Origin of the sequence: Nitrobacter sp. 62-23 (assembly GCF_001897285.1) — a bacterium.
Lineage (GTDB): Bacteria > Pseudomonadota > Alphaproteobacteria > Rhizobiales > Xanthobacteraceae > Nitrobacter.
Window position 1 is genome coordinate 1 of the sequence record NZ_MKSM01000112.1, and the last position, 54819, is coordinate 54819.

A 54819-nucleotide genomic window follows, 5' to 3' on the forward strand; every position below is an offset into this window, starting at 1 on the left:
CCGTTTGATGAACCTACGTGAGAGATGATAAAGCCTTCTCGGCCTGGTGAAGCGGTCAGCGCGGCTACACCATAGGAGCCTGTGGCGTATGCAACAGGTTCACCCGAACTAAAGGCCATAGGGCCGTCTCGTACGGTTTCGAACTCCCCGATCACCAAGAGTCAGCGAGGGTTCGTTTGCGGGGGCGCACCGCAGACACTGCCCGCCGGGAGAGTTCGAGTGGTTAGGGAGCGACCTGAAACCTCGCTCGAGTCGCGGGCGGTCGCGGCCCACCGCGCCTATGTTGAGGCGCTGGCGGCATTGGAACGCGCGGTTCACATCGCGAATTGCCCGACCTGTCAGCCCGACGGCACCACAGACCGCGAGCACGCTCTTCGCTGCGCCTCCGCGGAGGCCGAGAAGGAGCGCCGGCGCGTTCTCTTTCGCGACCTGTGCGACAAGCTCGGCTACGTACCCGTCGGTCACGGGATCGCCCTGCCGTCCGCCCATTGCCCCTCGCGATCCCGCGCCGGCTAACGTGACACCCGGGTCGCCAGCTTGCGGCATCATCTCCCTGTCGCCGCCTGCGGCTGCAAGGACAAACCTAAAGGCTGGCACTCCGAGTCTTCTGCGCCGACACGAGCAACGCGCAACAGCAACTGACGTCGCAACTTCCGGCGGCAATGGTCTTTTCTGACCATACCGGCGCGCCGCCATACGTGGCCAACTCGGCTCATTCAACAAGCCGAGGAGACGCCCATGCTCATGGTCATTCCCGGCTCGGACATCAGCCGCCATGCCGCGCTGATGGATCGGGCCTTCCGCTTCCGCCACGCCGTGTTCGTCGACGAGAAGGGCTGGGAGGACTTGCGCCAGCCCGACGGTCTTGAGCGCGATCGGTTCGACGACGTACATGCAACTCACCATATCTGCCTGCGCGGCGACGAGATCGTAGGCTACCAGCGCCTGCTTCCGACGACGCGTCCGCACTTGCTCACCGATGTGCTGTCTGACCTGTGCCGTCAGCGCCCGCCGCGCGGACCGCGTGTATTCGAGTGGACACGCTTTTGCGTCGCGCACGGCCATCGCGAAATGCGTCCGCGCGGCGACAGCCCCTTTCTCGAGCTCGCGCAGGGCGTTGTCGAATGGGGCATGGCGAGCAAGGTCGACACCGTCACGGTCGCGATCGACTGGCGATTGATGGTAATCGCGATGCAGCTCCGTTTCTTTGTCCGTCCTCTCGGATTTCCGAAACGCATCGGCCGCGACGAGGTGGTCGCGCTTCGCATGTCTTTCAACCGCGAGACGCTCGCTGCGATCCGGCAGGCGCGCGGCTGCGAGGACCGCGTGCTTCCCGACGCCACGCTGCCTTCGGCTGCGTGAACGAGACATCAACAAGAGAGGAGGTCGCCTGGTGATCCGCACTGCAGACACGAAGATCGTCGCCCAGGAACTTCACATGCGCTACGACCACGTCCGCGCTGTAACCATCATTGGCCGCACGCTGCAGAAGGCGCTCTTCGCCGGGCGTTCCGACGAAGTCGTCTTCTGGGCCCTAGTGCACGCGCACTATCGCGGCGGCGATTTATGTTCCGTCGCCGAGGAGCAGTTGCACGCCTTCGCCGACTTCATCATCCGGGATCCGTCAGAGGTGAACTGAGGCAGTGATCGCTAGACGTCGGTCGGCGCCACGATAATCGAAGCACTCCCGGCGGTCGGCGGGTTTGCAGCGATGCCGGTCGAGGTCGGGAAGTCGCCTGGCCCTGACGGCCCGCACACGGCTTGGCCGTCTTTGCAGTTCGGGTCCGCGAGGGCGCCCGCATTGTTGGCCATCTTGCAGATGGTCGTCCCGTTGATGTCGGCGAAACCGGAGCATGTGCCTGAATTGAGCATCTTCTGGCAGTTGCCGGTGCCGAGCTGGATGCAGGCCGCGATAAGGCTGGCATCGACCTTCTGACCGTCGAACGTCGACATCGAGGCCAGTTGCCTGACTGCGGATGAATTATAGCCGTCGTTGGTCAGCTTGGCCCATGCGTCGACTTGGTCCTGCAGCGACATGCAGCCGTAGACCGAGCGGTCGGTCCCCGCGTATTTCTGGACGTTGGCGTTGTTGAGCTGGAAAATGCCGGTGCAGCAGCTGCCATTATAGTTGCCTTTGTTGCCGCCCGACTCGAAGCGTCCCAGGCCGCCGAGTGAGCAGGACGTTCCCTTGAGATCATCCCGCAGCGGAGAATTCCTCACCGCATCCGTTATCTGCTGAGCGGAGTAATTGGTGCGTTCGCAATATTGTCCCGCAACTGCCCGCCCGGCGCCGAACCACGAAATGCTCGCGCAAAGAACAACGACGAACATTAGACCGCTAAGTCGCGTGCACATGAAGTTCCCTCCGCATCCTAGAACGTCATTTGAGCGAATAGACACGTGCGCAGCTCGGCACGTCATGGCCACCGATCGTGGTGCGGAAGCTGATCGTGCCGGCGGCCGGATCGTAGCGCGTGTAGGAATTATCGTTGCGGTTCTTCGCCGGCAGGTCGGGATCGGCGTGATCCGTGTAGCAGCCGGTATCTGACTTGATGGATATCACTTTGCCGTTCTCGATCGTGACGATGCGCAGAGGGCAGACAGACGGCTCGATCTCGGCCCCTTTGTCGTTCGCCCCGCTATCACATGCGCGCGACAGCGCCGTGCTCACGATGATGGTGCGGCTGCCGTCGCGATAGGTCGAGGCGAGCGCGGTCACCAGCGCGTTTTTACCGCCGAGGCTCCGCTTGAGCTCGGTGGTCACGTAGGCATTGGCCTCCCGGATGACGTCGGGCCAAATCAGCGTCTGTAGCGGGTCGGTGGTCGACGGGATCTGGAAACTGTAATAGCTCATCGCCTGCCAGCGGCTGGCAGCTTGATCCTGCGCGGCTGCGAGGCAAGGAGTCGCGAGTAGCGCGACGATCGGAAGGATGAACCTAAATCGCATCGAAGCCTCCTGATGCTGAGATTGCCGACCAGCATGGCACGGCCGCGAGCGCGGTCCAGGCCGCGCGCCAGCGCGCCCCGCTGGGGTCGCCTTGACGGCGCCGTCAGCGGGCGTGGCACCATGATGGACCGGCGGGCGGCGTTTCATTGGGGGTGCAGCGCGATGTTTTGAGAGCAGCCATCCACGGCCTGGTGATCGATGATGACACCGGTCTTCACGGTCTTGGTGGCGACATCGTAGGAAGCGTAAGAAGCAGTCTGCGGGTCACCGCTGGTGCCGACGGCGGGCGAAGCGAGTTCGAGAAAGCAGGCGCGGCCGCCGTCGAGGGTCCGCACCTGAATCCCTTCGTAGATGGCTATCCGCAGCGGGCAGAGTTTTACCGTCGCGCCGGCGACCGCCCGCAGCTCCTTGAGCGTGCAGCCGGTGACCGTGTTGAGGATTGAGAGGACGACGGACTTCGTGGGACTCCAGATCACGAAATGCGCTTCCGTGGCGGGCGCGTTACCATCGGCAAATCTCTGGTCGCCACGCGCTTTGTAGGCGCGATTGTTGGCGTCGATGGCGTCCTTCCAGATATCGGCATAGGTCGCCGTTTCCGCCGAGCGCTGTTGCAGATTGGCATAGCTCATCGCACGCCATGCACCGGGGTCGGGTGTCAGCGGCCGCGCCGTGACGGCACTGGTGATTTCGGTCATCGCAATCAAGCTCGCGGCCAGGATGCGCGCCGAACGTCTGGCAATGCGTGCGGCCGGCACCGTCTCGGTATGACAATATCTAATATAATATCTTTGTGTTGTCGATGCTAGCACGCCCACGACCGGCTCTCCTATTCATAACGGGATCGGCCTGGCACCCACCACCAGAAATCCTTGGGCGAGTGCTCGCGATTGCGCCACGGGGCGGCCGTCACAGGCGGATGGATAGACTGCATATTCCAGACGGCGCCGTAGTAGTAGAAGTTCGCGGTCTCGCGCCGCAACCGCCTTCCGGAAGCATCAAGGAAATCCGTGGCGCAATGCACGACCGGACCGCGGTAACGGGTCACGCGCGCGGTCTGCTCATCAAGAGCACCGGGCTTGCATCCGAACAGCCAGATCGACGATGGGTAGAGGCGGTCCGCCGGCGCGGCCGCGATCAGGCGAAGATAGGCGGCGTTTGCCTCCGGCTGCGTGGGATAGGGGAAGCGCTCGGTGAGCAGCGGCGCGAAGGTCGAGCGATCCGGCGCGTATTCGAGTCGGCCCGGCCTGACCTGAGCAGGGCTGTAAAGCGGCTCCGGCGCAAACGGTCCGAGGTCGACCACCGGCGCGGCCGGTGTGGCGCAGCCGGCCAGGGTAATCAGCAGCGGCACCATCAGACCATGGGTTCGGTGGATCATGGTGTTGCCTCGCCGCTCGCCGTCGCCCGGCGTTTGCCGTCGGAACCAGCCCGCCAATCCCACGGCATCTGAAAGGTGCTGGACCATAGACCGCGGTAGGCCTTGCGGGCGTCCTGTTCAGCGAGCGCGTAGACGCGGATGCCGGGATCGTCCGGGGAGGGCGGCCGCGCGACAGCGATGCCCTCGCGCACCATGTCCGCGGCGATATCCGGATGACCCGCCGAAGCGCAACGCACGAGACGTTCACCGTCGTCATCGCGCAGCGTCCTGCAAGCGAGCCAGACGTTAAGCGTCGCAGTCACGAGCCAGGCGGTCGCCATTGTACCGCAAGGCCAAGGCTGGCGGCCGAGGTGCGCGGTTTGATCGGGCGCGCAGGTGTCGATTCCGTACAGCCGATAGACCGCGTGAGTCTCGATGTCGCGGAAGCGCGTGCCGTCAATCACCTCAACGCGCAATGGTGGCGACTGTACCGCGGCCTTCGGCGAATAGATTCCGGAAGCCGCATTAGGCGTCTGAGCAAAGCTCGCTCGACCGCTGAGAACAGCCAGCCCCGTCAGCGCGGCAACAACGAGTTTAGGCGGCGACATCATCGCGCGATCCGAGATCGAGCTTGTGAAAGACGTTGGCGATAATGTCGGTCGTGTAGACCGTCTCGCCATCTTTCTTGTAGGAGCCGTCCGCGATGCGACATTCGGCATAGACCGCATCGCCCTTCGCGATATTTGCGATCGCCCATTCGGCGGCCTTTTCATTGAGGATCGTGACCGTCACCCAATCGGTCTCTTCCCGGCGCTCGCCCTTGGCGTCGGTCCAGGCGCGATCAGTCGCCACGTTGATCTTGGCAGCCTTGTTGAAAGCCTTCGGCGTTTGGCCGACGCGTCCGCGCAAGATGAACAGATTTGTCGTTCTCATGGATCTTCCTCCTTGGGTTGCTGGATGGTTATCAGGGCGTTGGCGCCTGCGAGCGCAACGTTGCAGGCGCAGGCGAAGTGGCAGGCACACTCCGATGCAGCGCGCGCAGGATGATGGCGTTTGGATCGGGCAGGTCGGCAAAATCCCAAAGCCCCGCTTTAGCGCGCTGCGCCACGAGCTCCGCGATGAAATAAGGTGGATGTACCGGCTGGCCGTCAGGCTTCAGGGCCGCGAAGGCAAAGCCCGTCGCGATCAAAGCGGTGCCGAGGTCGATTCGCGACCCGGCGCCGGCACCACTGATGCGCGTTGCCACGCAGAACACGAAGACGGTGCGCGTCTCAGGTTGCTCGGCCGCATCATAGCATACAGGACGCAGATCGCGCGTCAGCGCCACCAGCATCGTGAGCGACGCCTCACCGCAGTCGCGCTTGAGACCATGGCCATTGGTGAAGCTCGTTCCGCGAAGGCAGGCCTGCACACCGTAAAGCCGGTAGGTGACGCCGGCGTCGGACCAACTGTCTCCGGTGAGGTAAAGGGCCGTGGTGGGAACTGCAAACCAGTGGGACTCAGCGGTCCACGTCGGTGCGGCGCCGAAGCCGATGAGCAGCGCAAAGAAGGCGACGACGGCGCGCGTACACCGCATGCTAGTAGCCCCGTAAAGAGAAGTAGAAGCGTTGGCTGCCGTTCGCCGTGCTGATATCAACGTAGTAGGGCTCGCTGCGTGGATCGCGCGGTGTCGTTGGATAACTCGTGGTACAGCCACCATCCCCGCCCGAGCAGATCTGCTGTGGCTTGGAGAGATCGGCGCAGAGACTGCCGTTCGGCGCAGGCATGAAGTCGGCCCCACCATCCGTCGGTGACTGCACTGACGTCAGGCCGGCAGGACAGGCCTGATAAGGCTCATAGCCGAGACCGCTGGCGTTGCCCTCCGGGCAGGATGGCCAGCCGCCGCCTTTCGCCAGGTGCCGAAACAGCGCCTGCATAACCGGTACGCAGTAAGGGATGCCCTGCCAGCTCGGGGCAGCCGCTGCGCATAACAGCACCTTGCACCCAAACGACGCGTCTTGGGCGCGGGCTCCGATCCCGACGCCGGGCGCGAATCCAAGTCCGAAAGCCACGAGCAAAGCTGCACTGCGCTTCATCTGGTACCCGGGGTTAGAGTTGCAGCAGGCGTGCTGCACGCTATTGCCAAGGTACCAACATCTAATATATTGTCTATCAGATAATGGGGTTGGGTGGTATGTCAGTCCGCTTCGCGGCAATCGGGTTTAGCGTCCTGGCGGGTATGGCAATGGCCAACGCGCAGGACACCAAGCCAGCGCGCGTGGCCGCCGTGGACGCTGACGGCCGTATCCTGCCGCTCGCGGACGCGCCAGTCGCGATTGAACGGATCGACGGCACATCGGTTGGCACATCGCCCTGCCCGAACGCCAGAGCGATGGCGGCGGATGAAGCCCGCGCGCTGGTCGTTCGCATCGCTACGGCGGAGAACTTCTATCCTGACTTCGTCCAATCGGTCGCCAAGATCGAAAGCCATTTCAATTCTACCGCACTGTCGGACAAGGGTGCGGTCGGCTTGATGCAGTTGGAGCCGGAAACGGCGCAACGCTTCAAGGTCGATCGATGCGATCCCGCCGACAATGTCCGTGGCGGCGTGCGCTTTCTCCGCGCCCTCCAAAACAAGTACCGGAATCCGCTTTTTATCCTCGCGGCCTACAACGCCGGCGAGGGCGCCGTGGACAGCAATCGCGGCGTGCCCCCGTTTCCCGAAACCGTCCGTTTCGTCGCGCGGGTGATCAACGACTTCTACACCTGGCCGGCGCCGGGCCACGCGGATTCCCGGCGCGCACTCCACCGCAAAGTCGCCGATCGGCCTGACCTGATCGAACCGGGGTCAACGCGCGCTCCGCCGCAGACCTCCGCGCCGACGCCGCCGGGCCAGGCACGCTGGGATGACGGCTTTGTCATGCATGTCGATTGAAAAGAGAGGACTGGATGAAGAGATTGCTTTCACGCGCGCCATTGGCCGGAGCGCTTCTGTTACAGACCATCACGAAGGCCGCGGCGCAGTCGAGTGGCGGGACGCTGCAACCCGTTCAATCGACGCTGACGCAATTGGTCTCAGCGCTCACGGGGCCCATTGCGACAGCATTGGCGACGCTCGCCGTGATCGCCTGCGGATTCTTCGCCTGGTCCGGCCGGCTGACCTGGGGCATCGCCGGCAGCGTCATTTTCGGAATCGTGCTGGTGTTCGGCTCGGCGCAGATCGTCCAGTTCTTCCAGTCAGCGGTCGGGCAATGACCGAAGACGAACTCGAGGATCCGCTGATCACACCGCTCGTCAAAGCGTTGACGCGCGCGCCCACGCTGATGGGGGTGCCATACATGTATTTCATGTTCAGCGGCGTGGTCTCCAGCGTCTGCTTCCTGGTCACGCATAACCTCTTCATGCTGCTGGTGGCCATCCCGCTGCACCTGTTCGGCTACGTGATGACGCTGCGCGACGACCGCATCTTCGAAATCCTGTTCGTCAAATCCACTAAATGCCCGCCCCGCTCGCGCGCCTTCTGGGCGGCCGACAGCTATTCGGCGTGAGGAGGAAGCGATGGTTGCGCGTGCCCTGCTTGACGAGTTGACCTTCGGCGCCGTTTCACGGCGCGAGCGTCCTGTCGCCTCCCATGTTCCCTATACGCGCCATGTCGACGACCACATCATCAAGACCCGCGATGGCCTTGTCATGACGGTCCTCAAGCTCGATGGTTATTCGTTCGAGACGTCCGACATGAGCGAAGTCAACTCGCGCCTGCTGGGACGCAACGACGTCATTCGGACTCTTGCCAATTCGAGATTCGCGCTCGTATCCCACATCATCCGACGGGAGGTCCAGCCAAGGATCGACTCGACCTTCGACAATCCGTTGTGCCGCGAGCTTGACGAGCGCTACGACGCAGCGCTGTCGCAGCGGCGCATGTTCGTCAACGATATCTACCTGACCATCGTGCGGCGGCCCTTGCAGGGTCAGGCCGGCACCTTCGATCTCATGCTGACGAAGTTGCTCGGCCGCAAGGACGAGGCCGGCGAGTCGGTCGCGATGCAGACCGCACTGACCGAGCTGCGTGATGCGGCGACCGCGGTGCGCGAAACTCTCGCCGGCTATGGCGCCCGCCAGCTCGGTGTGGTGCGGCGCGATGGCGTCTGGTTCTCCGAGCCGCTCGAGTTCCTGGTGCAGATTCTTGATGGCGGCATCCCGCGCCCGATGCATCTGCCACGCCTGGACATCGCCGATGCGCTGTCAATGAAACGCATCTTCTTCGGTCGTAACGCCATCGAAATTCGCGGCGCGGGCCCCGAGGATACCCGCTTCGGCGCCATGGTCTCGATCCGGGAATACCCGGCGCAGACCGGTCCCGGCTCGTTCGACAACCTGCTGCGCGTGCCGCACGAATTCATTGCCACACAGAGCTTCGCCATCGTCGACCGGCCCGAGGCTGCCAAGCAGATCGATCGGGTGTCGCGCCAAGTCGACATGTCGGATGAGGCCGGATCGATTGTCGCGGAGCATCTCGATGATGCCCGCGATGAACTGCTGGCCTCGGAAGCGATCTATGGCGAGCACCACATGACGGTGATGTGCCTCGGCCGCAACTTGTCGGAGGTCGGCGCCGCCGTCACGGTGGTCGGCGCAGCGCTCACGGACCGCTCGGTGATCTGGACGCGCGAGGACCTCAATTGCGAGCCGGCGTTCTGGGCGCAGCTTCCCGGCAATTTTGCCTATATCGCCCGCAAGGGCGTGATCTCATCGAAGAACTTTGCCGGCTTTGCCTCACTGCACAATTATCCGAGCGGTCGGCCGACCGGCAATCACTGGGGGCCGGCGATCTCCGTGTTCGAGACGACGTCGCAGACCGCCTATTATTACAACCATCATGTCCGCGACATCGGCAACTTCACCGTCGTCGGCCCGACCGGGTCGGGCAAGACGGTGTTTCTGTCCTTCATCGCGGCGCAGACGCAGCGCATCCAGCCACGGCCGAAGCTGCTGTTCGTCGACAAGGATCGCGGCGCCGAGATCTTCATCCGGGCGCTCGGCGGGCAATATGAGACGCTCGTCCCCGGCGAGCCGACCGGCTTCAATCCACTGTCGCTCCCGGACACGGCGCCCAACCGGGAATTTCTCTATCAGCTGTTCGCCTTCATGTTGCGGCCTGCGAATGGCGCGGATCTGACCGCGTCCGAAGAGCAGGTCATCCGCAACGCCATCGCGGCGGCGCTCACCGGCGGTCCAGCGGGTCGGACGCTGAAAGCCTTCTCCACCTTGCTGCGCGGCCGCATCCGGGCGGGGGAGGGGGACCTGCTGGCGCGACTCGAAAGCTGGATGCGGCCCGATCAGCGTGGCTGGCTGTTCAACAACGACGAGGATCAGTTCTCGTTGTCGAGCGTGTTCGGATTCGACATGACGCGTGTGCTCGACGATCCGGTGATCCGCACTGCGGCGCTGATGTACATTTTCCACAGGACAGAAGAGCTCCTGACCGGTGACCCGGTGATGATTTTCCTCGATGAAGGCTGGCGTCTGCTCGACGATGACGTATTCGCCTTCTTCATCCGCGACAAGCTCAAGACCATTCGCAAGCAGAACGGCATCGTCGGCTTCGGCACGCAATCGGCCGCCGACATCGTGCGCTCGAAAGCCTCGAACACGCTAATCGAACAGACCAGCACCAACATCTTCTTTCCGAATCCGAAAGCCGATGACGAAAGCTACAAGCAGGCTTTTCGTTTGTCGGGACGGGAAGTCGCCTGGATTCGCGGCACCGTGCCGGAGAGCCGTTCCTTCCTGATCAAGCATGGCCGAGACAGCGTGGTGGCGAAGCTCAATCTCGCCAGCATGCCGGACCTGATCAAGGTGCTGTCCGGGCGCACCGAGACGGTCGCCGAGCTCGATGCGCTGCGGGCGCGGGTCGGCAACGACCCCGCCGTGTGGTTGCCGCTCTTCATGGGCAGGAGCGAGGCATGAGATCTGCAATCATTGTTAGCGTTCTCGCGCTCGGCGCTACGCCGGCGCTGGCCGATATCCCGGTCAACGACGCCGCGCAACTGACGCTGCGTTCCCAGACGGCCAGCACGACGGTGAAGCTCTTACCGGTCACAACACGGCGACAGGATGCCAATAACGGCGTCAAATGCGCGGTGACCACGGGCAAGAAAGTCAGCGTCATCGACCCGACCGTGCAGCCGCAAAGCGGGGCCGGTAGCCAGGCGATCCGGTCCTACGCTCCTGATCTTCCGGTGACCTCCAATCCGAACGCGCAAGGCGCGACCCTCAACAGCCAGACGCTCTTCAAGTCGAGCGGCGATGTCGTCGCCGGCCTTGATGCCAGCCGCCAGACCATGAGTGCGGCGCAGTCGGCGTTCCAGGCTGCCGGGCAGCAGGTCGGGACCGCGCAGACGGTGATGGCGGCGATCGACATGAACAGCGCCGCGCGATTGCAAAACAATCTTGTCTGGAACGGCGCGATCGGCTCCGCCAACCTCTGGGTCACGGCGCTGAACGCGCTGAACTTGGCGGTCAACAGCGACATGAGCCGGGCCGCGACGGGGATGCGGGCGACCGTGACCAGCACCCAGCCGGGGCCGGCCTGTCCCGTCGGCATGGTCGGCGCGGGGACAGCCGCGCAACCTTGCCGGACGCCGACGGCCTGTTCGACCACGGCGCCCGGCGCGCGGGTCGATCCGTCCTGTGTCAGCGCCCGCACCGTCGATAGCGACGGCAACGTCATCTTCTACCTCGTTCAGGCGCAGAACACCGCGAACGCAGGACGTAATTCCATCGCCGCGCTCACTGCCGCCGACGTCACTGCGGCTCTTGCCGCGATTGCCGCCAACAGCCGCTAGGGAGGCTTCGATGCGCTTGATTGTCCTGCTCACGTTGTACGCGCTGGCCGTAGTGGGGGCCTCGCCTGTGATGGCGCAGGTTCCTGTGCTCGACAACGCCAACCTCGCCAAGGCGCAGCAGATCGCGACCAGCACGCAGCAGATTCTTGCCGCGGATCAGCAGATTTTGCAGTTTACGCAAAAGACCTTGCAGGCCGTTACCGGCGATCGGTCGTCGCAGGCCCAAGGCACGCTCGCCCAGATGGCGCTCGGCGGCGGCTTCTCGATGGCGCAGGCACCCTCCCTCGGCTCGGTGATTTCCGGGGGCGCCTTATCATTTGCCGGTATGGGCTCGGCGTCTCAGAATATTGTCTCGACGCTGATCAACGGCTTGCAGCTCGTCCAGACCATCACCGGCCTCGTCAATGGCCAGAGCCATCCTGCCGACACCGCATACAAGAATTCCGTCAACGTCGCCGCGACCCTGTCGGGCCTCATCAACTCGACGCAGGGCGCCGTGCAGCAAAGGTCCTCGGCGTTCACGCAGGGCGGCCAGCAGATCGGCAAGGCGCAAGACCTCAAGGGCAGCGTCGACCAGAACACGCAGGTGCAGATTCAGACGGGGCAGACGATCAACGAGCTCAACGGCGTCGTCAACAACGCGGCAGCCGCGGCCAACCAGGCCAACCTCGACCGGATCGCGGCAGAGTCGTCGGCGGCGCGCGCCATGAAATTCACACAGCAGTAAGCCGAGCGGGAGAGCGAAGCTTGTCCAAACGTATTGCCATCCTTGTCGCCATCGTCGCGATCGCTGCCGTCTTCATCAGTCGCTATGGCTTCAACCGCGCGCCGGCACCGGCAGTGGGCGTCAGCGCAACCAGCGCGCAGGGCGAGGCAGCAAAGGCCGCCTCACGCGCCATGACGTTCACGCAGCCGAAGGCGTCGGCGCAATGAAGCTGATCACTTCGTTTGCGTTCATGACGCTGATGGCGACGCTGCTCGCAGGCTGCGCCTACAAACCCCTCAAAGCGCCTTGCTCGCCGGATGAGGGCGGAGCGCCGCTCGCCTATTCAGACGCGACGCCGCCTACCGAGCCTGATGATCTGAAAAGGTTCGCCCGCTGCGGCCCGATGCGGCCGATCTGAGAGGGGCGATGGGAAACAGCTTCAGCATTACCTCGCTTCTGCAATCGGTCGACCAACTCGGTCAGAACTATGTATCGACCGCCTACCAGGCCTTGGCAAACGCGGCGACCTCGGGCGGCGCCACCAGCGTCGCCGGCTTGCTGCTCACGCTCTACGTGATCTTCTGGGGCGTCGGCATCTGGCAAGGCACCGCGACGGGCGGTCCCGCTGACCATGCGTTTCGCCTGTTCCGTGCCGTGCTGATTTACGCCATGGCCACGAAGTGGGGCGACTTCCAAACGCTGGCGTACAATTTCCTCAATGATGGCCCTTCAGCGATCGGCAACGCGTTGCTCAGCGCGGTGACGTCGGCGAACAACACCGGAATGTCCGTAAATCTGAACTCCGTGAACGGTGTCCAGTCGGCGTTGCAGAACATGTGGGACACAACCAACAGCGCGACCGAGGCGTTCCTGCAGAATGCCGGCATCACCAACTGGGGGCCCTACATCTTTGCCGCTGTCTTCTATGTGGTGATGGCCCTCCTGATCGGCTTCGCGATCTTTCTCATCGTGCTGTCGAAGATGTTCATGTGGTTGCTGCTGGCGTTGGCGCCGCTGTTTATCATTCTGCTGCTGTTTGGCGTCACGACACGGTTCTTCAGCGGCTGGATGAGCGCGCTGGTCCAGTATTTCCTGGTGCAGGTCCTCGTCTATGCGTTCCTCGCCTTCTATGTCTCGCTGATCCAGCAGACGATCGACACACTCAACGGCGTCGCCAACTCCAAATCCGCAACCTGGGCCACCATCGGCCCGGTCGTGCTGCTCGCGATCATCGGCATTTTGCTGCTCAGCCAGATCAACAACATGGCAGCGGCGATCGCCGGCGGCGTCCCAATATTTGCGCCGCGCATCGGTGCGGTGCTCGCGACCGCCACCGGCTATCGGCTCGGCGCCGCCGCCAACCGGGCGCGCCTTGCCTTCCGTAACCCGCTCAATCCTGTCTCGATGTCCCGGCGGGAGGAGCTGGCTTCCCGTCAGCGCGCGCGCGTCGGATTGCGCGCCGCGTCCTGGGCTCAGTCCGCGGAATTTCGTCGTCTGGCTGACCAGCTGCGCAATCCCGGCGTCCCGCCGGCGTCGAGTGGGGGAGGACGGCCATGACCGAGACGACAGCCCCGGAGCCGGCACAGGTCGATTCACGCTATTACACGGATGGCGTGACGTGGGAGCGGGATATCGCGCGCCGCAACCGCAACTCGCGGGCGCTCGCCTGGATCGTCGCCGCGGTGATGGCGGTCGTGGCCGTCGGCGCGCTCGGAACCCTAGCTTTGCTGGTCCCGCTCAAGACCTACGAGCCGTACATGGTCGTGGTCGACAAGACCACCGGCTTCGTCGAGGTAAAGCGGCCCATGGCCGAGGGTTCACTGAGCCAGGACGAAGCCATCACGACGTTTAACGTCGTGCGCTACATCAAGGCGCGCGAGACCTATGATCCCAAGGCCCTGAAGGATAATTTCGATCTGGCGCAGTTGCTCGCGACCGGCGACGCGGCGCGCGAGCTCACGGAAATCTACTCGCCCGCCAATCCTAACAATCCGGTGAAGGCCTTTGGCTCGAACACCGTGGTCGCCGTCAACATCAAGTCCGTGACCTTCCCGAACAACCGAACCGCACTCGCTCGATTTTCGACGGAGGAAAAGTCGTCGACCAACATCATCACCCGCAACTGGGTGTCGCTGGTGCGCTTCCGCTACACCTCCGCTCCGATGCGCAACGAATGGCGCTTCGACAACCCCCTCGGCTTCCAGGTCCTCGAGTATCGTCGCGATCAGGAGACCGCACCCTCGCCGGGAACGGTAGGTGTGCAGCAATGATCAAATGTTGCGTCGCCTCCATTCTCATTCTGTGCATCACGAGTGGCGCCGCCTTCGCCGAGGCTTTACCGCGGCCGGGCCACATCGACTCGCGGGTGCGCGACGTCGTCTACAACAAGGACAACGTCACCGCGATCGACGCCAGCTACGGCACCTCGACGATGATCGAGCTGCAGCCGGACGAGAAGATCGAAACGCTGGCGCTCGGTGATTCGATTGCCTGGAAGGTCGAGCCGAACCGCAAGGGCGACATCATCTTCGTCAAGCCGGTCGAAAAGAACGCCCAGTCCAATCTCAACGTCGTCACCGACAAGCGCATCTATTCGTTCCTGCTGCGGTCGAACACGCGGTCGCCAGGCGGGCAAATCTATGCGGTGCGGTTCCGGTTTCCGGATGATGAGGCGAGCGCCAAGCTGTTAGCCGAAGCCAAGCAGCGCGCCGCCAATCCGAATCTCAAAGACCTCAATATCGCCAACGCCAACAGCGATTATGGCTACAAGGGATCGTCGGTGAACAAGCCGGTTGCGGTGTTCGATGACGGCACCAAGACCTGGTTCCGCTTCGAGGGCGAGACGCCGACGATCTACATCGTCGATGGCGAACGCAACGAGAGCCTCGTCAATTTCCGGACCGAGGGACCCTACATCATCGTCGACAAGGTGTCGCCGCAGTGGACGTTGCGCAACGGCCAGGAATCGACCTGCATCTTCAACCGCCGTCTGACCAACGTGCATGAACCGAGCGGACTCGAACCCTATGCGCCGCAGCGTGTGGGCTCGGCCACAACTCTGGGAGGTTGACGCGCAATGCCGAGCGCCGACGACTATCGCTCATTCGAACTCGAAGCGGCGGCGACCTCCGTCGCGCGTGGCCGCACAGCGCTTGGCAGCTTTTTGAAATTAGGGGTCCCGATCGGCGTTCTCGTCGTGGCCGCCTGGATAATCTACGGCTCGGTGGTGCGGCGTTCGCCCACCCTGACGACGCCCGACAAGGAGGAATTCACCACCACGCAGTTTCCGCCGCCATCCCTGTCTGCGCCGCGGACGCGAACCAATCAGGGCACCATCGTCATCCCACAGGCGCCGGTCGAACCTGTACTACCGCCCCCTCCGGTGGCCCCTCCCTTGGCGCTTCCGGCACCACCGCCGCCTGAACCACCGCTGGCCGCAGCAGTACCGAACGACGACGAAGCGCGGCGTCTCGCGGAGCTTGAACGTCAACGCCAGGAGGAAGAGCGGCGAAAATGGGCGCGCCTGCGGGCGCCTCAGGTGATCGCCGACAACGCATCGGCGACGGCGAACGCTGCAAATCCGGACGGTGGAAGCAACGCCGCCGCAGGCCCAGAGGACGATCCCAATCGTCGCTTTTTGGCGTCGGTGTCGGCTGCCGGCGTCGAGGTCTCACGCGCCACCAAGAACAACCGGATCGACGCGCTGGTGGCGCAGGGTACCATGATTCGCGGCGTACTCGAGACGGCCGTTCAAAGCGACCTGCCGGGCATGGTGCGCGCGGTCGTGACCGAGAACGTCTGGTCGTTCGACGGGCGCCGCGTGCTGATCCCGGCGGGAAGCCGCCTTGTCGGGGAATACAAATCGGGCATCGCCCAAGGGCAGACGCGTGTGTTTGTGGTCTGGACGCGAATGCTGCGGTCGGACGGCGTCTCGGTCCAGATCGGATCGAACGGCACGGACGATTTAGGCCGCGCCGGCAATGCCGGCTTCGTCGACAACCACTACGTTGAGCGGTTCGGCTCCGCGATCATGCTCTCCATCGTGGGTGGCGCGGCGCAGTTCCTGAGCGCTTACGGACAGAACGCCAACAACACGGGCAACGGCACGATCATCACCACGACTGATCCGATGACGGGCGCGGTGACGCAGACGCAGACGGGCGTGAACCAGAACCAGCTGTCGCTGCAGGCGCGTCAGATCGCGGCGCAAAACGTGTCGCAAACGCTCACCAACATCGCCCAGCAGGCGCTGCGGAACTCGATCAACATTCCGCCGACGATCTATCTCGACCAAGGGACGCGGATCATCGTCTTCGTGCGGCGCGATCTCGACTTCTCGGCGCTCTATCCCGATCCGGTGAAAGAGGCCCTAAGGGAGCTCAAGCGTGAACGCGCTAGCACGAAGTCTGACAGTCTTCATTGATCGGGCGCTCGATCCCGTTCGGCCCTGGCTCGAGGACGACCGGGTCGTCGAGATCTGCGCCAACGGCCCCGGCGAAGTCTGGGTCGAGCGCTTCGGTCAGTCGGCGATGGAACGTCATGAAGTGCCAAGTCTGACCGAACATGCGATCCGCCATCTGGCGGAACGCGTCGCCGGTCATTCCGGCCAGAGCGTCAATGAGGAGCATCCGCTGCTTTCCGCCGCGCTGCCGACAGGGGAGCGGTTTCAGGGCGTGATGCCGCCCGCGACGACGGCCGGCGGCGCCTTCGCGATCCGCAAGCAGGTCATCAAGGAAATGCGGCTCGACGACTATCGCAAGCTCGGATCGTTCGACAAGGTGACGACAGCAAGCGAAGGAGCGCTGTCGGAAACCGACCGGCATCTGTGCGAACATCTCGACGCCGGCCGGATCGAGGAGTTCATCCGTCTCGCGGTCGTTAACCGCTATTCGATCCTGCTGTCGGGCGGCACAAGCTCGGGCAAGACCACTTTCCTGAACGCGATCCTCAAGGAAGTGCCGGTCGACGAGCGCATCATCACCATCGAGGATACGCGCGAAGTCAACCCGATCCAGAAAAACTACCTGCCGCTCGTTGCCTCCAAGGGCGACCAGGGAGAGGCCCGCGTGACCGTTGAAACGCTGCTGCAGGCCTCCATGCGTTTGCGACCGGACCGCATCTTTCTCGGCGAGATCCGCGGCGCCGAGGCCTATTCGTTCTTGCGCGCTATCAACACGGGCCATCCGGGCAGCATTACCACCGTACATGCCGACAGTCCGGCGGGCGCGTTCGAGCAGCTCGCGCTCATGGTGATGCAGGCGGGCCTCGGGCTGCGGCGCGACGAGATCGTCGGCTACATCAAATCGGTGCTGCCGATCGTCATCCAGCAGACCAAGGTTGGCGGCTGGCGCGGCACCTCGGCCATCTATTTTTCCCGCGTGGCGGAGTGGCGGCAGGAACGGGCAGGGGGGAAAGGCCGCCATGGCGCGCGTCGTCGCCTATAGGATCGGCATCGCGATCCTTCTTCTTCTCGGCTTCTGGCTATTGTGGAGCATGGCCTACGAGGTCGTCGTGGCGCTCCGCTGGGCGCCGACCCGATTTCCCAGCGAAGGTACCAGCCGCTGGGCTCTCTTCCGGATGCAGAACGCCGATCGCTCGGCGGACTTTTTCCTTGTCGCCTGGCGTCATTTCTATGACCGCCTCATCTTCACGCCAACCCGGGTTGAGGCGCTCATTCGCGCGGGCTACGCCGCGGCGGCTGTTGTCGCGCTCGGCCTGGGCGGCCTACTGTTCGCCTTCGTCAACCGGCGCCAGATGCCGTACGGTGCCGCGCGCTTCGGCACGGTGATGGAGGCGGCGAAGCAAGGCCTGACGGCCAGGCAGGGCATCGTGCTCGGAACGCTGGGCGGGGCGACGATCCGCTCCGATGAACCCGCGCATATTCTGGTCGTCGGGCCATCACGCTCCGGAAAAGGCACCGGCTTTGTCCTCCCGAACGGTTACTTCTGGCAGGGTTCGGCGGTGTTCTTCGATCCCAAGCGGGAGAACTTCGGCGCGTTAGCAAATCATCGGGCAACGATGGGCAACAAGGTCTTCATGTTTTCGCCGGGCTCGAATGACACCCATCGCTACAACCCGCTGGATTTCGTGCGACGTGACGAGCGCATGGCGACCGACTGCCTGGTCGTCGCTTCCTTCGTGATCCCTGAAAAGGCGGACGATACCTGGGCCGGGGCAGGGCGGCTCCTGCTGTCTGCCCTGATCGGCTACGTGCTGTCGTCGCCTCTGATTGCTGGTGCTCAGCACATGCGCAGCGTCGCGCGGATGACCACGACCGGCAAAGACATTTCATCGGTGCTGCGCGCCATCGTGAGGACCGAACGGCCGCATTTGCCGACATGGGTGGTCGACAGCTTTAACCAGTATATCGCCTTGGAACCTGAGACGCGCAACAGCGCCGTCTTCAATGTCAACATGGCGATGTCGCTGTGGAATAACGGGCTGATCTCCGCAGCGACCGAGACGTCCGACTTCGATATTCGCGAGTTACGCCGCCAGCCGATGACGATCTTCATCGGCTGCACCATCGCAGAACTCTCGATCTTCCGGCCGCTGATACGAATTCTGTTCCAGCAGATCCACGATCTTCTGATGGTGAAGATTCCTGGCGACGATGAGCCCCATCAGGTGCTGCTGATGCTCGACGAATTCTACCACGTCGGGCGGATGGACTCGTTGATCTCGAAGATCACGATCAGCGCCGGCTACGGCTTCCGCATGGCGATCGTCATGCAAGACATCGCGCAGCTCGACGAGCTCTACGGCCGCAACACGCGCATCACCACGGTGTCGGGCTCGCAGATCAAGTTGTTCATCCAGATCAACGATCTCGAAACGTCGGAGTTTGTCTCCGAGATGCTGGGCGAGACGACGCAGATTTACAAAACACCGATCAAGCGGCCGGGGCAGGGCATCTTCGCGCCGCGGGTCTGGGCGCCGCATTACACGCCGCGGCCGCTGCGCAACCCGCTTGAGCTTCGAGAAATGTCCGCGCGGCTGTCGATCCTGATGGTCAAGAACTCACGATCGTTCGAATTGACGAAGATTCGGCATTACGTCGACAAGCCGTATCGCCGGTATTATCAAGCAACGAAGGGGCACCCTCCACAGCTTCCCGCCTTGCGGGCGTGGCAGGACGAAGTGCTGGGCGGCGCCATCAATCCGGCGCCAGAGGCGGTCGAGGGCGCAGACACCAGTGTCGGGATCACCGCGGCCGCGCCGGCGAAAGTCCGGCAGCTGCGCCGGCCTTCGGCAAAACGCACGCCGAAGAAGTCACCCGATACCGCCAGGCCATCAGCTCCATTGAACCCCGGGCCGCTTACCATTACAGCGCGGCGCGGGACTCCAAAATCCGAACGCAAGCCGCTTTCGCTGGGCGAATCCCCGCCATCCACTCCGGGTGATAGCTGCGACGTCCGCGACATTCTTGCGTCCGCCAGCGGGCAACAGGATGAGAACTTCGGAGCTATGATGAAGACGTTGCATCTCGGGACCCGATCTGGGAGCAATCTGGTGCAAGAGGCCGCCAACACGCTGCTGTCCCTTCACCGGTCGTTTGGGGATGAGCCGGAGACGGAGGAAGAATGACGTTTCGATTGAGCGCTGATCCAGCAACTGCCGCAGTGACTCTGGAAAAGATGACCTCTGCCCTCAGCGTGAACCGACCGCTTTTCTTCAGATAAATCAGCTTTCCTCGATCAGTTTGAACCCGCCGTTGCAAAAGTCGTCGCTCGCCGCAAGGCCCCAATAGAGCGCCGCGCGCCACGCATTCAGATTTCCGCGCTGGCGGCTGCGAGCGGTGTGGTTGAGTTCCGACCGAAGGATGTCTGCACCGGCAGCAAAGTTGCGCCGAAAGGTGTCCTTGGATTCGACCAGCTCGACTGCGGCACTTCCCGCGTACAACGACCCGAGTTCGAGCAATTCAAAGTGTTGCTGAGCTCTGGCTATGCGTGCTGCCGGCACACCGGCGACCTGTTCGATGGAAAAGCTCACCTGCACCGTGTTGGTAATATCGATTGCTGCACGGAGAATGCGGTGCGAACTCCAATCGTCAAAATACGGATGAAATGTCTGCTCGGCGTGCGTGCGAGGCGCATGTGCTAGCTTGACCTTGTTACAATCCGAACAGCTCGGCACAAGATTGGCCGGAAACACGGCAAACTCGGGATACTCCGATTGCGACAGATAGTGATCGAGCGTTTTGACATCTCGCGCGCCACAGAGCGGGCAACGTCGATATTTCGCGCCTGCCCGCAGGCGGTCGTAGACCGGGCGGCCTTTGCCACGGACGAGAACGCGATCGTAGACGTTCGAAAGATCCTCTTTGCTGACGCCGTCCGGGTCCTCAGCCATCAGTCGGAATAGCTCTGCGCGGACCGCCAAGTCCAGATATTCGGTCGCACGCTCGCTGATCCGCTCGGACAGGGCGAGAAGAGCGCTTCGAAGCTCCGGGTTACGGGTGCGCGCCGCCGACTCGCGAAACACCGCCTCTGCATCATCAGTTGGACATGAAATCGCAATCACGGCTCAGCGCTCCTCCCAGAGCGCCCGCACTAGCGCGCGGCCCTCAGCACCCAAATGGCCCTCAAACGCCGCCAGTGCCTGGTCGAAAGTGTTTGATCTTGAAACGACATCCGAGATCAGCGCGTGATATCCGCTCTCAGTGAATTCGACCCGAAAAATTTCGCGTGTCAGCAACCCGACATTCTCAGCAAAGGTTTCGACCTCAGGGCGCTCGATCTCAACACTTGCTCCATCGCGGAAAAACAGCGACACGCAATTGCTGGGGACTTCCTGAACAATGACGGGTGAGTGAGTGGCCAGAATGGCAACGCCGTTGCGTTGCGCCAGCAAACCCGAGAGCGCGCGGACGAACGATGCGGCGAGAGGAGGATGAAGATGGGCTTCAGGCTCGTCGATCAGAACCAGCGTTCCCTCGCTGACCAGTTCGACCAACCGCGTCATCGTGAGCAAGACAATCTTGTGGCCGGAACTTGCCTCGTCAAACAATTGAACTGCAGTGTCCTCGAAGTCGTCTTGCGGCAAGTCGGCAAGTCGTTCCAATCGCAGCGCGGCAAAAAGCGGATCGCCTTCCAGGACGCGCATGGCAGAGCGCCATCGCGGCTTTCGCGAGCTGCGCAGGCATTTGAGAGTACTCGCGACAAAGTCGGCGCGCAGATCGGCTGTCGTCTTATTTCGCGCCTCGCGCCTGCCGCTCTTCAAACGCACGTTCTTCTTCAGGCCGATATAGGCGTATTGCAGACCTGTGGCCGTCCCGTCGTTCGGAATCGCGGGGTCAAATTCATCGAAAGCGCTGAAAGCAACGGTGACAAGATTTGCGAAGCCTTCCTCGCCGCTGAGCTCATCGTCATCAGTGATGAAGGTCAGGCGTCCGAGTGATCGCTTCCGGCCGACACGCAGCAGGGTACTGATCGAACGAAGGAGTGTCGTCTTTCCAACGCCGTTGCGGCCGATGATGGCATGAATATTTGTCGGCGGAACCGCGTTGGGGGTCACCTGAACCTCGATGACGGCATCATCCGATTCCGGGAACTTGTAGCGAAAATGGAACGGCGTCAGCATCGCTTGCTCGTGCGCAATGGTTCTGAGCTTGGTCAATTCTCGCGCAGAAACAGAGCGCAGAAGCGACGTCTCGAACGCGGCTTCGTTCTGGAAGGCGGCAAAAATGTCATCATTCCAGACCACGTCCTGCAGTGCTTCCAAGATCGCGATGCGATCCTCTTCATCGACCGCAATCAGATTTTCGTAATATTCTTGGCTTTGTCCAAGCGACGCATATTCCTGTCCGAGGGCGACGAAGCCGTCTTCGATCTGGGTGTACCCGTGGCTCATGCTACGCCGCATGATTTTGACGGCCCCGATGTCGTGACGGGTGCCGTCGCCGTCAAGGTAGACGAGCGAGAACGCCGTTTTATACGAATAGTCGTCCCAATTATCGGCGACGAGAAAGCATTGCCGACCGCCAGCAATGTCGCGCTCCGCGCGAGAACTGCGCGAATACGGTATGACCGTGAACTGCAAAGGGGATCTCCGAGGGGCGGTGCAGGTTGTCGAATAAAATTGATACGTGCTTTGTGGCGCTCACGCTAGCGTCAGACCTCTCGTGTGGCGGACAACCGCTCCCGGCCTTGCGGGATTTATGGGGAGGATGAGGACGGGATGATTCCAGAGAAATGGTGCGCCGCAAGGCAAGACCCAAGGAGCCATTTAACTGGACCTAACGTTCGACATTGCCAGCCATCTGGTTGCACGGCGGCTTGTGGCAACTCCGACATAGCGAATTAGAAAGAAAGGGTGACGCCCCCAATTAAGCGATGCAGGCATGGCGACCATGATATTCGTCGTGAAGCGCAGGATCGCTCTCGCGGCTTTTGGGAAAACATGGAAACCCATCATTATGGAAAATAGGTATGCCACATAGCTGAGATACATAATGAAAATGGATTCGCATAAGACATCTTATGGAACATTTGGCTCGTTCGGTAGTTCGAATTTTTTGTGCCGTTTGAGTGATTTTGAGGCCGGTCCCATCAATAATGAGTCCGGTGTTTTCGAAATTGAGTCTGCAGGGTCGTGAACGACGCCGGCAGCATTTCATCCTGGCTGAAAGCGACGACCTGCTTTGACGTGCGATGGTGCTGGCGTCCACGTACGGTGTTCGAGCCGATCGCATCGCGCAGTTTCGTTTCGAGTTCGACCAGCAGCACGAAGAAGCTCGATCCGACTCACGAAGCCTTCGCCCGTCGCGACGACGTCCTGCCCGCCCGAATGAGGATGTCCGATGATCGGCAATGGCAGTTGCCGCGATCCCTTCCCGATGGCCGCAACGAAACGATGTCCGTCCCATCGAAAGAAACGGTCCGACTTCCCTCCGGTCACCATCAGACCGACGGCCCCGCCGTCCTCGAACATCCTCAGATCGCGCGCGCGCACGCTGAAGACGAGCCGGTGTCGGCCACGTGATTCCAGGTACACTTCGTGCAGACACCCGCCGCCATTGCAAACGGCGGCGCGGTTCGCGCAGGCAAAGTCTTCAAAGTGCAGCGATACGAAGCGTAGGCCTCCCGCCTCGATCGAGACCGAGAAGTAATGCCCCGCAGCCGCCGCGCTGCCGCACGCGCTTTCGCGCGCGAAAATCCCCCGTCGTATATCGGCCGGAAGTCCCTCAATATGCTCGGATGCCCACGGGTTCTCAGTGGCGAAGCTGCCGCGAGCGGTCGACTGCCCGCATGTCAGCAGCGAGCCGAGCAGCAGCAGCGCACCCGCCAGCGAAATTCGTCGAGGCGCTTTCACGGAACGATCCTCCTTTTTTGCTTCGGTGCGCCGTCGTCGGTTCGATCGAAGCGGCCCCCGATGCGGCGTTCGGAGGCCCAGATGAGTCGACAGGATCGCGAGATATCTTCCGAAGGGATTACCAGGATGAAATGGTGCGGAATGCCGAGCGGACTCTCCACTTCGAGCAGTGCGCCGGAGGCCGTCAGGTTTCGGACGGTGCAATCGATGGCCGCGCCGCCGAACGAGATCATTCCGGCCTTCAAAACGCGCGTTCGCCGCAGTTTTCGCTTGTCTTCCATGAGGGCCTCCCACCGGGACATGCCTAATCGACTTTCTTTTCGGCCGCCTCTCCCTGTTTCACGATGTCCCCCGTCGTGAAGAGGATGCTCTGAAGTTCGGTCCGCCAGTCCTTGTTGCGGCGCAGGAGGAATTCGAGGTTCATCCCGAAGTGCTTGAATTCTTCCTTTTGTGCATTCGCCATGATGGCTTTCGCCTCCTTGTCCTTTTCGAGCGACATCCGCTGTTCGTACCAGCCAATAGCTTCGGCCTCCTCTATGAGCGACGTGATCATCCGAGCGAATGTGCGCATTTCCTGCGAAAGTTCTTCCGGCGGTTCGTGATATTGATCGAACCCCATTTTGATCTCCTTTTTTTGATCGAGTGAAGAGATTGATGTCCGTGAAACCCAGTTGTCGCGCAGCGCCGACTCCAGACTATCTGCACCGAAGCTAGTTATAGGATCCACCTGACGGTCCACGCCGATAGGATTCCTCCATCGGTCATTGTCCGTCTTGCCGCACGATTTTTTAGAACGTTTAGAGCAAATGCTTGCCTCGAGCTTTCTGACGCCTGGTTCCAAGGGATCAGCGTTCACCCCGAGCCGGATTCGATGTCTTGGGATTTGCAGCCGCGGTTGACGACCCAAGAGTGAAGCGAATTATTTCTAGTAATCGACGGCCGTTCCATATGAAGAGCACCGAAGCAAGCGCCAGATAGACCCAGGCTAAGCCCGACAGAGTGGCTATCGTGCGTATTTCCTCGTTCCTGAAGTAGTAGGCCAAGCTCACCTGAATCAAAAACAGCAGCGCAAGTGCGGTCGCCGACAGAAGACTGAAACGCAGCCGCATGAGCAGTGCGACCCCGAACAGGGATTGAGAGGCAGTCAGAAAAAACTCCTCAATTTGTCGCGCGTCCAACGGCAGTGCTGTCGCACCGCGGGCGCCGACGGTCATCGCCAGCGGTAGCATGCCGACCAAGAGCGTCCACTGATTGATCTTGTCGCTGATCATGGTGATGAGTCCGCCCGCGGCCCGCCCCTTTAGAACAAACAGGACGGCGATAGATACGGCGGGTGCTTCGCTGGCGAGCGGCGCCAACCACTGGATGAGAAGGAATTCGTTGATGCCGAAGGCGCGGCCCGCTTCGATCAAGGCTTCCGCGAAAGGCTCGGCGCTCCAGAGAATAATTCCGCAGGCGGCCAGCCCGAGGCCTGCCATAACTATCCACTGCGTCCGGAGCGGCAATTCATTGAGCGCCGCGGCAGGTCCGGGTTCGTCCTCTCCGTCCGGGTTCTCGCTTTTGCGAACGTTGCGGACGCGCCAGACATATCCTCCATAGATTGCCACCAACATCGTGAAATCGAAAAGGGTAATGCTGCCTTTGAACAAAATGACAAACGCGTAGAGGCTGGCGAGCAAAAGGAACGAGACTTCGATTGCGTTGTCGTTTGTCAGTTCGATGGCGCGATGCCGATCCTTGAGCCAGTGCAGCAGTGCCAGAAGCGGCCATGCGACGCCGACAAGCAGCCTATTCGCGCCGGTCATGTTGGCCGCAGCATAGTGGACGTACGGCGACTCCGGGCCGGCCTGGCCCGCCTGAAAAGCGTAGTACATATCCACCGCATATTCTGGAAGGACCGTTATCAAGGCGACGGCCGCAAGGATCAGGCCCTGCGCGATGTGCCGCTCGGCCGCTTCCGCACCCCACGACAGAAGAAATCCGGCAGCGAGGATCGCAACGCCGAAGATTGCAGTGTCAACGACCGGTCCGAGACGCCAATTCGCTGCTCGCAAAGCCAAGGCGGGTAGAGCGGCACATGCCGCGATCGCGATGAGGACCAAAAAGCGCTTCATTGCTATCCCGTTCGGATTCAGTGACTTCTGTCAAAACTCATGCCCATTCCCTTCCCGCTTAGCTTCCTTCGGTCGCCAGCGCCGCGCATCGAGCCGACCGATCAAAGGAAGGAATTGCAGTTCCAGGATTAGGATGACCAAGACGGTCACTAGTCCGGCAATGAGGAGTTCGCCAATCCCTGCGAGCATGCCAACCGCCGACGTTGCCCAAATGGCCGCTGCCGTGGTCAAGCCGCGAACGTTGCCGCCGTCCTTGAGGATCATCCCTCCGCCGAGGAAACCCACACCGGTGACGACGCCCGCCATTATCTTCTCCGCGGTCGCCGGAAAGTTCTCGACGCCAACGGCCGTGAACGCGGCCGCTCCCAGGCTGACGAGCATGAAGGTACGGTCGCCGGCCTCCGAACCGCGAAACTCGCGTTCCCATCCGATGGGGAAAGCCAGCGCGACAGCAACGGCGATCCGGACAAGCAGCGCGAGATCGAACCTGGTAGTACCACCGGCATCGCCTGCCGCTGCGAAGGCGCCACCTGTTGTCAGTCCGAGCGTGAGAGCGATGACCGCAAGTTGAGTCACCGCATGACGCGCCGCCTCCGTGATGGACAGTCGGCTCAATGCTTGAAACATCGCGTCACTCTCAGGGTTGGGGCACTCAGGAAAGCATTCAATTCTTCTTCCTCAAGACTGGAACGGCTCGGTCGTGGGCAAGCGGAGCAAACGCAAGGCGTTCATCGTCACCAGAACCGTCGCTCCGGTGTCTGCGAGGATGGCCGGCCATAACCCCGTCAATCCGACGACGGTGGTGACAAGAAAGACGGCCTTGAGCCCGAGAGCGACCGCGATGTTCTGCCGGATGTTGATCATCGTCCGCTTCGACAAGTCGACCATTGCGGCAACGTCGGCGACCCGCCCGTGCAGTACGGCGGCGTCGGCCGTTTCGAGCGCGACGTCCGTCCCTCCGCCCATAGCGATACCCACATCGGCTGCTGCGAGTGCCGGCGCATCGTTGATGCCGTCGCCGATCTTTGCGACCGACCAGCCCGCCTTTTGAAACTGGCCGACGATCCGCTGCTTGTCCTCAGGCAGCAGTTCCGCTTCGATATCGATGCTCAATTGCTTGCCGATCGCGTTCGCGGTGCGCCGATTGTCGCCGGTCAGCATCACAGTCCGGATCCCCGCGTCCGTCAAAAGCTTGAGCCCGCTTTTCGCGTCTGGACGGGGTTCGTCGCGCATCGCGATCGCACCCGCAATTTTCCCGTCGAGCGCGACGAGCGAAACGGTTTTGCCTTCGTCGTTCAGGGCTGCGATCTGCGTCTCCTGCTCGGTTGTTAGAGGACAGAATTCCGCGACGGCCTTGGGCGATCCCAGGAATACTTCCGCTCCTTCCACGGTCGCACGTATCCCTTTTCCGCCGATCGCCTTCGAGTCGGAGGTCGGCGGAAGCGAGATCTGCTTTACTGCCGCCCGGGTCAGGATTGCGGTAGCAAGGGGGTGACTCGACCCCGACTCGAGCGCCGCAGCGAAGCGCAGTACATCAGCCTCGCTGCGCGCGAAGCCGATGATGTCCGTGACCTGGGGCTTGCCGGAGGTGAGCGTGCCAGTCTTGTCGAAACAGGCCACGGTGATCTTGCCGATCTGTTCGAGAACTGCGCCACCCTTCAGCAGCAATCCCCGGCGGGCGCCGGCAGACAGGGCGGCGGCGATTGCAGCGGGGGTGGAGATGACCAGGGCGCAAGGACACCCGATCAGCAGAATGGCCAGACCCTTGTAGATCCACCCGCTCCATTCCCCTCCAAACACTAAAGGAGGAACGACCGCGACCAACGCGGCGGCCGCAACCACCCCCGGCGTATAGAAGCGGGAAAACCGGTCGATGAAACGCTCCGTCGGCGCCTTCGACTCCTGCGCCTCCTCGACGAGGCGCACCACGCGCGCGATCGTGTTGTCCGCGGCTGCGGCAGTCACCCGCACGCGCAGCAGGCCGTCGCCGTTGACGGTGCCGGCAAACACGGTCGCATCCGGTCGCTTCCGGACCGGCGTGCTTTCTCCCGTGACCGGCGCTTCGTCGATCGCGCTTTCTCCGGACAGGATGACACCGTCGCCGGGAACCCGGTCGCCGGGCCTTATCTGGATCGTCGCACCCACTTCCAGGGTGTCGGCCTGGACCTCACGGATTTGGCCGTTTTCTTCGAGGCGGGCCGTCTTCGGAACGAGCTTGGTGAGGTCCTGGATACTGGCACGGGCACGGCTCGCGGCAACGCCCTCGAGCAGTTCCCCGATCAGAAACAGGAAAACGACGGTTGCTGCCTCTTCGGTCGCTCCGATGATGACCGCGCCCACCGCGGCGATCGACATCAGCATCTCGATCGAGAACGGCGTCCCGGCGCCCGCGGCGGCGACTGCACGACGTCCGATGGGAACGAGACCTACCAGCATCGCCAGCAGAAACGCCCAGTGCTCGGTCGCCGGAGCGGTTTTGCCGATTATGAAGGCCGTCGCCAGCGCCAACCCCGACCCGATGGTGAGCTTCCCTTTCCTTGTTTGCCACCAAGCTTGGCCGTCGCCAGCGGGCTCACGACTTTCCGGACGGGGTTCCAGCGACGTTCCGCCACCCGTTGCTCGGGCGGATGTATTCTCGACAAATTCACTGCCTGTAACCCTGTATCCGAGTTTCACGATCTGATTTCGGATTAGGTCTTCGTCGTCGTCGGTGACGACCGTCACCGTCCCCGCCGACACGGACACGATCACATCGCTGACACCGCGCATGCGGTGCAGGGCATTTTCAATCTTTGTTGCGCAAGAGGTGCAGTCCATGCCCTCCACGCGTAGACGGACTTTGGCGAGCATAGCGGTTTCAGTCATGGTTGGGGCTTCCGGAGCGCGAGGTCGAGGGTGCAGCGTAGCGTGCGTTCACGTCTTGCCCTCCCGTCTGAGCCGCTTGTAGAGCGCCTCGACAGCCTCGGAAAAATCGAGCGCCTCGTTTCGCGCGCAGAGATCTTCGAGGAACCGCAATTGAGTGATCAGGTCGAAGGTCGCCGGATTGAGATCGAGGCCTTCATCCACGCCCGGCGGCCTGCTCAATATGATTCCGCTCATGAAGCCTTGGGCCCAAGCTAGATATTCCCTCCGCACCATGGGATTGGATACGACGTCGCCGTTGAACTGCTTGCAGGTCGAGGCGCCCAGGCCGACGATCTTGGCAGTTCGCCCTTCTGCCCTCAGGTCCGCCGTGGAGGATGTCATCAATGCAAACGCCGTCAATATGAAGCACAGGATCGGACGTCGAACCTTCCGATCGACACCATGGGCTGCGACGGTCGCGTGGCGGCCGTCGCAGCCTGAAGTTTCCTGTGCGCTCCACATCGGAACCGTACTCACCGTCCGCTCTACTTCTTAAATTTTGCCTGTCCGGATTTTCCTTCCGCGGTCTTGATGGTCAAAGTGATCGTGGCACCCGCCGGTATCGCTGCCTTCGCGTCACCCTTGAGGGAATTCTCGCCCTGAGGAGAGAGCGTGACCGTCTCCCGTCCGCTGCCGCCCGCGATGAGCACTGCTGCAGTAAAGCCCTTTGTAGATACCGGCTTTGGGGTGTTTGGGACGAAGACGTTGATGGTGACGGTAGTCCCGGCGGTAAGAAGCTCAGCGTCGATGCCGGCGACGTCGAGCATGAGGCCGCCGTTTGGTCCTTTTTCGTATTCTTCGGCCGAAGCCGGGGCGGCGAACGTCAAAGCGGCGATAAGCAGGAGAACGTATTTCATGATTTCACTCCGTTCGGTTCCGACGTTTTCAATTCACCGTTCTCAAGGTCCTCGCGCCGGAACAGGACATAGAGAGCGGGCAGCACAAGCAGCGTAAGAATGGTTGACGAGATGATTCCTCCGATGACGACCGTAGCCAGCGGCCGCTGCACCTCCGCTCCGGCGCCTGTCGCGATCGCCATCGGCACGAACCCGAGGGAAGCGACAAGCGCAGTCATCAGGACGGGCCGCAGCCGGGTCAGCGCGCCCTCACGCACCGCATCCACAAGGGCGTGTCCTTCCCTGCGGAGGCGCTCTATGAACGTGATGATGACGAGGCCGTTGAGCACCGCGACGCCGGACAGTGCGATGAAACCGATTCCGGCGCTGATCGACAGTGGAATGCCGCGCAACAGCAACGCAATGATGCCACCGGTGAGGGCCAGCGGGACCCCGCTAAACACCAGCAGAGCGTCTGCCATCGAGCCCAAGCTCATGAACAGCAGGAGGAAGATCAGTAGCAGCGCGATCGGCACCACGATAGTCAGCCGCTGCGTCGCCGAAACCAGTTGTTCGAACTGGCCACCCCATCCGATCCAGTAGCCGGCCGGCAGCTTGACCTTGGCCTCGATTTGCTGCTCCGCGTCGGCGACGAACGAACCGAGATCGCGCCCGCGCACGTTGGCAGTGACGACGATGCGACGTTTACCCTGCTCGCGGCTGATCTGGTTCGGCCCGGGTGCCACATCGATTTGCGCGAGTTCAGAAAGCGGCACGTACCGGATCTGGGCGAGCGCAGAGTTGTTCCATACCGCAGGCGTGGCCTTGGTTTGATTGTCGAGCGGTGGCAGCGGCACCGGGAGCGCCTTGATCGCCTCGATGTCCAGGCGCAGATGTTCCGGGAGCCGGACCACGATGTCGAACCGGCGGTCGCCCTCGAAGACCTGGCCTGACTTCTTGCCGCCGACCGCAATCTCGACGAGGTTCTGGACGTCGCCGACGCTGATGCCGTAGCGCGACAACGCCTGGCGGTTAAGCTTGACCGTCAGCACCGGCAACCCGGACGCCTGCTCGGTCTTGACGTCAGCAGCGCCCTGAACGTTCTGCAACACGGCCTGCACCTTGGCGGCGGATTGGACGAGCAGGTCGAGATCGTCTCCGAAAATCTTGACGCCGACGTCGCTGCGGACACCCGAGATCAACTCGTTGAAACGCTGCTCGATGGGCTGCGATATTTCGTAAACGTTGCCGGGAATTTCCTCGGCCGCCTCCTGGATTTCCGAAACCACGACCGCCTTCGATTTTTCCGGGTCGGGCCATTCCTTCCGTGGCTTCAGCATGACATACCCGTCCGAGGTCGAAGGCGGCATGAGGTCGGTCGCGACTTCCGCCGTTCCGGTTCGCGCGAACACCTCCTTGACCTCCGGGATCTTGAGCAAGCGCTTTTCGAGCATTGCTTCCATTTCAAGCGATTGCGTCAGGCTCGTTCCCGGAATCCGGATGGCCTGGAGCGCCACGTCGCCCTCGTCGAGACTCGGAATGAATTCAAAGCCCATGCGCGTGGCTCCGATGCCGCAGACCATCACGAACAATGCCGCGATCGCCGCGACGCCGAAGCGGTTGCGGATCGACGCGTTGAGCAGCGGCGTATAGAGGTGGCGCGCGCCGCGCATGAACCAGTTCTCGTGCTCCGATATCTTGCCCGTCACCAACAGCGCCACGGCAGCGGGCACGAACGTCATCGACAGGATGGCAGCGCCGGTCAGCGCCATCAGCACGGTCAGCGCCATCGGCGTGAACATCTTTCCTTCCACGCCGGTGAGGGTCAGGATCGGCAGATAGACCACGGCAATGATCAGCGTTCCGAACAGGCTGGGGCCGATGACTTCGCGCGAGCCCGCGAGAATGGTTTCGAAACGCTCTTCGCGACTGAGCAGACGACCCAAGCGGTGTTGCTCCGCTGCGAGCAGCCTCAAGCAGTTCTCGACGATGATGACGGCGCCATCAATGATGATGCCGAAATCGATCGCGCCAAGACTCATCAGATTGGCGCTGACCTTGTTCTCCACCATGCCCGTAATGGTGAACAGCATGGCGAGCGGTATGACGCAGGCCGTGGCAATTGCCGCTTTGAAGTTCCCGAGGATCAGGAACAGGATCACGATCACCAGCAGGGCGCCTTCCACGAGGTTCTTTTCGACGGTCGCGACCGTCGCCTCGACCAGGTGCGTGCGGTCGTAGACCGTGTGCGCAATCACGCCGTCCGGCAATGACTTGCCGATCTCCTTGAGCTTGGCGGCCACGCTTTGCGCCACGGCGCGGCTGTTCTCGCCGATCAGCAGCATGGCGGTGCCGAGCACGGTTTCCTTGCCGTTGATGGTTGCCGCGCCCGTCCGCAGATCCTTGCCTTCGGTAACTTCCGCGACGTCGGAGATTCGGATGGGCACACCGTTATGCGACCCGATGACGATCTCCTTGATTTCCTCGACGTTAGCCACTTGACCGGGCGTCCGGACCAGGTACTGCTCGCCGTTGCGTTCGATGTAGCCGGCGCCGACGTTGGCGTTGTTCGCGGCCAGCGCCGTCATTACGTCACGAAAGTTGAGCTTGTAGGCCATCAACTGCGCCGGATCCGGCAGCACCTGGAACTGCCGTTCGAAACCACCGATGGTGTTGACTTCGATGACGCCCGGCACGTTGCGCAATTGCGGTTTGATGATCCAGTCCTGGATGGTCCTCAGGTCGCTCGGGGTATACTCTCCGCCCCCGGCCTTGCGCGCGCCGGGCTTGGCTTCCACCGTGAACAGATAGATCTCTCCAAGACCGGTCGAGATCGGCCCCATCCCGGTTTCGACGCCTGTGGGAAGCTGGTCCTTGACCTGTTGAATTCGTTCGTTGACCAGTTGGCGTGCGAAATAGATATCCGTGCCGTCCTTGAAGATGACGGTCACCTGGCTCAGGCCGTAGCGGGACTGCGAGCGCGTACTCTCGAGATGCGGTAGGCCCCCCATGGCGGTCTCGATCGGAAACGTGATTCGCTGTTCGACTTCGAGCGGCGAATAGCCGGGCGCGCTACTGTTGATCTGGACCTGAACGTTAGTGATATCCGGAACGGCATCTATCGGCAGGCGAGTGAAATTCCATGCGCCGAACGCGGCCATCAGCAACACGCCGATCATCACCAGCCACCGCTGCCGAATGGAAAATGAAAGGATCGCATCAATCATTGCGGTGCTCCTTTGCTCCCGCTTCCCTGATCCGGGCGAAGGTGTTGACCGGCATCGTGTAGACCACGCCGTCGCCCTTTCGTCCTGTCCAAGCCGCCGCTTCGATCCGGCGGCAAATCCCGTCGGCCTGATCCGTCCGGCACACCAATCTCAATTCGAGGCACTGGTGATAGGTGATGTCCTCGTCGCTCGCGACGTAGGTCCCGCCTTGTCCCCGCCCGCGGCCCTGGCCGCGAACCTCATCGAAGGTGAAGCCTGGAAAATCCGCCAGATCGTGAAGCGCGCGGACGACGTGACCTTCCATATGAGGCCTGATCAACGCGGTGATCAAAATCATTCCATTGTCAGTGCTCATCGCCGCCCGCTCCCTTGGTCATTTCCGCCTTCACGATGAAACTGTTCTGTGCCGCGTAGACGTCGCCCTCAAGGACGCCGAAGGTGATCTCGACGAGTTGCGGATCGCGTTGGCCGACTTCGACGTCGCGCGCCTCGAACTTGTCGCCGTTGCGCACGAACACCACCGTGCGGTTCTCGACAGTCTGAAGCGCCGACGATTTCACCGCGACGCCGACCTTCTTTGCCGACAGCGTCAACCGCCCGGTGACGAACAGGCCCGGACGCAACCGCTGTCCGGTGTTCGGGACCACGGCCCGGGCGATGGCGCTCTGGGTGTCGCTGCTACCGACCGGCGACAGATAGGAAATCTTGGCGCCGATTGGCGTCCCGCCATCGGCGGGGTCGATCAGCACTTCGTCGCCGACGCTGACCCGGTTCAGGTCACGCCGATACACCGAAAAATCGACCCACACCGTCGACAGGTCCGCAACGACGAACGCTGGCTTCTGCTCGGAGGCGTATTCACCCAGCGTGATCTGGCGATCGATCACAGTTCCAGCCAGCGACGCCTTCAATTCGTAAGGCGTCAAGCTCTGATTGCTCTCGATGATCGCGAGAATGTCGCCCTTCTGGACCTTGTCGCCGATGCGCTTGCGAACATCGCGGACGATCCCGGCAAACCGCGGCGTCACCTGCACCAGCAATTCCTGGTTGGGTTGCACGATTCCGTTCAAGAACATGCTGTTGCGCAACACGCCAGACGACGCCTTGGCAAGCTCAATGCCCGACGCCTCAACTTTGGCGTCGCTGAGAGCCACGCTGTCGGAGTGCTCGCTTTCCGAGGCTTCGGTTGGCGTCGGCGTCGACGTGGCGGGCTTCAACAGCCGGTAGCCGCCATAGACCAGTCCGGCGGCGACCAGGAGAAATACGAAATAGCGGGCGAATGCCTTGATCATCTTGAACTCTGATGGGTAAGCGAAAACGGATTGCCGACGAGACCTTCGATGGTCGCGACAGCGATATGGAAGTTTTGCAGGGCTTCCTGCTCGCGCACCAGGGCCTGAAGGACCGAGCCCTTGACGTCGAGTAATTCAAGCAGGGTGAAGCGGCCCTGGGCATAGCCGCTCTGGATGGTTGCGGCGGCGCTACGGGCTTTCGGAATGACCGAGGAGCGCAACAGTTTAATTTCCGCCAGTGCCCCGTTGATCGAATCGTAGGCTCGTCCGGCGATGCTGATGAGAACCAGTTTGTTGATCGAACGTTCGGCTGCGGTCTTGGCGAGGGTTTCCTGAGCCGCGATGACGTTGCCCCTGTTCTGGTCGAACACGGGTAACGGAATCGATATTCCCAGCCGTACCGCGTTGTCGTTGGTGTCCTGGAAGTGACGCCATCCCGCAGACAGGCGGACGTCCGGAATGATTTTCAAACGCGCGATCAGCAACTCGGCATTGCGCTGCGCGGTCACGGCGGTCCAGCGCATCAACTGCGGATTGGCTTCGATCGCCTTGAGGACCGACTGGAACGATGGGGGCTGCCCGACAAGGGCCAGCCGACCAATCGCTTTGCCGAAATGGGGAATACTTTCGCCCATTAGAATAGCGAGATCCCGCCGGGCGGTCGCCAATTGCGTCTTGGCGCGCTCCCGCTCGACCCGGAACAGGTCGGCGGCCACCTGGGCGCGCTCGGTTTCCGCGGGCGACGACGCGCCTTCCTCCACGCGCTTCTGCAATTGCGGTATCAATTGATCGAAGCTCGCAATCTGTTCGTCGAAGATTTCGATCCGGCGTTGCGCGCTGATGACGGTAATGAAGGCGATCGCGGTCTCGGACAGCACCTCCAGCCGTGTCGCCCGCCGCTGCCAGACCGCGGAACCGACACCGGCCTGGCCTGCGGCAATGCGGGCTTCGCGCTTGCCGCCGAGTTCGACTAGCTGACTGAGTTGCAGATTAGTTTCCGCGGAACGCGTTCCCCTGTAGGGCCCAGATCCCAGCGCGTTGTCCAATTCGAACGAGGCTTCAGGATTTGGCAACGCGCCTGACTGAATCCGCAACCCGCCGGCGATGCCGACGTCCCGCTCGGCGGCGGTGAGGCGCGGGTTTGCAGCCAACGCGCGCTGTAAGGCTTGCGGCAATGAGATCGGTCGCGACCGTTCCGCAGCAATCGCTGGAATTGTGAGGATAAGCCATGCGCACGCAACGCGCACTGCCCCATTGAATCGATGCATGAAATCAACCTGAAACGCGTAAAGACGACGCGCGGCCTGGCGCGCGTGATGGCGGTCTTCAGGTCAGGTGCTTGGGGGGCGGCGTGTCGAGCTTGGGAGGGTCCTCAAGCAAGCGTTGAGGCGCGACGAAGGCGATCTTGACCGGATGCTCCATTGGCGAGGCCAGGGGCATGGACGTCGGCATCACGACCGGTGTACAAACAGGGCAATGCTCTGCAAGAATGGGCGCTTTCGTGGAATCGCCCTCATCCGACGCAGTGCCGGTTACGGTGCCAACTTGCGAGAAAACAGTCGCGGCGACCGTTTCCTCGGTGCAAAAAGCGACATTGCCCAAGCCGACGAATAGATACATCAGGGCAAGCAAAAGCAGCGTCGCCCTACGAAGGTAGGGCGCTTTCAGCTTCGACAAACCCTGGAGCGGTCGGCGTTCCATGATTCAGAAATAGCAGATCGAATTTGAGAATACTATTACGTTACGCAAATCAGTTGGTAAACTTGACGCCGACCAACCACGGAAACTGATTTTAAAGAGATTTTATCATTTGTCCCTGCACTCCTGCGGAGGCAATACGCTGCCTTTCAAAATCGAAACCCGCCTCGGACGCGATCGGCTTGGTCAGCATCGGGATGCCGCATCCCGGACTGGCGTCAATCCGGAAGAGGCCCTTCGATCTCGTTTTCGAGCACCTGCCCGTCGCGGCGTCGACCCCGACTCCTGAACATCGTACCAACCTTGTCCTCCAGCTTCAGCGCCTCGTCTGCCAGCTTCGGATTGCACGCCCCAAGGGTTTTGTAGCGGCGGAAATCGACGTCGAGCTTGCGCTTGAGCGCTTTCACGTCGATCATCGGTGATGATGCCGAAGCCCTCCTCCAGTGCAGTAGTGGTGTTGGCGACTGCGTCATCGAAGGATGACTGGAGTGTTTGCGCGAAGTAGTAGCTCATTGTCCCATTCTCCTATGTGAGAGGCTAAGCGGGCCTGAAGCGTCATCGCCGGATGTATTTGGTGAGAGCCACAATCCCGAGGACCACGAGGACCAGGATAAGGAGCCACACGAACCCCATGCCCCACATCCCAACGCCCATCATGTCGTTCATCATCTGCTTTTCTCCTTTGCCAGACCGGACTCACGCGAGTGCGATGATGCTGCGTGCCACCACGTAAACGCCGACACTCAGAACAACGCTTGCGAAGAGAAAGGCGAACACGCGTTTTCGCCACGCCAGCACGCGGCAAAGCGCAACACCAATTGCTCCTCCCACAACGCCGCCGAGGATGAAAAGTGCCGCGATCCTCCAGTCGATCAGTCCGGAAGCCGCGTAGCTTGCCGCCGTGGCTGCGCCGAAGGCGGTGACGGCGACGAGCGAAGTGCCGATTGCATACATAAGCGGCATGCTGGTCGCGAACATCAAGCCCGGCACGATGAGGGAAACCACCGCCGATACCCGCGATTTCTCTGAAACGGATTGACAAATCTCTGTATTTCCATACATCTGGATATATGGAAAACGAACAAGCCATCCTCGCGCTGGGCGCCCTCGCGCAGCAAACCCGCCTCCAGGCCTTCCGGGTCCTGATACAACATGAACCCGATGGATTGGCCGCCGGCGATCTCGCGCGATTGCTGGAGGTGCCGCAGAATACGCTCTCGGCCCACCTTTCCGTGCTGACGCGAGCCGATCTGGTGACATCCGAGCGGCACAGCCGTTCGATCGTGTATCGGGCAAACCTAACCACCTTTCAGGCAATCACCGTCTTCCTGCTGCAGGACTGTTGCGGCGGCCGTCAGGAAATTTGCGCTCCTATTTTCGAAAGCCTCGTCCCTTGCTGTCCGCCTCCGAGGAAGAAGGAGAAATCCCGTGCCTGACCGCATCTACAACGTCCTGTTCCTATGTACGGGGAATTCCGCACGCTCAATTCTGGCCGAATCCATCCTGCGCAAGGACGGCGATAGCCGTTTCCACGCCTTCTCGGCGGGCAGTCAGCCCAAAGGAGAGGTCAATCCGATTGCATTGCGTGTGCTGTCGAGCCTCGACTATCCTACCGGCGGTTTGCGTTCGAAGAGTTGGCAAGAATTCGCCACTCCAGATGCACCCGTCATGGACTTCGTCTTTACGGTTTGCGACAGCGCAGCGGGGGAGAGTTGCCCTGTCTGGCCGGAACAGCCAATGACCGCGCACTGGGGCATCGAAGATCCCGCGGCCGTCGAAGGCACCGACCTCCAGAAGGAGGCCGCCTTCGTTTCCGCCTTTCGCTACATGCAAAACCGCATTGCGCCATTCCTCGCCCTGCCGCTCGGCTCGATCGATGCGATGGCGCTAGGCACCAAGCTTCGCGACATCGGAAATTCAGAGGGCTCGACGTTGGGCCGACCGCGCGTGGCATGACATGAGCGCATTCGAACGATATCTGTCTCTATGGGTTGTGCTCTGCATCGTGGTCGGGATCAGTCTCGGCCATCTGATGCCAGGTTTCTTTGTCGCGGTTTCAGGCGCGGAAATCGCGAAGGTCAACCTGCCGATCGCAGTTCTGATCTGGCTGATGATCATCCCGATGCTCTTGAAGATCGACTTCACCGCCATGCGGAAAGTCACAGAGCATGCCCGCGGGGTTGGCGTGACACTCTTCATCAACTGGGCGGTCAAACCCTTCTCGATGGCGCTGCTCGGGACGCTGTTGATCGGCCATGTATTCGCGCCGATGCTCCCGGCCGACCAAATTCAGTCCTATATCGCCGGACTCATCTTGCTGGCGGCGGCACCCTGCACCGCGATGGTTTTCGTCTGGTCCAACCTCGTTGGCGGCGAACCTCACTACACCCTTGGCCAGGTCGCCCTCAATGACGTCCTGATGGTGTTCCTGTTCGCGCCGCTGGTCGGGTTGCTCCTCGGTGTGGCGTCGATTACGGTGCCATGGGAAACGCTGTTGCTGTCCGTCGCGCTTTACATCGTCGCACCGGTCATCATTGCGCAGGTGTGGCGGCGGGCCCTGCTCAACATCGGCTCGGCCGCATTCACCCGGGCCCTGAGCCGACTTCAGCCGCTGTCCCTGATCGCCCTCCTCGCCACCTTGATCCTCCTGTTTGCCTTCCAGGGCGAGCAGATCGTCGCACAGCCCGCCGTCATCGCCATTCTCGCGGTCCCGATCCTGATCCAGGTCTACTTCAATGCAGGCCTCGCCTATTGGCTCAGTCGCCGTTTCGGAGTGGCCTGGTGCGTGGCCGCGCCCGCTGCGCTGATCGGCGCCAGCAACTTCTTCGAACTCGCCGTGGCGGCGGCCATCAGCCTATTCGGCGTCAATTCCGGAGCGGCACTGGCGACGGTCGTCGGCGTCCTCGTCGAAGTGCCCGTGATGCTCTCGGTCGTGAAGATCGTGCAGATGTCTCGCGGCTGGTATGAATCCCGCGATCCGGACAAAGCCAAAAGCGTTGAGATTCACTCATGAGCGTCACTATCTATCACAATCCAGATTGCGGAACGTCCCGCAATACTTTGGCGATGATCCGTCAAAGCGGCGTCGAGCCGGAAATCATTGAATACCTGAAGCAACCGCCGTCGCGCGAAAATCTGATCGAGTTGATGACCCGAATGGGTATCTCCCCTCGTGACCTGCTTCGCCAAAAGGGTACGCCCTACGACGCTCTCGAACTGGCCGATCCCAAGTGGACCGACGACGAACTGATCGACTTCATGATTGCGCATCCCATTCTGATTAACCGCCCTGTCGTCGTGACGCACAAGGGCGTCAAGCTCTGTCGCCCGTCCGAAGAAGTGCTGTCCATTCTTTCGAATCCTCATATCGGACGGTTCGTGAAGGAAGACGGTGAGATCATAAATGCGGACTGAGATGCAAGATTTGCCAAACGTCAATGACGAAGCTTTCGCCCTTCCCGATCCTGAATTGCTGCATCGTCCAATGCCAACGCACCGTCCGCGCATTCTTCTGCTGTACGGATCACTGCGCGAACGGTCGTTCAGCCGTTTCGCTACGGTGGAAGCGGCCCGTCTCCTTCAAGCGTTCGGTGCGGAAACCAGGATTTTCGATCCCTCCGGCCTCCCTCTTCCGGACGACGCACCTGCGACCCACGAGAAGGTCCAGGAGCTTCGCGAATTGTCGGCGTGGTCGGAAGGTCAAGTCTGGTGCAGTCCGGAACGCCACGGCGCGATGACTGGGATCATGAAAGCGCAGATCGACTGGATTCCGTTGTCAATCGGCGCGGTGCGGCCGACGCAAGGCAAAACGCTGGCCGTGATGCAGGTGTGCGGCGGTTCTCAATCGTTCAATGCCGTCAACCAACTCCGCGTTCTCGGTCGATGGATGCGAATGATTACGATTCCCAATCAGTCGTCGGTCGCCAAGGCATACGAACAGTTCGAAGAAACCGGGCGCATGAAGCCGTCGCCTTACCACGACCGGATCGTCGACGTCATGGAAGAGCTTATGAAGTTCACGCTGTTGACGCGCGGCGTATCCGGATATCTCACGGATCGTTACAGCGAGCGCAAAGAAGCGGCCAAAAAACTCGCGAAGCGATTGAATCTCGATCAGGCAGTGTAAGGACTGGGGACCGACGTGAAGATGGCACAATCCCCGCCATTACCCAGCGCAGCAGGAGAGTTTCTTCACATCCCGGTCGAACGTCTGCGCCGCAAGCTTCAAGCCCTCGACGGTTGTCAGGTAGGGAAAGATCATTTCTGCCAAATCGTCGATCGACAGCCCACAGCGGATTGCAAGCGCCGCCGTCTGGATGCTGTCGGCTCCTTCCGGAGAAAGAATGTGCGCCCCAAGAAGCTTGCGGGTCGCCCCATCCGCGACAAGCTTGATCAGACCCCGAGTGTCGCGGGCCGCGAGCGCGCGTGGCACGTTGTCGAGCGAGAGCACTGAGGTACGCACGGCGTGCCCGGCAGCACGAGCTTGCGCTTCGGTGACCCCGACGCTGGCGACCTGAGGGTCGGTGAAGACAACTGCGGGCATGACAGTGTTGTCGTAGCGCAGGCTGTTGCCATTCAGTGCGTTCCTGGCCGCGAGCTTTGCGCCATAGGCCGCCATGTAGACGAACTGGTCCTTGCCCGTCACGTCACCAGCCGCATAGACGCCTGCCTTCGAAGTGCCCATACGGTCGTCGATGACGACCGCGCCGGACGATGTCTGCGCGACGCCTGCTTCGGAAAGTCCCAGGCCTTGGGTGTTCGGGGTGCGCCCCGTAGCGACAAGAATCTGCTCGGCGGTCAATACCTCGAGGCCGCCATTCCGAGTGATCGCGAGCGCGACGCCGCCGTCATCGGTCTTGCGGACGAAATCGTAGGTCACGCCTCTCACGATCGTGACCCCCTCATCGGTCAGATAGTCCGCGAGCGCTTGCCCAATCTCCGGCTCGGCCTCTGGCAGAAGGCGACTGCGGAAGACCAGTGTCACCGCGACCCCGGCGCGAGCGAAGGTCTGCGCAAGTTCGGCCCCTACGTAGCCCCCGCCCATCACGATCAAGGAGCGCGGCAGCTCTGTCAGGGCAAGCGCCATCGTGCTGTCGAGCGGCGACACTTCGCCGATCCCTGGAATTGAAGGCAGCGCGGGACGTGCACCAGTTGCAATGATGATGCGCTCCGACGCGAGAAGCCGCGCCCCCACATCGACGCCTCCCTCGACGAGCCGTGCCCGACCTTCATGGTAGGCAACGTTGTTATATTCCGAGAGCAAGTCGGCATACTTCGCCTGACGCAGGCTCGCGACCAGCGCGTCCTTCTGCGCGACCTGCGCAGCCCAGTCGGTGACGCGCGCGCCGCTTTCGATGCCGTCGAACCTGGTCGATGCAATATTGGCGTGATGCACTGCCTCGGTTGCCCGGATCAACGTTTTCGAGGGTACGCAACCGAAATTGACGCAGGTGCCACCGATCGTGCCGTGCCCGACGAGCGCGACCTGCGCGCCCTGCTCGGCAGCGGTGATCGCGGCCGAGAAGCCGGCCGAGCCGGCGCCGACGACAATAAGGTCGTACCGGCCATTGCCGTTGTTGGCACTCGGGTTGCGGGAGTCGGTCATCGCTTCGACTTTCGTATGTTTAGATCGCCTGCAGGAATCTGCGGTGGCAGACGGAATGAAATTGTTACTTCGATAGAATCCATCCCGATGATCGTTCTGATGCGGCCTTACTGCAAGATGTGCGAGGGATAGCCGGCATTGGTGGTCGCGGTGATCAGCGCGGGAACATCCGTGCGACTATCCTCGAAGCGCACCTTTGCAATGACAGCCCCCTCAGCCTCCGATATCTGTACATCAAGCACGCCAGATACGCTGCTGAGCGAGCGCTTCACGATCGGACCGCAAAGCTCACAGGTAGCGTTGGCGACGTTGAGCGTCACGGTTTGCTCGGTGGCGACTGCTGCTCCGGATGACACAAGGACAGCAATCAGTACGACGAGCGGTAGAATCTTCACGGATGATCTCCCTATTTTCAGGTGTCGAGGAAAAGACGAGCGATGTAAGGAAAGCCCACGGCGATGACGATCAAGAGCGTCGCCACCCACAACCCGATCTTCGCGTTTCTGCTGGACGATGGACGGGCGCAGTAGGAGCCTTCGACGCAATCATTCGCTTTCGAATTGCGGTAAACGATATAATAGCCCCATCCAAGACAAGCGACCGCGAGTCCGACGAACAGGGGCTGATATGGCTTGAGCGCGGTCAGATTGCCGATCCACGCCCCGCTAACGCCAGCGAGAAACAAACCGAACGGCACCACGCAGCACGTAGCGGCACCGAGTGCCGCCACGATGCCGCCAACCGACAGCAACGCAACGCCGTCCAAGCGCTTTGGCGCTGGTGGTAGGGCCGAGGTCTCGTCGCGTACCACCATTGAGCATTCTCTCGCAATCGGTCTATGGTGACCCTAGAGTCTGTAGCGACTACAGGGTCAAGCGAAATCTCTCACGAATGCGTGACGTCGATGATCAAACAGATTGATGGGTTTTCGATTGGAGTTCTCTCAGAACGCAGCGGCGTGAACGTCGAAACGATCCGCTACTATGAGAAGATCGGAATCATGCCGTCGCCGGTACGTAGCGCAAGCGGCTACCGCGTCTATCGGCTGGAGCACGCGAGACGATTGCATTTCGTGCGTCGCGGCCGGGAATTGGGCTTTAGTCTCGACGAACTGCGGGGGCTGCTGCTTGTTGTCGACGGCCATACCTGCAGTTGCCGAGAGGTGCACGAACTCACAGTCCAGCATCTCGCCGATATTCGTCAGAAAATTAAAGATCTTCGGCGCCTGGAACGAGTGATGTCGGATATGGCAGCGCAGTGCACGCGGGATCTGGTACCGGAGTGTCCGATCATCGATGCACTCTTCGAGATGCGGCCCGGCGCCTACGAAACGGGCTATGCAAGAGTTCGCGCTGAGAGAAGCTCGAAGAGCAAATGATCCGAAGCCCGCTTGGCGCGAGAGCGCCTCGCTTGCGCGTCATCGGCCAGCCAACTGCAGCGCCGGCCGCCTTGCGACGCCTGCAGCGGCAAACCTAGATCGACGCGGCCAAGCGCTTTGATCCGTTTGAAGACTATGGAGCTGCAGCGTAGCCCGATCCAAGCGGCTGATGCCTGCCGTTGCAAGAGCTCACAAATGGAGAAGTCGACCGACGAGTTGCCAGATGTGGCCGCCGTTTAATTTTTAAGGTCGTCATTTGGTCAAGCGCAGCGACCCAAAGGACGGAGGGCGGGCCTAGCGAAAAGATTCGAGACTCAGCGACTTGACCTAGGAGGTAACTCCAGGGGTTAGCATCGCTCCAATACCGCGATATCTCAAATTGGAGCATCGGATGAAAACGACAACATTCAAAATCGAAGGCATGAACTGCGACGCCTGCGCCAACACGATCAAGAAGCTCGTGGAAAAGGAACCTGGGGTACGAGTGGCCGAGGTGTCGTTCGACGAGGGGTCGGCACGCATCCTCTACGATCCCAAATCCGTCAAGGAGGATCGCCTCGTCGATACGATTCAAAAGCCCGGCTTTCGGGTCGTAGCACGCGATTAGGCATGGTCGTCACGGCCCCGTCTCGCTTTCCCATTCAGCGCGTGCTCGCGCACTCACGGAGACTCCGATGGCTCTTTCAACGGCAACCGCCTCCCCATTTGCGCTTTGGACAGAGGAACCGTCGACGCGACCAAATCGCAGAAAGATTCGCGCCCGGATCGGAGGTCTGCATTGCTCGCTTTGCACCGGCACCATCGAGAAAGCGCTTGGCCGAATGCCGGGCGTCGACAAGGTGGCCGTGAGCCTGACGCATGAACAGGCGCTGGTTGAGTATGATCCAACAATCGCGCGCCCCGAACATCTGCTCCAAACGTTGCGCGACATCGGCTACACGATTTCCGACCCCCGCAAGCTCAGGGCCTTTGAAGAGGAAGAGCACGATCTGGTGCGCGAAGCCCGGCGTTTCGTTCTCGCGGTTGTTCTCAGCGTCGCAGCTATTCCCATCATTGCCGATCCAGCCGTGGGCTGGATCGGATTTCTACCGGCCATGGTGTGCCTCAGTCTCGGAGGGTTTGTATTCCTGGTGTTGCGATCAAGCGGATTGTGGACCGCCATCGGCGCCGCGTTGGGCCTAACGGTCATGGCACTCAGCCTGCTTTACCTCAATCTGCAGGGATATCTGACGGACGCGGCACCTTGGCTTGCGGGTGCCTTGGCTCTGATGCTTGTCTTCGGAGTGGGACGGCACATTCTCTACATGGCCATTCAGGCGCTACGCCGTGGCATCCTTAATCAGCACGTGCTTCTCGAGATCGGCGCGTTCGCAGGTATAGCTGGTGGTGTCATCGGGCTGGTCCTCGATCGGCCCGGCTATCCCACCGCGGCCTTCTTCGCCGTTTCGGTGATGGTCGGCACCTATCATATTTTCTCAGAGTGGCTTTCACTCATCGTGAAGACGCGAAGTTCCCAGGCGGTGAAGCGCCTGCTGGACCTGCAACCTGAGACCGCGCGCGTCGTGCGCGGCACCGAGGAACTGGAACTGCCGATTGATGAGGTGAGGATCGGCGATCTTGTGCGGATTCGCCCCGGCGAGCGCATCCCCGCAGATGGTACGGTGGTCGACGGTCATTCCGGCGTTGACCAATCATTGGTGACCGGCGAGGCCGTCCCGATCGAGAAGACCGCAGGCGATTCCGTCATCGGCGGCTCGATCAACAGCACGGGCACCCTCCTGCTGCGGATCACGGCGATCGGAGAAGGCAGCTTCCTGCATCAAGTGATCCGTCACGTTGAGGACGCACGCGCACTGAAGCCCGGTCTTCTTCATCTCGTTGATCGCGTGCTGCGGGTCTACACGCCGACCGTTCTTTTGATCGCCGCCCTTGCCTTCATTGGCTGGCTCATCGGCTCCTGGCTCGGCACGGGTTCTGTGGACGTAGAACGTGCGGTGTTTGCTGGTCTGAGTGTCCTGGTGATGGGTTACCCCTGCGCCATCGGCATCTCAGCGCCGCTCTCCATCGTACGCGGTGCTGGTCAGGCTGCCGAGCGCGGCATTCTGATGCGGACTGGCGAGGCCTTCCAGGGCTTCCGAACGGTGACGCAAATCATCCTCGACAAAACGGGTACGCTCACCGAAGGCCGTCCAACGGTGCGCGAGATCAGAGCGGTGGATGTAAGTGAGCAGGAACTTCTCGCCATTGCCGCCGCCGCCGAGGCATCCTCGGAGCATCCGCTGGCACGGGCGGTGATCAAGGCGGCTTTCGATTACGGCGCAACGCCTCGCGACGTTGAATCATTCGAGGCGTTCCCCGGAAGGGGTATCATTGCATGCATCGACGCCCGCGAGGTCTTCGTCGGCAGTCCGCGCTTCCTCGCCGACCTCGATATTGACCTCACGCCTCTTCGTGAGGCCATCGAAAACCTGGAGGCCGCGGGACGCACCGTGATCGCCGTCGCTCGGGATGGACGCGCGCTGGGCATTGTCGCCTTGGGCGATGCACTCCGACCGGACGCCGTCTCGGCCGTCGCCGCGCTGCGCAAAGCAGGTCTCAGGACGATCCTCGTCACCGGTGACAACGAGCGCGCGGCACAGCGGGTCGGCCGGGACGTTGGCATCGACGAGATTCACGCGGGAGTCTTGCCACAGGACAAGGCCAGAATCGTTCGAGAGCTTCAGATCAACGCCCGGGTCGCGATGGTAGGCGATGGCATCAACGACGCCCCCGCTCTCATGCAAGCTGATATCGGCATCGCCATGGGTAGCGGCACCGATATAGCGATCGAGTCAGCGGACATCATCATCCTGTCCAATCGTCTCGATGCGCTTCCGGTCGCCCGCGATATCAGCCGCCGGAGCTACAGCAAGATGGTTCAGAACGTCGCCCTCGCCTTTCTCTTCAACGGCCTCGGCATTCCGCTCGCCGCCACCGGCCTGATCCATCCGGTGTGGGCGATGGTGGCGATGGCCGTCAGCGTCACTGCGATTTTCATCAACTCGCTATGGGGAACGCCGCGGCTCTTTTTTGATGCGATCCGGAGTGTCGGGCGTCCGATTGCTCGCACAACATCGCAGGCGGCGTGACATGGCACAGGATGATCTTGTGAGAGTGCAGCGAATGGCGCTGGGCGCGATCGACGGTCGGCGGCGCGAGCGCCTCCTGCGGATGCTCGCCGCGGCGACCTTCATCATCTTCTTTCAGGCCTACATGGTGGCGCCGATCATACCCGTCCTGTCGAACGCCTTCGGAACCTCGGTCCAAACCGTCGGTCTCATCGTGCCAGCCTACCTGATCCCCTATGGGATCGCGACCCTCGCGTACGGCATTCTGGCGGATCGGCTCGGTATCCATCGCGTGATGTTCGTGTCCTTGATGGCTTTCTCGGCGCTCACCATGCTGACGGCAACCGCGCAGTCCATTGAGCAGCTCACACTGTGGCGGACCGTGACTGGAATCGGCGCGAGCGGCGTCGTTCCGCTTGCGTTAGCACTGGTAGGACGGCTGTATCCCTACGAACAGCGGGGCCGACCGCTCGGTTGGCTGTTCGGCGCGATGGCTGGCGGCATGGCCTTCGGTTCGCCACTGGGCGCGATGATTGTGCCGTTCGTCGGCTGGCAAGGCTTGTTCGTCGTGGTCGGGGCTGTCGGCGCGGTGCTTCTGCTTGTCCTTCTGCCCTATCGATCCGTCATTGCCGCCACGGCTCAATCGGTGACCGGTACGCTCCGGGATCTGGTCCGCGGCTACAAGGATCTACTCGGCACGCCGCGTGGGCAGCGCACCTATGGTTTTGTCCTCGTCAACTCGATATTCCATTCCGGCGTCTTCACCTGGCTTGGCGTGTACTTCGAGCAACGATACGGCGTCGGGCCCATCGGAATTGGCCTCGCGCTCCTCGGTTATGGCGTGCCCGGCCTCCTGTTCGGGCCGCTGATCGGTCGGGCGGCGGATCGCTTCGGCCGGGCCAGACTGATACCCATTGGTCTGTCGCTGAGCGCTCTTGCGGCGGCGGCACTGATGCTCGGCTTCCCGATGGTTCTCGCCCCCATCGTCGCGATGGTCCTGTCTTTGGGCTACGACATGACCCAACCGCTTTTCGCGGGAATTGTTACCTCGCTCGGCGGCAAACGTGCCGGGCAGGCGATGGGCTTGAACGTCTTCATGCTCTTCATCGGCTTCGGACTAGGAAGCCTCATCTTCGGCGAACTGCTTCGTTACAGCTTCGCGGCCGCGTTGGGCGTGTTCGCAGTCGTCGAGATGACCCTCGCCTTGTTGTCCTTGGCGTTGTTCCGTTCCGAGGTCCCGTCCGCGCGCCCAACGATATCCATCCAAGGGTGATGCAGGCTGGCCTGGATACCATATCCAGACCGATGCGCGGCAGGCGGCTGACACCCCAATGATGCGCTTGACCCTGGAGTATACTCCGGGGTCTAGAACACACGCTGGAGAGACTGCATGTTCACCATCGGCAAATTGGCTTCCCTCACAAGCGTCAGCAACGACACGTTGCGCTATTACGAACAGGAAGGCCTGGTCGAACCTGCAGGGAAAAGTCCTGCTGGTTATCGGCTGTACGACAAGGACTCGGCACGGCGCATCCGCTTCATCAAGCATGCCCAGAACTGCGGCTTCACGCTTGCCGAGATACGCGATCTCCTTGTCTTGCGGGGACGCGACAAGGCTTGTTGCGGCGACGTCCGCACCCGAGCCGTCGAAAAGAAATTGCAGATCGAAAGCAAGATTCGCGCGATGAAGGCGATGTCCAAGGCGCTCGATCAACTGATAGCCGACTGCGCGAACGAAACCCAGCCAGTAAACGAGTGCACGATTATCGCCGCTCTGGAACGAGCCAACGTCAAGACACCGGTGCATTGATCCATGAAAGTCGAGATGTTCTATACCCCCGGCTGCTCCGAATGCGTCGTTGCGCACGCCAGGCTCCGGACAACCGCTCAGGAAGCGGTGAAGAATCTGGTGTGGCGAGAATTGAATGTTCTCGATGAACTCGATTATGCGGTCGAACTCGGCGTGCTGACGCTCCCATCCATCGCGGTCGACGGAAAACTCATTTTCACGTCAATGCCGACTGTAGCGCAACTGCGCACGGCGCTGATCGAGCGAAGTAAAGGGCGCGAATGATGGATGCAGAATCGCTACGGCTGGCAGTGGAGCATGCGGGCGGCGCCGCCGCGGGCGTCGCGTTTCTGACCGGGCTTGTGTTCAGCTTCAATCCTGTTGCTTTGGCTTCGATCCCGGTTTCGCTCGCCTACGTCACCAAGGGTCGGGACAAGGACCAGGCATTCCTGTTCGGCGCCATGTTCATCCTGGGCATGGTTCTCACCCATGTGGTTCTCGGCCTGATCGCAGGATTGGGCGGGAAATGGGTCGCGGATATCGCTGGACGAGGCTGGGGGCTTTTTCTCGGGCCGTTGTTGATCATCCTGGGCCTCATGTGGGCTGGTTGGCTTCGGATACCGCTGCCGTCGTTCGGCTTTCGGGCAAGCCGCCCAGCCGCCGCGTGGGGAGCTTTCCTTCTCGGAATCCCGTTCGCCATCGCGGTGTGCCCGATCTGCACGCCAACCTTGGTGGTGTTGCTCGGTGTCACGGCGGGAATCGGGTCGGTCTGGCTTGGAGTGGTGTTGCTTCTTGCGTTCGCTCTCGGCCGCGCCGTGCCCATCGCCATCGGCGCCTTCGCCGTCAGTTGGCTTGAAAACCTCAGCCACTTTGCCCGATACCGGCGAGGTTTCGAGATTGCTGGTGGCGTGCTCCTGATCGCGATGGGCTTCTACATGTTGAACGCGGTGTACATCTGGATTCCCGAACTGGCGGTCTGACAGGCTGGCGTTATGACGAGCAGAGGTGCCGATAGTTCTCGCGACGTAACGCGCCTACAAAATGCCGCCGCGGCGGGTGGTGCCTTGGGCGCTGTCGCGGCGGCGTCGTGCAGCATGTTGCCGCTGCTTCTTTTTACCTTGGGAGCCAGCGCTCCATGGATAGGCACGCTGGTTCGGCTCGCCCCTTATCAGCCCTATTTCATTGCCGTAGCGGTTGCCTGTCTTGGGTGTGGATACTGGCTGTGGCATCGCTCATCGAACCAAAAAAGAGATGCGGCATGCTCAACTCGATCGGCGAGTAAATTCGTAAATCCCACGCTCGTCGTCGCGACGATATTGGTTGTCGCTGCGATCGCGTTCAACGTCCTTTGGCCCGTGCTGACATCATGATGGAGAGATCAATGACGAAGTTCCCCACTTCGCTTGCGCTCGGGTTGCTTATCATTTCCTCCGGCGGGGCAATGGCGGAGCAACAAACCGTCACCCTGGCGGTGGACAACATGTACTGCGAAGCCTGTCCTTACATGGTCAAGAAGACCATCGAGAAGGTTTCCGGCGTCTCAAAAGTCACCGTTTCGTTTAAGGAAAAAACGGCGATCGTTGTGTTCGATGACGCGCGGGCAGAGGTCAAAGATCTGACGAATGCGACGACCAGCGCCGGCTTTCCTTCGGCGCCGAAACGCTGAACGTCCGGGGCGGCATAATCCAACTTTCGCCAATGTGTGCCTCTCGAGGGCGCTTACGATCGTCTCGCGACGAAGCCCTACCTCTTGACTGATGTCGGAATCGGTCTTGTGACGCGGCGTCATGCGCAACGTCTCTTCTATCATTTCGCGGAACAATCCGGCGCGATTGCAAAACGGCGGTGCCTTCCTGACAAAAAGCTGGGCATCGACGGGAGCCCGACCTCACCATCTGGTCTAGCAATGCTGCTCGATAAGCCTGTCGGTCTTTCCCGGCTCGGCGAAGATCACCGCGACACGATCACCCATCCTCCTTGCTGCCGTCGAACGGCTTTTCATTACCCCGGCACCAGATGCTGCGGATCGGTCGCCCGCTGATCGAGTGTCCCGTCATTCGAGACAATTCCAGGACATCAATTTATCACCACCACTTTCCGCTGAGAGAGTCGCCCTGCCGCTCACATCAGCGTGAACTTGTAACCAACACGGTGATCTCTTCGAACTTCCTTGTGGGGATTGTCAAATCACCGCGCTGACAGACTACATCGCGAGATCGCCGTGAGGGTTAGCCTTCACAGCGGGTGCATAAGGTTATCACTCTGGACAACGGGGCTATCGTCATCGAGCCAAACACAATTTTCGGGCTACACCGACCTACTTACAAAACGATCCCTCCACAACGCGCCCGGATCCCCGACATCGGTTCTCCAAATGCATTCCGCTTCTTCGAATAGTCGTTCGAGCGCAAACAGGGCCACCGCACGCAAGCAGTCGGAAGTTAAAATGGTACACACGCCGGCAAACAACACTCTTCCAATCAGCGGACGCGATCATCGTCTTGATCTGTTTCGCGGCATCGCTAACTGGGCGATCTTTCTTGATCATATTCCAAACAACGTTGTCGCGTGGATCACGATCAGAAACTACGGCTTCAGTGACGCGGCTGAGCTTTTCATCTTTATGTCAGGATATATGACATCGCTGGTTTGCACGAATATTATGCGGCGGCGCGGCTTTGTTGCGGGAATGTCCTGGTTGATGAAGCGCGTCTGGCAGCTTTACGTCGCTCACATTTTCTTGTTTGTGTTGTATGCGGCCATGATCGGCCATATCGCACAAAGTTACGATAATCCTACGCTCATAAATGAATTCAATATTGCCGGTTTGGTGAGCAACCCTTTCGACGTCCTTACCCAGGGCTTGCTCCTCCGTTTCAAGCCCCTTAACATGGACGTTCTCCCCCTCTACATTGTCCTTTTGGCAGGTATCTTGCCAATTTTATGGCTCATGTTGCGGTTGCCCGATGCTACGATGTTGGGATCATTGTATCTCTACCTCGCTGCGCGACATTTCGGCTGGAATTTGTCCGCCTACCCCGAAGGAGCATGGTATTTCAATCCCTTTACGTGGCAGCTGCTGTTCGTTCTTGGCGCATGGTTTGCTGTGGGCGGCGCAAAGCGATCACGCCGTCTCATTCGTTCACGAAGTCTTCTTTATGTTGGAGTCGTCTATTTGCTATTTTCATTCGCAATGACGATGGCCGGTCATATCCCGAATCTGGCGAATGAATTTCCAAAATGGCTCTTTGACGCATTCAATCCAAATGACAAGACCGACCTCGCTCCTTACCGCGTGATCCATTTTGCGTTCATTGCACTGTTGGCGACACGGCTTCTGCCCGTGAACTGGAGCGGCTTGCAATGCAGTATTCTTCAACCTCTGATCAAATGCGGAGAACAGTCTCTCCATGTCTTTTGTTCAGGAATTATCCTGTCATTCTTGGCCCATTTCGTATTGGAGTCAGGCTCGCAGACCGTGTTGGCACAAATCCTCGTCAGTGTAGCTGGACTTTCGATAATGACGGCAATTGCGTACTTCGCGTCTTGGTCCAAGACGTTCGATAAGCCACGATCGCTCGCATTTTTAGGGCACTCCGGGAGCGATGTGATCGAGACCGCTGACAGCGATGATGCTGAAGTGCGCTCCAAAACCGTACTTGCCTGGAGCGACCCGACTTTTCTTACGAAAGGTAAGAACGGCGGGTACGTGGGGATCGGCAGTCGCAAAAACGTTCACTTGAAGTGTCAATAGCTGGCCGTGATATCCTACTGATCGCCGGCAACGGCGGCTTCAATGCTCTGCGCTGATAAAATCGCGAACAATTTCTCGCAGGTTGGTTACGCAATGATTGATACTCGGTCGGGTGGAAAGGTAATGTCGCAAACGACACTAGGATCGCGCGTTCACGAGACACGACGCCTTCTCTCCGGACCGACAGCCACAATTTACCCGGCAACGTTTTTCCTGAGCCTCAGGGTCAATGTCTGTCGTCAGAATCGGTTTTGTGAACACCAGTTTTGACATTTGAACTGCCCGTGTCGTTCTGATTGCCACCCATATTTTTCATGCACAACATCATGATTGCACACGGCAGCAAGAACAGCAGTGGCAGCAGTTTTCCAGCGCTCTGCGTGCCGAACGCGCCACTGAACACAAGGATCGCACCGACGAAAACGACCGCGCAGACCGCAAGCCCGCTCCATCCACTGAGCCAACCTCGCTTTCTGCCGGCCGCCGGAGAGCCAGAAGATCGGGTCGTCAGATTTCTATTCAGTTCCATTGTTTCATCTCCTTTCAAGAGGACAATGTAATCTCTCCAACAATTGGAAGGTCAGGGTGCTGGTTCTCGGCCTCGACGCTCCATTGGACGACAACTGGAGTGGGCCCCTGGTGCCGGACAGAAATCAGACTACTGATTTGACCATGGCCGGGTATGTTGCTCCTCGAACTGCACGGGGCTGATGTAGCCGAGCGCGGAATGCAGGCGGCGTTGATTGTAAACGTCGTCGATGAACCTGGGAAGCTGCTCGGCGATGTCGTCGAAGGTCTCGAATGCCATCGGATAGACCGCCTCGACTTTGAGTGTCTTCATGAAGCTCTCCGCCTTGGCGTTATCGTACGGGTTTCCGCGCCGGCTCATCGAGCCGACTAAGTTATGGGCCGCCAGCAATGCTTGATAGATACCAGATGCGTATTGCGATCCGCGGTCCGAATGATGAATGCATCCTGGTCGCGGACGCCGTCGCTCGATCGCCACCTTCAGCGCCGCGAGCGCGAGCCGCGCGTCGATCGACCTGCCGATCGCATAGCCGACGACGCGGCGTGACCAGGCGTCGAGGATGATCGCCACATAGGCAAAGCCGCCGATGATGGCGACGTAGGTCAGGTCCGCTACCCAGAGCTGGTCCGGGCCATCAAGGATGATATCCTTCGAACGATCCGGGAAGATGGGCTGATCATGGTCGCTGTCGGTGGTGGCGATATAACGCCTGCGGCGGCGCGGCTGAAGATCGTGCTCGCGCATCAGGCGCTTGATCCGCTTGTGGTTGGCGATCACGCCTCGATGGCGAAGCGCCGCCTGCACGCGGCGCCAGCCATAGGCTTCGAACTCGTCGCAGATCGCGGTAATCGCGTTCAACAGCTCGACATCGCCAGTGCGCGCCGCAGGCGCATCATAATAGGTTGATCGCGCGATGCCCATCAGCCGGCATCCTTCAGCGATGGACAGGCCGCGGGGCCGGTGATCACGGATGTAGTCGCGCTTCTCTGCCGGGGTACGTTTTTCAGAGCCCCTTTTAAAAACTCCAGTTCGAGCGCCTGACGGCCGACCAACCGCTCGAGCGCGGCGATGCGCGCTTCATATTCCTGGACCAGATCCGCAGCGCGCGCGTCGTCGCCCAGCGCGCCGGCCTCGTACTTTTCGACCCAGATACGGATCAGGTTACGCGAAAGGTCGTGGCGCTTGGCCAGGCCGTGAAGCGTCTCGCCACTCAGAAATTCCTGGGCGACCTGGCGCTTAAACTCAACGCTGTGGGATCGGTGTCTCGGCATGGGCTTTTCTCCAAAAGCCCGGCCACCCAGTCAATTCAACTCTGCTTACCTGTCCGGCACCAGGGGCCCACTCCAAACACTGGTCAGATTGAGCGGTCCTTTGCCGCCTTCAAAGCATCCGTCGAAACGAGTAGTTTCTAAAGGCTACGCGCCAACCGCGGTGATCCGGCCAGAACATCGGCACCCGTCTTTGGTAGCTCCGATATTTATCACCGTACTGTTGGATCATCTGCTTCTCCTCCATTCTGGCCAGGAGCCAGTACGCGCCGACGATGATAGGGAAGGCCGTCAGTGAGAATAGCGTTGGCCAATGCACAACACTTTCGCCAAACAGCGCCAGAAAGATGCCAGCGTATTGTGGATGGCGCATCAAGCTGTAAGGGCCACCCCTGGCGAGCCGCCCTCTCGCTCTCGCTCGATACACTTCACGCCAGCCGGCGATGATCAGAGCGGCTCCAAAAAAGACAACAGTGTAACCGAGAGCCATGGAAGCTGGCATTACCCACCAACTGCCCGTCAGATAAACCCAGAGATTGCCATCCCAAAGATTTCCCGCGACGTCCAGATTGAAGACTCGGGCTAATAGGTAAATCGTGAGGGGAAATCCATACATCTCGGCATAAAATGCGATGACGAATGCCTGCACGATTCCAGCGCGAGTCCACTCCCGCCAGCCCTTCGGCACGACAAGGCGGTAGAAACACCACGATACGACAACGATTGAAATCGTGGCTCCTCCCCAGAGTATATTTTCGTTCATTTATCTGCCTCGTACCGATTCTTGATCGGCCAAAACGCCCCGTCTCCTGACGCGCGCGTTTGTCTCTGCAATCGCCGCGTTTATGGACGGCCATCCGATGGCCTCAACGCGATGCCCGACCCCGCGTTTTAATCAATGAGTCGGAACAATAGAAGCAGTGCATATCGTTTCTTTTCTCGGCTCCCGCCCGAAACGACAAAGCTATGCGTCCTCACCGCTCGCGGCCCGTCTTTTCGCGAACCTCGATCGCTCCTCGCGCGCCTGTTATTAAGTTAGTTCGAACAGAGCGAACGCATGGTTACAGGCCGTCGTCGGATTCTTTGAACATCGGCTTCAAACCCGTCATCGCAGGAACGCCCCGCGCCGGCTTGGCTCATGCCGGCCTCTCCAGCCCCGCGAACGATTAGGCCATGGAGCATGCTATGGCGTTGTCCTCTGGGCTCCCAAGCGGAAACCGCTGGCACATTTCCGTCGAACGAGACTATACTGTCGTTACAATAGTGTGGTGTGGCCTTCACGAAGCGAGGTCGCCATGTTCCAGCGAAACCGGAAAACCGAAGCTTTCGTCGATTTCATCAATCTCGCATTGGGCGGCTTTCTGATCTTGTCGCCGTGGTTACTCGGATTCAAATCGCAACTCGGATGGCACACATCATGGATGGCCGGCGCCGCCATTGGCGTCGTCGCAATCTTTTCGATTGCCGACCTTTTTGACACCGTTTCAATTCCGGCGTTTTTCGAATCGGAAGAATGGATCAATCTGACGATCGGATCGTGGTTGGCAATATGCCCGTGGGTCCTCAACTTCAACGACGATACCATGGCGATGCAGGTGCATCTCGTGGTGGGGATCGTCGTCGCAGCCATTGGCGCGGTCGAGCTCTGGGTGATCCATCACCGCCCCGCGGAAAAGGAGCGTGATAAGCTTTGTTGAATTCCAAGACAGGACGAAATTGCAAGTAGTCGCGCGGGGGAGCCTACAATGCGGAAGGGTGTACTGCTCGGACTGGTCGTTTTGGTGTTTTCGGTCGGCGGCGCGGCGGGTGCAGATTTGACGACGAAGGCGCGCACTTCCGTACCCGCGTTGCCGTCCTGGTGGGATACCGTCACCATAACCGGCCATGTGCAAGCGGGGATCACCTTCAATGAGGGGCCTTCCGGCGGCATTAATTTTGGCCACCTCTTCACCGATAAGGCCAATTCCCTGTTGATGAACCAGGCGCTGCTGACGGTTCAGCGTCCGCTCGATCCCAAAGCGAGCGGATACGATTTCGGATTCAAGTTCCAGGCGATGTACGGCTCGGATGCCCGGTACACGCATTTTCTGGGTGAGTTCGATCAATCGATCAGCGGCCGCAATCAGTTTGACATCGTCGAGGCCCACGCTCTGTTTCATTTGCCGTGGCTC

General features: G+C 60.9%; 65 protein-coding genes and 1 pseudogene (1 of these 66 only partly in view). 34 read left to right on the forward strand and 32 right to left on the reverse strand.

The features are described from left to right. The first annotated feature begins 219 nt into the window (after positions 1 to 219). The 3 genes from BGO16_RS12285 (at position 220) to BGO16_RS12295 (ending at position 1639) form a co-directional block, all read left to right on the forward strand. A complete protein-coding gene (locus BGO16_RS12285; RefSeq protein WP_152648141.1) occupies positions 220 to 516 on the forward strand; it encodes a hypothetical protein in 297 nt (98 codons plus the stop codon). A gap of 222 nt (positions 517 to 738) precedes the next feature. Further along, positions 739 to 1362, forward strand: a complete 624-nt coding sequence (locus BGO16_RS12290) for an acyl-homoserine-lactone synthase (protein ID WP_043854984.1) — start codon at positions 739 to 741, stop codon at positions 1360 to 1362. Positions 1363 to 1393: 31 nt separating this feature from the next. Further along, positions 1394 to 1639, forward strand: coding sequence for a hypothetical protein (locus BGO16_RS12295; protein WP_043854983.1), 246 nt, complete (start codon positions 1394 to 1396; stop codon positions 1637 to 1639). Positions 1640 to 1650: 11 nt separating this feature from the next. Here the strand turns inward: BGO16_RS12295 and BGO16_RS12300 are convergent, their stop codons facing one another. From BGO16_RS12300 to BGO16_RS12335, 8 genes are all read right to left on the reverse strand, one after another. Then, positions 1651 to 2355, reverse strand: coding sequence for a hypothetical protein (locus tag BGO16_RS12300; RefSeq protein ID WP_043854982.1), 705 nt, complete (start codon positions 2353 to 2355; stop codon positions 1651 to 1653). Positions 2356 to 2380: 25 nt separating this feature from the next. Continuing rightward, a complete protein-coding gene (locus BGO16_RS12305) occupies positions 2381 to 2947 on the reverse strand; it encodes a hypothetical protein (RefSeq protein WP_043854981.1) in 567 nt (188 codons plus the stop codon). A gap of 143 nt (positions 2948 to 3090) precedes the next feature. After that, positions 3091 to 3642, reverse strand: coding sequence for a hypothetical protein (locus BGO16_RS12310; RefSeq protein ID WP_292619035.1), 552 nt, complete (start codon positions 3640 to 3642; stop codon positions 3091 to 3093). 131 nt (positions 3643 to 3773) lie between these two features. Next, the gene (locus BGO16_RS12315) at positions 3774 to 4322 is read right to left on the reverse strand and encodes a hypothetical protein (protein ID WP_292619036.1); all 549 of its coding nucleotides are present in this window, start codon (positions 4320 to 4322) and stop codon (positions 3774 to 3776) included. Next, positions 4319 to 4912 carry a thermonuclease family protein gene (locus BGO16_RS12320; protein WP_292619037.1) on the reverse strand — a complete coding sequence of 198 codons (594 nt, stop codon included), beginning with the start codon at positions 4910 to 4912 and terminating at the stop codon, positions 4319 to 4321. The genes BGO16_RS12315 and BGO16_RS12320 overlap by 4 nt, the downstream gene beginning before the upstream one ends. Beyond that, positions 4896 to 5234 carry a single-stranded DNA-binding protein gene (locus BGO16_RS12325; protein WP_043855015.1) on the reverse strand — a complete coding sequence of 113 codons (339 nt, stop codon included), beginning with the start codon at positions 5232 to 5234 and terminating at the stop codon, positions 4896 to 4898. Before BGO16_RS12325 ends, BGO16_RS12320 begins: the two co-directional genes overlap by 17 nt. Positions 5235 to 5265: 31 nt before the next feature. Continuing rightward, a complete protein-coding gene (locus BGO16_RS12330) occupies positions 5266 to 5877 on the reverse strand; it encodes a thermonuclease family protein (RefSeq protein ID WP_244468596.1) in 612 nt (203 codons plus the stop codon). A 1-nt stretch (position 5878) separates the two neighbouring features. Beyond that, positions 5879 to 6376, reverse strand: a complete 498-nt coding sequence (locus BGO16_RS12335; protein WP_080890818.1) for a hypothetical protein — start codon at positions 6374 to 6376, stop codon at positions 5879 to 5881. 149 nt (positions 6377 to 6525) lie between these two features. Between BGO16_RS12335 and BGO16_RS12340 the strand changes: the two genes are divergently transcribed. The 14 genes from BGO16_RS12340 to BGO16_RS12405 are packed head-to-tail and all read left to right on the forward strand — an operon-like array spanning position 6526 to position 19421. After that, complete coding sequence (locus BGO16_RS12340) at positions 6526 to 7215, forward strand: lytic transglycosylase domain-containing protein (RefSeq protein ID WP_349642605.1); 690 nt, start codon at positions 6526 to 6528, stop codon at positions 7213 to 7215. A gap of 14 nt (positions 7216 to 7229) precedes the next feature. Continuing rightward, positions 7230 to 7535 carry a TrbC/VirB2 family protein gene (locus tag BGO16_RS12345; RefSeq protein ID WP_043855017.1) on the forward strand — a complete coding sequence of 102 codons (306 nt, stop codon included), beginning with the start codon at positions 7230 to 7232 and terminating at the stop codon, positions 7533 to 7535. Continuing rightward, complete coding sequence (locus BGO16_RS12350) at positions 7532 to 7828, forward strand: VirB3 family type IV secretion system protein (RefSeq protein WP_043855018.1); 297 nt, start codon at positions 7532 to 7534, stop codon at positions 7826 to 7828. Before BGO16_RS12345 ends, BGO16_RS12350 begins: the two co-directional genes overlap by 4 nt. Before the next feature lie 10 nt (positions 7829 to 7838). After that, entirely contained in the window at positions 7839 to 10250 is a 2412-nt protein-coding gene (locus BGO16_RS12355) for a VirB4 family type IV secretion system protein (protein WP_292619043.1), read from the forward strand. Further along, positions 10247 to 11128, forward strand: coding sequence for a hypothetical protein (locus BGO16_RS12360; RefSeq protein ID WP_043855020.1), 882 nt, complete (start codon positions 10247 to 10249; stop codon positions 11126 to 11128). Before BGO16_RS12355 ends, BGO16_RS12360 begins: the two co-directional genes overlap by 4 nt. 10 nt (positions 11129 to 11138) lie before the next feature. Then, positions 11139 to 11855 (forward strand): type IV secretion system protein, encoded by a 717-nt coding sequence (locus BGO16_RS12365; protein ID WP_292619046.1) that lies wholly within the window; start codon positions 11139 to 11141, stop codon positions 11853 to 11855. 20 nt (positions 11856 to 11875) lie between these two features. Then, on the forward strand, positions 11876 to 12061 hold the full coding sequence (locus BGO16_RS12370; RefSeq protein ID WP_052506857.1) for a hypothetical protein: 186 nt from the start codon (positions 11876 to 11878) through the stop codon (positions 12059 to 12061). Then, positions 12058 to 12252: a hypothetical protein gene (locus BGO16_RS12375; protein ID WP_043855002.1), complete on the forward strand. Its 195-nt coding sequence runs from the start codon at positions 12058 to 12060 to the stop codon at positions 12250 to 12252. The genes BGO16_RS12370 and BGO16_RS12375 overlap by 4 nt, the downstream gene beginning before the upstream one ends. 8 nt (positions 12253 to 12260) lie before the next feature. Further along, the gene (locus tag BGO16_RS12380) at positions 12261 to 13391 is read left to right on the forward strand and encodes a type IV secretion system protein (protein WP_043855001.1); all 1131 of its coding nucleotides are present in this window, start codon (positions 12261 to 12263) and stop codon (positions 13389 to 13391) included. Further along, on the forward strand, positions 13388 to 14104 hold the full coding sequence (locus BGO16_RS12385) for a VirB8/TrbF family protein (RefSeq protein ID WP_043855000.1): 717 nt from the start codon (positions 13388 to 13390) through the stop codon (positions 14102 to 14104). The genes BGO16_RS12380 and BGO16_RS12385 overlap by 4 nt, the downstream gene beginning before the upstream one ends. Then, positions 14101 to 14904, forward strand: coding sequence for a P-type conjugative transfer protein VirB9 (virB9, locus tag BGO16_RS12390; RefSeq protein WP_043854999.1), 804 nt, complete (start codon positions 14101 to 14103; stop codon positions 14902 to 14904). The genes BGO16_RS12385 and virB9 overlap by 4 nt, the downstream gene beginning before the upstream one ends. 6 nt (positions 14905 to 14910) lie before the next feature. After that, positions 14911 to 16257: a type IV secretion system protein VirB10 gene (gene virB10 / locus BGO16_RS12395; protein ID WP_292619054.1), complete on the forward strand. Its 1347-nt coding sequence runs from the start codon at positions 14911 to 14913 to the stop codon at positions 16255 to 16257. Continuing rightward, the gene (virB11, locus tag BGO16_RS12400; RefSeq protein ID WP_043854998.1) at positions 16220 to 17278 is read left to right on the forward strand and encodes a P-type DNA transfer ATPase VirB11; all 1059 of its coding nucleotides are present in this window, start codon (positions 16220 to 16222) and stop codon (positions 17276 to 17278) included. Before virB10 ends, virB11 begins: the two co-directional genes overlap by 38 nt. After that, on the forward strand, positions 17256 to 19421 hold the full coding sequence (locus BGO16_RS12405; protein WP_043854997.1) for a type IV secretory system conjugative DNA transfer family protein: 2166 nt from the start codon (positions 17256 to 17258) through the stop codon (positions 19419 to 19421). Before virB11 ends, BGO16_RS12405 begins: the two co-directional genes overlap by 23 nt. Before the next feature lie 96 nt (positions 19422 to 19517). Here BGO16_RS12405 and BGO16_RS12410 read toward each other — a convergent pair whose 3' ends face one another. The 17 genes and pseudogenes from BGO16_RS12410 to BGO16_RS12490 all read right to left on the reverse strand — a co-directional run. Then, positions 19518 to 20357: a hypothetical protein gene (locus BGO16_RS12410; protein ID WP_152648144.1), complete on the reverse strand. Its 840-nt coding sequence runs from the start codon at positions 20355 to 20357 to the stop codon at positions 19518 to 19520. 3 nt (positions 20358 to 20360) lie between these two features. Continuing rightward, the gene (locus tag BGO16_RS12415; RefSeq protein WP_292619057.1) at positions 20361 to 21875 is read right to left on the reverse strand and encodes an AAA family ATPase; all 1515 of its coding nucleotides are present in this window, start codon (positions 21873 to 21875) and stop codon (positions 20361 to 20363) included. Positions 21876 to 22448: 573 nt separating this feature from the next. Then, positions 22449 to 23147 carry a hypothetical protein gene (locus BGO16_RS12420; protein ID WP_349642604.1) on the reverse strand — a complete coding sequence of 233 codons (699 nt, stop codon included), beginning with the start codon at positions 23145 to 23147 and terminating at the stop codon, positions 22449 to 22451. Continuing rightward, entirely contained in the window at positions 23144 to 23428 is a 285-nt protein-coding gene (locus BGO16_RS12425) for a PilZ domain-containing protein (RefSeq protein WP_043854901.1), read from the reverse strand. Before BGO16_RS12425 ends, BGO16_RS12420 begins: the two co-directional genes overlap by 4 nt. Before the next feature lie 23 nt (positions 23429 to 23451). Continuing rightward, positions 23452 to 23766, reverse strand: a complete 315-nt coding sequence (locus BGO16_RS12430) for a hypothetical protein (RefSeq protein ID WP_043854900.1) — start codon at positions 23764 to 23766, stop codon at positions 23452 to 23454. A gap of 226 nt (positions 23767 to 23992) precedes the next feature. Beyond that, positions 23993 to 25261, reverse strand: coding sequence for a sodium:proton exchanger (locus BGO16_RS12435; protein ID WP_043854899.1), 1269 nt, complete (start codon positions 25259 to 25261; stop codon positions 23993 to 23995). A 30-nt stretch (positions 25262 to 25291) separates the two neighbouring features. After that, positions 25292 to 25888 carry an MgtC/SapB family protein gene (locus tag BGO16_RS12440; protein ID WP_292619061.1) on the reverse strand — a complete coding sequence of 199 codons (597 nt, stop codon included), beginning with the start codon at positions 25886 to 25888 and terminating at the stop codon, positions 25292 to 25294. A gap of 51 nt (positions 25889 to 25939) precedes the next feature. Further along, positions 25940 to 28126 (reverse strand): heavy metal translocating P-type ATPase, encoded by a 2187-nt coding sequence (locus BGO16_RS12445; RefSeq protein WP_292619063.1) that lies wholly within the window; start codon positions 28124 to 28126, stop codon positions 25940 to 25942. A gap of 48 nt (positions 28127 to 28174) precedes the next feature. After that, entirely contained in the window at positions 28175 to 28507 is a 333-nt protein-coding gene (locus BGO16_RS12450; RefSeq protein ID WP_043854956.1) for a hypothetical protein, read from the reverse strand. Positions 28508 to 28650: 143 nt separating this feature from the next. Continuing rightward, on the reverse strand, positions 28651 to 29022 hold the full coding sequence (locus BGO16_RS12455; protein WP_043854953.1) for a hypothetical protein: 372 nt from the start codon (positions 29020 to 29022) through the stop codon (positions 28651 to 28653). Then, positions 29019 to 32228, reverse strand: a complete 3210-nt coding sequence (locus BGO16_RS12460; RefSeq protein WP_292619067.1) for a CusA/CzcA family heavy metal efflux RND transporter — start codon at positions 32226 to 32228, stop codon at positions 29019 to 29021. The genes BGO16_RS12455 and BGO16_RS12460 overlap by 4 nt, the downstream gene beginning before the upstream one ends. Continuing rightward, complete coding sequence (locus tag BGO16_RS12465) at positions 32221 to 32583, reverse strand: P-II family nitrogen regulator (RefSeq protein ID WP_043854955.1); 363 nt, start codon at positions 32581 to 32583, stop codon at positions 32221 to 32223. Before BGO16_RS12465 ends, BGO16_RS12460 begins: the two co-directional genes overlap by 8 nt. After that, entirely contained in the window at positions 32573 to 33520 is a 948-nt protein-coding gene (gene ihpB / locus BGO16_RS12470; protein ID WP_292619070.1) for a divalent metal ion exporter adaptor subunit IhpB, read from the reverse strand. Before ihpB ends, BGO16_RS12465 begins: the two co-directional genes overlap by 11 nt. Then, positions 33517 to 34788, reverse strand: coding sequence for a divalent metal ion exporter subunit IhpA (gene ihpA, locus BGO16_RS12475; RefSeq protein ID WP_043854975.1), 1272 nt, complete (start codon positions 34786 to 34788; stop codon positions 33517 to 33519). The genes ihpB and ihpA overlap by 4 nt, the downstream gene beginning before the upstream one ends. Positions 34789 to 34846: 58 nt before the next feature. Beyond that, a complete protein-coding gene (locus BGO16_RS12480; RefSeq protein WP_244468584.1) occupies positions 34847 to 35197 on the reverse strand; it encodes a hypothetical protein in 351 nt (116 codons plus the stop codon). Positions 35198 to 35436: 239 nt separating this feature from the next. After that, entirely contained in the window at positions 35437 to 35634 is a 198-nt protein-coding gene (locus BGO16_RS18150) for a DUF302 domain-containing protein (protein WP_052506855.1), read from the reverse strand. 280 nt (positions 35635 to 35914) lie between these two features. Beyond that, positions 35915 to 36233: pseudogene (locus BGO16_RS12490) on the reverse strand (TSUP family transporter); the annotation flags it as partial. A 55-nt stretch (positions 36234 to 36288) separates the two neighbouring features. Here BGO16_RS12490 and BGO16_RS12495 point away from each other — a divergent pair. From BGO16_RS12495 to arsH, 5 genes are read left to right on the forward strand one after another with little or no spacing between them, the layout of a single operon-like run. Beyond that, positions 36289 to 36654 (forward strand): metalloregulator ArsR/SmtB family transcription factor, encoded by a 366-nt coding sequence (locus BGO16_RS12495; RefSeq protein WP_043854973.1) that lies wholly within the window; start codon positions 36289 to 36291, stop codon positions 36652 to 36654. Then, entirely contained in the window at positions 36647 to 37174 is a 528-nt protein-coding gene (locus BGO16_RS12500) for an arsenate reductase ArsC (RefSeq protein ID WP_043854972.1), read from the forward strand. The genes BGO16_RS12495 and BGO16_RS12500 overlap by 8 nt, the downstream gene beginning before the upstream one ends. A 1-nt stretch (position 37175) precedes the next feature. Then, entirely contained in the window at positions 37176 to 38231 is a 1056-nt protein-coding gene (gene arsB / locus BGO16_RS12505; RefSeq protein ID WP_043854971.1) for an ACR3 family arsenite efflux transporter, read from the forward strand. Further along, entirely contained in the window at positions 38228 to 38632 is a 405-nt protein-coding gene (gene arsC, locus BGO16_RS12510; RefSeq protein ID WP_043854970.1) for an arsenate reductase (glutaredoxin), read from the forward strand. The genes arsB and arsC overlap by 4 nt, the downstream gene beginning before the upstream one ends. Beyond that, positions 38622 to 39344, forward strand: a complete 723-nt coding sequence (gene arsH / locus BGO16_RS12515; RefSeq protein ID WP_200894368.1) for an arsenical resistance protein ArsH — start codon at positions 38622 to 38624, stop codon at positions 39342 to 39344. Before arsC ends, arsH begins: the two co-directional genes overlap by 11 nt. Positions 39345 to 39383: 39 nt before the next feature. Here arsH and merA read toward each other — a convergent pair whose 3' ends face one another. The 3 genes from merA to BGO16_RS12530 all read right to left on the reverse strand — a co-directional run bounded on the left by merA (position 39384) and on the right by BGO16_RS12530 (position 41637). Beyond that, the gene (gene merA, locus BGO16_RS12520; protein ID WP_292619071.1) at positions 39384 to 40823 is read right to left on the reverse strand and encodes a mercury(II) reductase; all 1440 of its coding nucleotides are present in this window, start codon (positions 40821 to 40823) and stop codon (positions 39384 to 39386) included. A 107-nt stretch (positions 40824 to 40930) separates the two neighbouring features. Further along, entirely contained in the window at positions 40931 to 41218 is a 288-nt protein-coding gene (locus tag BGO16_RS12525) for a heavy-metal-associated domain-containing protein (protein ID WP_043854964.1), read from the reverse strand. A gap of 17 nt (positions 41219 to 41235) precedes the next feature. Next, positions 41236 to 41637 (reverse strand): mercuric transporter MerT family protein, encoded by a 402-nt coding sequence (locus tag BGO16_RS12530; RefSeq protein ID WP_043854963.1) that lies wholly within the window; start codon positions 41635 to 41637, stop codon positions 41236 to 41238. A 90-nt stretch (positions 41638 to 41727) separates the two neighbouring features. On the opposite strand from BGO16_RS12530, the gene BGO16_RS12535 reads away from it, so the two are divergent. From BGO16_RS12535 to BGO16_RS12580, 10 genes are all read left to right on the forward strand, one after another. Further along, positions 41728 to 42201 (forward strand): helix-turn-helix domain-containing protein, encoded by a 474-nt coding sequence (locus tag BGO16_RS12535; protein ID WP_152648139.1) that lies wholly within the window; start codon positions 41728 to 41730, stop codon positions 42199 to 42201. Positions 42202 to 42592: 391 nt separating this feature from the next. Next, positions 42593 to 42808 (forward strand): heavy-metal-associated domain-containing protein, encoded by a 216-nt coding sequence (locus tag BGO16_RS12540; RefSeq protein WP_043854962.1) that lies wholly within the window; start codon positions 42593 to 42595, stop codon positions 42806 to 42808. A gap of 67 nt (positions 42809 to 42875) precedes the next feature. Next, positions 42876 to 45329 carry a cation-translocating P-type ATPase gene (locus tag BGO16_RS12545; RefSeq protein ID WP_043854961.1) on the forward strand — a complete coding sequence of 818 codons (2454 nt, stop codon included), beginning with the start codon at positions 42876 to 42878 and terminating at the stop codon, positions 45327 to 45329. Between the two features lies 1 nt (position 45330). Beyond that, positions 45331 to 46581 (forward strand): MFS transporter, encoded by a 1251-nt coding sequence (locus BGO16_RS12550; RefSeq protein ID WP_292619072.1) that lies wholly within the window; start codon positions 45331 to 45333, stop codon positions 46579 to 46581. A 117-nt stretch (positions 46582 to 46698) separates the two neighbouring features. Next, positions 46699 to 47118, forward strand: a complete 420-nt coding sequence (locus BGO16_RS12555) for a heavy metal-responsive transcriptional regulator (RefSeq protein ID WP_043854959.1) — start codon at positions 46699 to 46701, stop codon at positions 47116 to 47118. Between the two features lie 3 nt (positions 47119 to 47121). Beyond that, positions 47122 to 47382, forward strand: a complete 261-nt coding sequence (locus tag BGO16_RS12560) for a thioredoxin family protein (protein WP_043854958.1) — start codon at positions 47122 to 47124, stop codon at positions 47380 to 47382. Continuing rightward, a complete protein-coding gene (locus BGO16_RS12565; RefSeq protein WP_292619073.1) occupies positions 47382 to 48077 on the forward strand; it encodes a cytochrome c biogenesis protein CcdA in 696 nt (231 codons plus the stop codon). Before BGO16_RS12560 ends, BGO16_RS12565 begins: the two co-directional genes overlap by 1 nt. Positions 48078 to 48089: 12 nt before the next feature. After that, a complete protein-coding gene (locus BGO16_RS12570) occupies positions 48090 to 48467 on the forward strand; it encodes a mercuric transporter MerT family protein (RefSeq protein ID WP_080890820.1) in 378 nt (125 codons plus the stop codon). 11 nt (positions 48468 to 48478) lie between these two features. Continuing rightward, positions 48479 to 48763 (forward strand): mercury resistance system periplasmic binding protein MerP, encoded by a 285-nt coding sequence (merP, locus tag BGO16_RS12575; RefSeq protein WP_043855045.1) that lies wholly within the window; start codon positions 48479 to 48481, stop codon positions 48761 to 48763. 780 nt (positions 48764 to 49543) lie between these two features. Then, positions 49544 to 50851 (forward strand): OpgC domain-containing protein, encoded by a 1308-nt coding sequence (locus BGO16_RS12580; RefSeq protein WP_200894371.1) that lies wholly within the window; start codon positions 49544 to 49546, stop codon positions 50849 to 50851. A gap of 226 nt (positions 50852 to 51077) precedes the next feature. Here the strand turns inward: BGO16_RS12580 and BGO16_RS12585 are convergent, their stop codons facing one another. The 4 genes from BGO16_RS12585 to BGO16_RS12600 all read right to left on the reverse strand — a co-directional run bounded on the left by BGO16_RS12585 (position 51078) and on the right by BGO16_RS12600 (position 53411). Further along, a complete protein-coding gene (locus tag BGO16_RS12585; RefSeq protein WP_200894372.1) occupies positions 51078 to 51380 on the reverse strand; it encodes a hypothetical protein in 303 nt (100 codons plus the stop codon). A 129-nt stretch (positions 51381 to 51509) separates the two neighbouring features. Next, positions 51510 to 52352, reverse strand: a complete 843-nt coding sequence (locus tag BGO16_RS12590) for an IS3 family transposase (protein ID WP_152648147.1) — start codon at positions 52350 to 52352, stop codon at positions 51510 to 51512. Then, complete coding sequence (locus BGO16_RS12595; protein WP_043855031.1) at positions 52301 to 52651, reverse strand: transposase; 351 nt, start codon at positions 52649 to 52651, stop codon at positions 52301 to 52303. The genes BGO16_RS12590 and BGO16_RS12595 overlap by 52 nt, the downstream gene beginning before the upstream one ends. A gap of 109 nt (positions 52652 to 52760) precedes the next feature. Beyond that, positions 52761 to 53411 (reverse strand): methyltransferase, encoded by a 651-nt coding sequence (locus BGO16_RS12600; protein ID WP_011505149.1) that lies wholly within the window; start codon positions 53409 to 53411, stop codon positions 52761 to 52763. Positions 53412 to 53943: 532 nt separating this feature from the next. Between BGO16_RS12600 and BGO16_RS12605 the strand changes: the two genes are divergently transcribed. Both BGO16_RS12605 and BGO16_RS12610 read left to right on the forward strand, forming a co-directional pair. Then, a complete protein-coding gene (locus BGO16_RS12605) occupies positions 53944 to 54345 on the forward strand; it encodes an SPW repeat protein (protein WP_043855032.1) in 402 nt (133 codons plus the stop codon). A gap of 48 nt (positions 54346 to 54393) precedes the next feature. Beyond that, positions 54394 to 54819, forward strand: the beginning of a protein-coding gene (locus BGO16_RS12610; protein ID WP_292619077.1) for a porin. Its footprint extends 858 nt past the window's final position; the window shows 426 of its 1284 coding nt (coding positions 1-426); the start codon lies at positions 54394 to 54396; its stop codon lies beyond the right edge, outside the window.

Excerpts from the sequence above, each read along its gene's own strand:
- BGO16_RS12290 (WP_043854984.1), top strand. The coding sequence starts at position 739 with ATGCTCATGGTCATTCCCGGCTCGGACATCAGCCGCCATGCCGCGCTG.
- BGO16_RS12300 (WP_043854982.1), bottom strand. The coding sequence starts at position 2,355 with ATGTGCACGCGACTTAGCGGTCTAATGTTCGTCGTTGTTCTTTGCGCG.
- BGO16_RS12305 (WP_043854981.1), bottom strand. The coding sequence starts at position 2,947 with ATGCGATTTAGGTTCATCCTTCCGATCGTCGCGCTACTCGCGACTCCT.
- BGO16_RS12310 (WP_292619035.1), bottom strand. The coding sequence starts at position 3,642 with ATGACCGAAATCACCAGTGCCGTCACGGCGCGGCCGCTGACACCCGAC.
- BGO16_RS12315 (WP_292619036.1), bottom strand. The coding sequence starts at position 4,322 with ATGATCCACCGAACCCATGGTCTGATGGTGCCGCTGCTGATTACCCTG.
- BGO16_RS12320 (WP_292619037.1), bottom strand. The coding sequence starts at position 4,912 with ATGATGTCGCCGCCTAAACTCGTTGTTGCCGCGCTGACGGGGCTGGCT.
- BGO16_RS12325 (WP_043855015.1), bottom strand. The coding sequence starts at position 5,234 with ATGAGAACGACAAATCTGTTCATCTTGCGCGGACGCGTCGGCCAAACG.
- BGO16_RS12330 (WP_244468596.1), bottom strand. The coding sequence starts at position 5,877 with ATGCGGTGTACGCGCGCCGTCGTCGCCTTCTTTGCGCTGCTCATCGGC.
- BGO16_RS12335 (WP_080890818.1), bottom strand. The coding sequence starts at position 6,376 with ATGAAGCGCAGTGCAGCTTTGCTCGTGGCTTTCGGACTTGGATTCGCG.
- BGO16_RS12340 (WP_349642605.1), top strand. The coding sequence starts at position 6,526 with ATGGCCAACGCGCAGGACACCAAGCCAGCGCGCGTGGCCGCCGTGGAC.
- BGO16_RS12345 (WP_043855017.1), top strand. The coding sequence starts at position 7,230 with ATGAAGAGATTGCTTTCACGCGCGCCATTGGCCGGAGCGCTTCTGTTA.
- BGO16_RS12350 (WP_043855018.1), top strand. The coding sequence starts at position 7,532 with ATGACCGAAGACGAACTCGAGGATCCGCTGATCACACCGCTCGTCAAA.
- BGO16_RS12355 (WP_292619043.1), top strand. The coding sequence starts at position 7,839 with ATGGTTGCGCGTGCCCTGCTTGACGAGTTGACCTTCGGCGCCGTTTCA.
- BGO16_RS12360 (WP_043855020.1), top strand. The coding sequence starts at position 10,247 with ATGAGATCTGCAATCATTGTTAGCGTTCTCGCGCTCGGCGCTACGCCG.
- BGO16_RS12365 (WP_292619046.1), top strand. The coding sequence starts at position 11,139 with ATGCGCTTGATTGTCCTGCTCACGTTGTACGCGCTGGCCGTAGTGGGG.
- BGO16_RS12375 (WP_043855002.1), top strand. The coding sequence starts at position 12,058 with ATGAAGCTGATCACTTCGTTTGCGTTCATGACGCTGATGGCGACGCTG.
- BGO16_RS12380 (WP_043855001.1), top strand. The coding sequence starts at position 12,261 with ATGGGAAACAGCTTCAGCATTACCTCGCTTCTGCAATCGGTCGACCAA.
- BGO16_RS12385 (WP_043855000.1), top strand. The coding sequence starts at position 13,388 with ATGACCGAGACGACAGCCCCGGAGCCGGCACAGGTCGATTCACGCTAT.
- virB9 (WP_043854999.1), top strand. The coding sequence starts at position 14,101 with ATGATCAAATGTTGCGTCGCCTCCATTCTCATTCTGTGCATCACGAGT.
- virB10 (WP_292619054.1), top strand. The coding sequence starts at position 14,911 with ATGCCGAGCGCCGACGACTATCGCTCATTCGAACTCGAAGCGGCGGCG.
- BGO16_RS12405 (WP_043854997.1), top strand. The coding sequence starts at position 17,256 with ATGGCGCGCGTCGTCGCCTATAGGATCGGCATCGCGATCCTTCTTCTT.
- BGO16_RS12425 (WP_043854901.1), bottom strand. The coding sequence starts at position 23,428 with ATGGAAGACAAGCGAAAACTGCGGCGAACGCGCGTTTTGAAGGCCGGA.
- BGO16_RS12430 (WP_043854900.1), bottom strand. The coding sequence starts at position 23,766 with ATGGGGTTCGATCAATATCACGAACCGCCGGAAGAACTTTCGCAGGAA.
- BGO16_RS12435 (WP_043854899.1), bottom strand. The coding sequence starts at position 25,261 with ATGAAGCGCTTTTTGGTCCTCATCGCGATCGCGGCATGTGCCGCTCTA.
- BGO16_RS12440 (WP_292619061.1), bottom strand. The coding sequence starts at position 25,888 with ATGTTTCAAGCATTGAGCCGACTGTCCATCACGGAGGCGGCGCGTCAT.
- BGO16_RS12445 (WP_292619063.1), bottom strand. The coding sequence starts at position 28,126 with ATGACTGAAACCGCTATGCTCGCCAAAGTCCGTCTACGCGTGGAGGGC.
- BGO16_RS12450 (WP_043854956.1), bottom strand. The coding sequence starts at position 28,507 with ATGACATCCTCCACGGCGGACCTGAGGGCAGAAGGGCGAACTGCCAAG.
- BGO16_RS12455 (WP_043854953.1), bottom strand. The coding sequence starts at position 29,022 with ATGAAATACGTTCTCCTGCTTATCGCCGCTTTGACGTTCGCCGCCCCG.
- BGO16_RS12460 (WP_292619067.1), bottom strand. The coding sequence starts at position 32,228 with ATGATTGATGCGATCCTTTCATTTTCCATTCGGCAGCGGTGGCTGGTG.
- BGO16_RS12465 (WP_043854955.1), bottom strand. The coding sequence starts at position 32,583 with ATGAGCACTGACAATGGAATGATTTTGATCACCGCGTTGATCAGGCCT.
- ihpB (WP_292619070.1), bottom strand. The coding sequence starts at position 33,520 with ATGATCAAGGCATTCGCCCGCTATTTCGTATTTCTCCTGGTCGCCGCC.
- ihpA (WP_043854975.1), bottom strand. The coding sequence starts at position 34,788 with ATGCATCGATTCAATGGGGCAGTGCGCGTTGCGTGCGCATGGCTTATC.
- BGO16_RS18150 (WP_052506855.1), bottom strand. The coding sequence starts at position 35,634 with ATGATCGACGTGAAAGCGCTCAAGCGCAAGCTCGACGTCGATTTCCGC.
- BGO16_RS12495 (WP_043854973.1), top strand. The coding sequence starts at position 36,289 with ATGGAAAACGAACAAGCCATCCTCGCGCTGGGCGCCCTCGCGCAGCAA.
- arsB (WP_043854971.1), top strand. The coding sequence starts at position 37,176 with ATGAGCGCATTCGAACGATATCTGTCTCTATGGGTTGTGCTCTGCATC.
- arsC (WP_043854970.1), top strand. The coding sequence starts at position 38,228 with ATGAGCGTCACTATCTATCACAATCCAGATTGCGGAACGTCCCGCAAT.
- arsH (WP_200894368.1), top strand. The coding sequence starts at position 38,622 with ATGCGGACTGAGATGCAAGATTTGCCAAACGTCAATGACGAAGCTTTC.
- merA (WP_292619071.1), bottom strand. The coding sequence starts at position 40,823 with ATGACCGACTCCCGCAACCCGAGTGCCAACAACGGCAATGGCCGGTAC.
- BGO16_RS12530 (WP_043854963.1), bottom strand. The coding sequence starts at position 41,637 with ATGGTGGTACGCGACGAGACCTCGGCCCTACCACCAGCGCCAAAGCGC.
- BGO16_RS12535 (WP_152648139.1), top strand. The coding sequence starts at position 41,728 with ATGATCAAACAGATTGATGGGTTTTCGATTGGAGTTCTCTCAGAACGC.
- BGO16_RS12540 (WP_043854962.1), top strand. The coding sequence starts at position 42,593 with ATGAAAACGACAACATTCAAAATCGAAGGCATGAACTGCGACGCCTGC.
- BGO16_RS12545 (WP_043854961.1), top strand. The coding sequence starts at position 42,876 with ATGGCTCTTTCAACGGCAACCGCCTCCCCATTTGCGCTTTGGACAGAG.
- BGO16_RS12550 (WP_292619072.1), top strand. The coding sequence starts at position 45,331 with ATGGCACAGGATGATCTTGTGAGAGTGCAGCGAATGGCGCTGGGCGCG.
- BGO16_RS12555 (WP_043854959.1), top strand. The coding sequence starts at position 46,699 with ATGTTCACCATCGGCAAATTGGCTTCCCTCACAAGCGTCAGCAACGAC.
- BGO16_RS12560 (WP_043854958.1), top strand. The coding sequence starts at position 47,122 with ATGAAAGTCGAGATGTTCTATACCCCCGGCTGCTCCGAATGCGTCGTT.
- BGO16_RS12565 (WP_292619073.1), top strand. The coding sequence starts at position 47,382 with ATGGATGCAGAATCGCTACGGCTGGCAGTGGAGCATGCGGGCGGCGCC.
- BGO16_RS12570 (WP_080890820.1), top strand. The coding sequence starts at position 48,090 with ATGACGAGCAGAGGTGCCGATAGTTCTCGCGACGTAACGCGCCTACAA.
- merP (WP_043855045.1), top strand. The coding sequence starts at position 48,479 with ATGACGAAGTTCCCCACTTCGCTTGCGCTCGGGTTGCTTATCATTTCC.
- BGO16_RS12580 (WP_200894371.1), top strand. The coding sequence starts at position 49,544 with ATGGTACACACGCCGGCAAACAACACTCTTCCAATCAGCGGACGCGAT.
- BGO16_RS12585 (WP_200894372.1), bottom strand. The coding sequence starts at position 51,380 with ATGGAACTGAATAGAAATCTGACGACCCGATCTTCTGGCTCTCCGGCG.
- BGO16_RS12595 (WP_043855031.1), bottom strand. The coding sequence starts at position 52,651 with ATGCCGAGACACCGATCCCACAGCGTTGAGTTTAAGCGCCAGGTCGCC.
- BGO16_RS12600 (WP_011505149.1), bottom strand. The coding sequence starts at position 53,411 with ATGAACGAAAATATACTCTGGGGAGGAGCCACGATTTCAATCGTTGTC.
- BGO16_RS12605 (WP_043855032.1), top strand. The coding sequence starts at position 53,944 with ATGTTCCAGCGAAACCGGAAAACCGAAGCTTTCGTCGATTTCATCAAT.